The organism is Pseudoalteromonas sp. RWi3 (assembly GCF_054960735.1).
Window position 1 is genome coordinate 57,672 of sequence record NZ_JBHNYL010000011.1, and the last position, 57,671, is coordinate 115,342.

Consider the following 57,671-nt stretch of genomic DNA (forward strand, 5'->3'; position numbering starts at 1 on the left):
AGCTTAACCATTCACTTTGAAAATGGTTACAGCCAAAACGTTGACGAAGTTATTTGGGCTATTGGCCGCACCCCAACAACCGATAAAATTAACCTAGCAGCTGCGGGTGTTGAGGTAAACGAAAGTGGCTATGTAAAGGTTGATGAATACCAAAACACCACAGCAGAGAATGTATATGCGGTAGGTGATATTATCGAAAACGGTATAGAACTCACACCAGTTGCCATCAAAGCAGGCCGCACTTTATCAGAGCGCTTATTTAATAAAGATATGCCTGATGATTTGAAAATGGATTATAACCTAGTTCCTACCGTGGTATTTAGCCACCCGCCAATTGGCACTATTGGTGTAACTGAGCAAGAAGCTATTTCGCAATACGGCGCAGAGAACGTTAAGGTGTATAAATCAAGCTTTGCTGCTATGTACACCGCCGTTACCCAGCATCGCCAAGCTTGTAATATGATGCTAGTTTGCGCAGGCCCTGAAGAAAAAGTAGTTGGCCTACATGGTATTGGTTTTACAGTTGATGAAATGATTCAAGGTTTTGCCGTTGCTATGAAGATGGGCGCAACCAAAGCTGACTTTGATTCAACGGTTGCCCTGCACCCAACAGGCTCAGAAGAGTTTGTGACGATGAGATAGCTTCGGGCTTCGGGCTTCGGGCTTCGGGCAAATATAAAAAACCTTGCTGTTAAGCAAGGTTTTTTATTATCTGAAATCACAGCTGGTATAAACCTTGTATCTCTATACCAATATATCGTATTGCTGAGAATATACACTTTTTTCTGTAATGATTACCTGTGTGTTTAGCATTTTTACAAGGAGGCACTGTGTCTAAGTCTGCAATTCTATATCGTATGGTAACCGATGAGCATATTTGTCCGTTCGGTTTAAAATCAAAAGATTTGTTAGCGCGTAATGGCTACGATGTTGATGATCGCCACCTTACCAGCCGCGAGCAAACCGATGAGTTCAAACAGCAGCATAATGTAAAAACCACCCCACAAACTTTTATTAGTGATCAACGTATAGGTGGATACGATGATTTGCGCGACTTTTTCAATCTGCCCAAGGCGGGTCAACAAGGCACAAGTTACACGCCGGTATTAGCTATATTTGCAGTCACACTATTACTCAGCTGCGGGTTTAGTTATGCCAGTGGCGATGCTTTATTGTCGATGCAAAATTTAATGCTGTTTATCGCACTATCGATGGCAGTTTTAGCCATTCAAAAGCTGCAAGACTTATACAGTTTTTCAAACTCATTTATTACCTATGATTTACTCGCTATGCGGATTGTGCCTTATGCCTATATTTATCCGTTTATAGAAGCTTACGTGGCGATTGGCATGGTAGCTGAGTTGCCCGCTTATGTAGTTGCACCCTTTGCGTTATTTATTGGTCTAATAGGTGCTTTATCTGTATTTAAAGCCGTGTATATAGACAAGCGAGAACTCAAGTGCGCGTGTGTTGGTGGTGACAGTAATGTGCCTCTGGGGTTTATTTCACTTACCGAAAACATATTCATGATAGCTGCTGGTTTCTGGATGCTACTTAGTTGATAGTACATAGAAACCACACACTCATAGGTTAATATTTTCTTCGTGGTGGAAACATCAAAACTTAGCTAGTATAGCCAAGTGATATACTTATTAACGTCCCATCAATTAGGAATTTATGAATACAGATTTGCTGCTCCACCCTGTTTTCGCTTCACTGGTAATAATTACCATCGCGTATAGCCTCAAAATTATTGTTGCAAAGCTAGCGCGCCACAGAGCCGAAAAGAAAGAGAAAGATATTCGCTATATCTCGCATAATATTAAACACTTTATAAACTTAATAATGGTGTTGCTATTATTGTTCGTGTGGTCAACAGAAATTCAAAATTTTGCGCTATCAATTGCCGCATTTGCCGTTGCCATTGTGCTGGCAACAAGAGAGTTTATTCAGTGCGTAATTGGCTTTTTTTACTTAGTGACGACTCGCCCTTTTCGGGTTGGCGATTGGGTGCAGGTTGGTGAGTATTATGGTGAAGTTGCTGAAACCGATTGGATTAAAACCACCATGCATGAAATTGATATGCATACTTATCAGTTCTCGCGTAAGACCATTTACATTCCCAACAATAAACTAATCACTAGCCCGATTAAAAATTTAAATTTTGTAAAACGCTTTACTACACATCACTTTAATATTGTGCGTAAGGAAAGCTTTAACCCGTATCCTATCTATGCCACTTTAACTGAGAAGGCAAAAGAGTATTGTGAGGAATTTGAAGATGTGGCAGGGCGCTACAACTCAATAATTGAAAGGAAACTAGATGCTAAAATTTCAGGACCGGAGCCAGAAATAAACTTCAGCACTACAGAATTAGGGGAGTTTAAGGCGAGTTTTACACTTTTTTGCCCAACTGAAAAAGCACTAGAAATAGAACATAAGCTTACAGCCTTTTTTATGGAGCTTTGGTACAGTGAGGCAAATAAAGTATCTTCTAAAGATACGCCATAAAAATTTTTAATAGCGCTTTAACTATCTATTTAAAGCGCTAGTTTCATACTTGGTTGCAGCCTTTTTTGCCGCTATAGTTCATATTCAATATGCAGTGAAGGCAGTTTATTTAACAAAGGTAACAACGCTCTTTCTCGCCTTAAATCTTTACTTTCATCTTCTAATTGTTCGCGCTCACGACGTAATTCCTTTCGTTGATTGCTAGATGCCGCAGAAGCACTCAACTCACTTCTAATTTCGTCAAGCCGCCAATTTATACTATCAAGGCGTGTATCAATCTCAGCTTTTCTTGCTTGTACTTGATAATGTTCATTCCCCTCTTGCCATGCTTTTCTAAATTGGGTGTTGTTGCACACACTATTGTAAGCTTCGCCACGTAAACCCAATGCAAAGCCATTTTCAGGTTCGCAATACTTTGCAAGTCCTTGTTGGTAGCTTTCTTGATATTCAGTGAGTTGAGGATTGATGCCAAACTCGCGACAAGCAAGTACAATTTCTTGGCCTTGCTCTAAACTATAGCCCTGCACACCATGGCTATAACCAAGCTGTTGCCAATTTGCTTGCAAACACTCATCTTGCGACATGGAAGTACACCCAGCTACTAATACGATTAACAACAATAATAAAGAACGATAAACCATTTTTGTTACCTAAACTCTAAATGAGTAATAAAGTGTATTTGTCAAAGGTTATGCCAATATAACAAATAATGATAGCCTGCAAAGTAATACCAATTCGCTTAATTAAGTGATCTATTTTGAGGGTAGAAAAACGTGTTGATAACAAGACAAAAAATTCGCTATTTAGGTTGTTCTAAATGAGAATTTTTTCGCGCTGGTAGCGACAAGTTTAGCCCCGCAAAATGATTAAGTATTATTGCGGATTGGTATAACAGTAGCTCATTACTTTTACCGCTTATAAGGCATAAAAAAAACCTTGAAAGCATAAGCTCTCAAGGTTTTTATCAAACAGAATACTGTTAAGCCGTGCCACCTACTGTTAGGTTATCAATTTTCAGGCTTGGCTGGCCAACACCAACTGGTACACTTTGACCGTCTTTACCGCAAACACCAACACCTTTATCAAGCGCTAGGTCGTTACCGACCATAGAGATTTGCTGCATTACCTCAGGGCCATTACCAATTAATGTTGCACCTTTAATAGGCTGAGTAATTTTACCGTTCTCGATTAAGTAGGCCTCTGAGGCACTAAATACAAACTTACCTGAAGTGATATCCACTTGGCCGCCACCAAAGTTTGGCGCAAAAATACCTTTTTTAACCGTGCTAATAATATCGGCTTGGCTGTGCTCTCCGCCTAACATGTAAGTGTTGGTCATACGTGGCATTGGTAAATGCGCGTACGATTCACGACGTGCGTTACCTGTTGGGTTTACCCCCATCAAACGCGCGTTCATTTTGTCTTGCATATAGCCTTTTAAAATACCATTTTCGATAAGCACGTTATAAGCGGCAGGTGTACCTTCATCATCTACATTCAATGATCCACGGCGATCGGCAATAGTGCCATCATCAACCACAGTACACAGCTCTGATGCGACTTTTTCGCCAACTTTCCCACTAAATGCTGATGCACCTTTGCGATTAAAATCGCCTTCTAGTCCATGACCTACCGCTTCATGAAGTAGAACACCGGGCCAACCTGCGCCAAGTACCACTTCCATTGTGCCAGCTGGCGCATCAATGGCTTCTAAGTTTACTTTAGCTTGACGCACTGCCTCTTCTGCAAAGCCCATCCAGCGCGGTTTGCCATCTTCTAGCTCTTTAAAGTAACCATAATCTAAACGCGCACCGCCACCAGCACCACCACGTTCACGGCGGCCATTTTTCTCTAGCAATACAGAACAGTTTAAACGGATCAGCGGGCGAATATCGGTGGCAAAGGTGCCATCACTGGCAGCAATCAACACTTCTTCATATACCGCCGACATAGAGCTAATCACCTGCTCGGCATCGGGGGCTAATTCGCGGATGTAATTTTCAAGTTCGCGCAATAAGCTGACTTTATCGTTATCGCTCATGCTTTGAATAGGCTGATGTGGCGCGAACTGCTCTTTTGCAGCAACATCACTAAATACTTGAATGGCTTTATTTTCGCCTGCATCGGCAATACTACGTGCAGCTGTGGCTGCTTTATTAAGCGCTTCAAGATTAATAGCATCTGAGTATGAAAAGCCTGTTTTCTCGCCGCTTACTGCTCGTACACCTACACCACGCTCAACATTGTAAGAGCCTTCTTTAACTAAGCCATCTTCTAATACCCATGACTCATGGTGGCTTGACTGAAAATATAAATCGGCGTAATCAACGTTGTGTTGATGAATAAAGCTAAGCGTTTTCTCGAGTTCTTCTCGATTTAGCTGGCTGTCGTGTAATAAATGCTGTTCAACCGTGTTCATAATAAATGCTCTCTAAATCGTTGGTGAGATTGCACAGGCATATCTCGTCTAATGGCATGTAGTTGGGATAAGTTAGGTTGGCAACCAATATACCCAGTGCCATTTTTAAGCTCGCTGAGGACGTCACCCCAAGGAGAAATAATTAAACTATGACCGTAAGTAGCGCGACCATTTTCATGCTGCCCAGCTTGTGCTGCAGCAATAACATAACTTTGCGTTTCTATCGCTCGCGCTGTTAAAAGTGGCTGCCAATGAGCTGCCCCCGTTACTGTTGTAAAAGCACTGGGCACTAATATGATTTCTGCTCCTTGGCGCTGTAACGCACTAAACAGTCCACTAAAGCGTAGATCATAGCATACTGTTAAGCCTATTTTGCCAAATGGCGTATCAACCACCACTACATCATTGCCCGCTTGCGTAAAGTTTGATTCGCGATAAGCGCCGGTACCATCTGCCACATCGACATCAAATAAGTGAATTTTATTGTAGCGTGCAATCACTTCACCTTGGCTATTAAATAACAGTGACGCAGCATAATATTTATTATTGTCAGTGGCGATCGGCAGTGTACCTGCCGCTAGCCAAATATCATATTTACAACAAAGCTGACTCAATTGTGCCTGATATGCATCACTTTGTTGAGCTACAGCAAGAGTATCATCACCAGATTTGGCAAAAACTAAAAAGCTTTCAGGTAAACACACTAATAACGGGCGAGTGCTGGGTAAACTACACAGCTGCAGCTCTAACTGAGCAAGGTTTTCTTGAGCATTGATGTCAGAACACATCTGTAGCGCAATGATATGACCCGGTGAAGGCGATGTATAACTCATTGTGTTGCCGTTACCGCTGCATCTTTGCGCTTTAATTCACGTACCTGAGGGCCATTTTGAGGTTGATTTTGTGCAGCTTGTGGAAGTTCAACTTCACGACTTTTTCTATCTACCTCTTGTACAACAGGGTCGCTCATACTGCCCGTTACTTTAAAGTTGATCTCAGATATTACACGCGCAGAGTGAATCACCTTATCAATAGCTAACGCCGCTAATCCAGTCACTGGGTTTACCATCCATGCAACAATAACCGGAATACTTGACGTCACTTGTGGTGCAACGGCTAAATCATAATTGATTTCCATGGTATTTAAATTGGTATGCCCTTTAATGGTTAAATCAGCAGGAACACCATCCATTTTGGTGTCTTGGGTATAGGCAAGCCCTTTATCTAACTGCATTGTTCCTTTAAAGCTGTTATAGAAAAAGCCTTTAGAAAATACGTCTCTAAAGTCGAGCTTAAGTTTTCGAACCAACGAATCTAAACTCAATAATGAAAAAACCCGCGCTCCGCCATCACTTATTTCAGCAAGGTGACCATCTTCTAAGTTCCATGCTAAATCACCCGATAATGTGGATATATCAAATTGATATGGTGCGCCTTGCCATACTAAATCAAAGTTAATGTCAGCATCAGAGTCCTTCACCGTGGTGGTAATATCAAACTCATCAAAAAGCTCACCTATGTCATCACTTTGCATATTACCATTAAGGCGTGTTTGACCATTTTTCCACTGCCCTTTAGCACGCAGAATATGCTCCCCCTTATCAACAACAAGCTCTGGGATCAGTAACTGCGTACCATCGCCAAATAAGGAAGCACTTACATTATCCAGTTGATAGCTATCTACTTTACAATCTAAACAATTAAACTCAATCGCAGGGATGTTATTTAACCAGGCTAAATCCTCAACCGAAGTTGTGTTAACTTGCTCCGTGGGCTCTTCATCTGGTTTAGAAAGAAAGTTTAATCGTAAGTAATCACTGTTCACTTGAATCGGGCGACTAGTTTGATTAATTGGAATACTGATTTGTGAGCGAAGCTCTTTTGCATTAAGCCTTAAATTAAGCTCATTTAACTTAGGTTTTAACCGCATTTCAAAATCATTAAAAACAATGTCAGCAATTGTTAAACGGTTTATTTGCCCCACCACCTCTTTTAAAGGAGGGAGCACGCCTTCACTTTGTGTTTCAACTTGGCTTACAGCAATGATTTGATCAATTAGCGTAACCCAAGACAGTAATGGGGTTTCCTCTAAATTTATAGAAACAGTAAAATCTTCTCTATTCAACCCTAAGTCCTGCTCCCCCAAAATTAGGTGCGCATTCGTCATCTTAGCGCTGGTATTTGCTAAAATAGCATTAAAGTAAATTTGATCATTCACATTTGCAGTGATCAAATTAGATATATCATCACCTTGGACCTGTGCCTTAAGTTCCCATGGTTGCTCAGCATTCTTAGTAAAAGGTGCGGGTAATTCACTTGTCAGGCCAACCAGCTGGGAGTTTACTTCAGCGAGGTAATTGAAACCCGTTGGCAAGAAGTTTAATGTGACATCAATCGCAAGTTCGCTTTCACCTTTTAAGTAACCCTGAAACAAACCCTGCGCTTCTGCGATTAAAGTGTCTGCATCAATTTGTGCAACAATATTAATTTCACCACGGTAGGCTTCACCGATGTTTTTGCCATCGAAGTCAAATTTAATTGGCATGCCGAGCCAGTTTGCCGATGCGCTTTTTAAGGCAACATGATCATCGTTAAAGTATAGCCTACCGTTCACAGCTGATAATTGTAACCCCGGCTGAGCCAGATAAATTGGCATATCTTTAAGTGTTACAACGCCTTTGGCATTAACATCCAACTCATTTAAATCAACGGTCAATTCTATATCAGCATTTGCACTGCCTTGCCCTTGAATCACTGAAAATACATTGGCCAATGGTTGCTCAAGTGGCGTCGCTTTGAAAAAAGGTAACAAAGATTGTGCATCAGCACGCTTTTTAATTTTAACTGATAAAGTATCAGCATTCATTAAGTCAGCAATACTTACATGAACGCTATTATCAACCGCTAAATTAATCAACTGACCTTGCTGAGTATAGATATCCATTCGTTCGTTTTCAAAATGAAGCTTTGCACTTGCTTGCGTCACGCTAGGCCAATCAGGGGTAAATTGATAAGTTGCACTATCAATTTGTGCCAACACTTCAAATTGTCCAGATTTGTCCGTAAATGGAAAACCCGACAACGGTCCTGAAAAAAGTACTTGCGCTTGAGTTAGTTCACCTTGCTTTATTGCACCATTTAAATAACTGACTAAGTTTTCACTCATTACTGGTAATGGAAAGTAATGCCCTGCAATACTTGCATCAGGGGCATAAACCTCTGCGTACAAATCTAGCCTAGGCTGCTCACCTACGCTGACCTTCATCTCTGCTGCTAGGGTAAGTTCTTCGTTGTCCAGCCATATGTTATCACTGCTTATCTGCCACCCTTGAGCAGTATTAAATGCATCAATATCTACATTGAGCTGAGTGTATTTTATAGGCTGTGAAAATGTATCGCCTGTTAGAAGTACATTGTTTTCGCCAAATAAACTGACCCGACCACGTGATTGATTTAGGTTTCCTTCGATACGCAGTGCATTCGCTCCGGGTATTCCCTGATTAGCAAGCCAACCAATATTCTCTGCCGCAAACCAAAGCTGCCAATCTGCAGAAGAGTTAAATAATGCATAGGCTTTATCTATTACGCCACTGGGCTCACGTGTGATTAATGGGTCTAACACTGAAAAGTTACTTAGCTGAGCTAACTTAGTGGCTAAATCAAGGTCAAACTCTTGTAACCAAAATTGTTTTTGCTTGCCAAGCTGCGCTTCAAACTTCACGTTCGGCCAGCTATGCTGCAAACTGTTCACAGCTAACCCTGTACTTTTTAACCGCCAGCCTTGTTGCCATGGAAATAAATGAAAACCGCCTTCGCTAATGCTCAACTGATGAGGCTTTGCTTCATTGCCCTGCTGCCAATTTATAAAACTAGGTAGCCATTTAACTTTAACATCCGTGATTAAGCCTTTTTCAATGCTAATCCAAGATTCTAGATTAAGGTTTGACTTCAACTCATGTTTGTCTTTATTGCTGTATTGTGCCACCCATTTAGAAATATCAACCTGACTTGCTTGGACGTAAATATCACCTGCCATTGCTTCTAACGTTTTTCCTGTTAGCGCAATTCGAGCGTCAAAAGTACCGACGGAGATACCAGGTAGTGCTAATGTGCCGCTACCACTATGTTGTTTCGGTTTGTTTTGCCAAACTATATTTTCAAGAATTAAACGACGTTCTTTACCATCACCCATTAAAAAGTTGATGCTACTATTTTCAACTGCAAAATGACCCGTATCACCTAAAAACAAGCCCTCAATGAGCTCCTTTTGCTCAAACGCAACATCTCCTTCACCTGAGTCAAGCAGCGAAGGGAGGTTTACATTGGCATGAAAGCCATTGATGACAAAGTAATTAGACTTAAATTGCTGAGTTTTAATGCTTTCCCACAAGTTAAGCTCTAGGCTGGCTTTCGCTATTGTCAGCGCTATGGGTGAAGTGGTGTTATCTTCAAAAGATATCTCTTCCATTACAATGGCAGGGCCTTTACCTTGCCAACTTGCTGAAATAGCACCAATAGATAAGTTAACTGCAAACTTTTCATAAAGGTAACCTTCTAAGTCACCTTTATAATCATTCGCATAAGGAAGCGTGTATTTTAAAACGGATACAATAACGGCCAACAGTACTAGAGTTACAGCAAATACTTGCCATAACTTTCTAATACAATAAAAACAAACCGTTTTTGCTTTCATTACATCATAACCACATCGAACTGCTCTTGACTGTAGAGGCTCTCAGTTTGAATGTTCACTTGCTTACCAATAAATAACTCAAGTTCAGCAAGGTTATGATATTCGTCGTTTATTAATGCTTCACTTACCGCTGGAGCGGCATAAACCATAAATTTGTCGGCTGCATAGGCACGGTTAACACGCACGATTTCTCGCAAGATCTCGTAACAAACTGTTTCAACCGTTTTTTGCGAGCCACGCCCTGAACAAGCAGGACATACATCACATAGTATATGCTCTAGGCTCTCACGGGTGCGCTTACGGGTCATTTCAACTAAACCCAGTGCTGATAAACCATTTATATTTGATTTAGCGCGATCTTTGCCAAGCGCAGATTCAAGTGAATGTAAAACTCTGCGCTTGTGCTCTTCACTGATCATATCAATAAAATCGATAATGATTATGCCGCCTAAGTTTCTCAGCCTAAGCTGGCGCGCAATGGCTGACGTTGCTTCAACATTGGTATTAAAGATAGTTTCTTCAAGGTTACGGTGACCAACAAATGCACCCGTGTTAACGTCAACAGTCGTCATTGCCTCTGTTTGGTCTATAATTAAATAACCACCAGACTTGAGCTCAACCTTTCTATGCAGTGCTTTTTGAATTTCATTTTCAACATCAAACAAGTCAAAAATAGGTCGTTCACCTGGGTAGTATTCAAGCGCGCCTGCCAGAATAGGCACAAATTCTTCTGTGAATGCTTTGAGCTCATGGTATGTCAATTTAGAATCAACCCGAATGCGCTCCATGTCTTCACCAACGTAATCTCTTAGCGTACGAAACGCTAACGTTAGATCTTCGTGCAGGATACTCTCTTTACTGGTTTTTTTACGCTTAGTGACTATTTTTTCCCACAGCTTTTTTAAAAATGCAGCATCATGGCGTAACTCGGCCTCATTAGCACCTTCAGCAGCTGTGCGAACAATAAAGCTTCCATCATCGTCAGAATAGTCTGCAACAATATTTTTTAACCGGCTGCGTTCTTCTTCTGTTTCAATGCGCTGGCTTACCCCAACATGTGTAGCGTCTGGCATAAACACCAAGTAGCGTGATGGAATTGTGATATCGGTAGTTAAGCGTGCGCCTTTTGTTCCTAACGGATCTTTAACCACTTGCACCATGATATATTGCCCTTGGCGCACTAGCTCGCGAATATCTTGGACTTTTTTAACTGGCTGCTCATCCACACCTTCAATGATTGAAGCGCTATTAACAATGTCTGAAGCATGTAAAAATGCCGCTTTTTCAAGGCCTATATCGACAAATGCAGCTTGCATACCCGGCAGTACGCGACTTATTTTACCAAGGTAAATATTACCAACAATGCCCAAATTACCTATACGCTCGAGTTGAATTTCTTGCAGTACGCCGTTCTCAATGAGGGCAACACGACTTTCACTTGGGGTGACGTTAATTAGTAATTCTATACTCATGTTACCTACTTAAAAATTCACTTAATAATTTTTCGCACTCATATAAAGGTAAGCCCACTACGGCAAAATAGCTACCTGAAATATGCGTTACAAAACGTCCTCCGAGCCCCTGAATCCCGTACCCGCCAGCTTTATCCTTTGGCTCGCCACTTTGCCAGTAACTTTCTAGCTCATCGTTACTTAATGATTTAAAAGTGACTTCGGTGGTGACAACCTGGCTTATAACATCGTTTGGAGTGGCAAAAGCAATGGCTGTTAACACCTGGTGTGTTCGATTAGATAGGCGCTGCATCGTAGTTATAAAATCAGCTTTATCAGTCGGCTTGCCAAGCGCTTGCCCATCAATAACAACTACTGTATCGCTGCCAAGAACAGGACGATCAGTATAACCCATCGCAACACCCGTTTGCGCTTTAAGACGCGCTAAACGTTCAACATAATCGACTGCAGGTTCGTTAACTAATTGGCTTTCATCTGCATCTACACTAAATTGTGAAAACTCATAACCAAGCTGCGTTAGTAGCTCTTTGCGCCGCGGGGAAGCCGACGCTAAATAAATTGCACTTTGCATTATCTAATCCTGAAATGGCGACGATACTTGCGTAATAATAAGAAAATCCAGGGCCAACTTAGCATCCCTGTAACGACAGGCCATAAATACTGCGGGTTAAAATAAACGTCCATTAAAAAATGATTTAGCCAAAACTGCATGAGATGGTAAAACATTAAAAATAAGCCCACTAAAATAGCTTGCTGCCAAATTGAAAAATTGCGAATTTTTTGAAAGTTACTGGCTGTAACAAAAATACAAATAGAAAAGGTGAGCGAATTGACACCTAATGGCGAACCCGACGCTAAATCAATCAATAAACCAACAACCCATGCGGTGCCAATGTTTAATCGATGAGGAACAGCCAATGACCAATACATTAAAACCAACAACACCCAATCAGGACGGAACGGCTCAAATGTAAAAGGCAGAGGCATTAGCGACATGATCAAAGCAAAGAAAATACTCACTCCGATCAAAAAGCTATGACGGCTATTCACTGCTAATAATCTCCTGCTGTTGACGCCATAAAACAACCAATAATCGGATTCGATCCAGTTGAGCTACAGGCTCAGCGTATACTTGAGCGAAAGGACTGCCCTCATCACGGTTTATTTCTGTAACAATAGCAACAGGGTAGCCTTCTGGAAATGTGCCACCCAATCCAGATGTCACCAACACATCACCTATGCGAACATCTAAACTATGGGGTACATGTGACAGTTTAACTTGGTTTATTTTGCCCATACCTTCAACCACAGTACGAACTTCATTACGTAAAATACGCACCGGTGTTGCATGAGTCGTGTCGGTCATCAACAGCACACGAGACGTTGTTGACCCAACCTTAGTTAATTGGCCAACAACACCCATTTCATCAATAACCGCTTGGCCTTCACTTAAACCATCGATCGCGCCTCGGTTAATAACCACTTGGTGGCTATACGGGTTTGAATGCACCGATAGTATTTGGGCGATAATTTTTCGGTTGGCTTGTTTCGCTGAAGAGCCTAGTAGTGCTCTTAGTTTCTGGTTTTCTTTCGTTAAAAATTGGTATTGTTGTAACTGCTCACTTTGTAACAACTGTTTTTGTTTAAGCGCTTCATTTTCGCTTAATAGTTGCTCACGGGTTTGTAAGCTTTTAGCACCAAAACTAAATACTTCATAAGGTAAGTTGGCAAGATAAATTAATGGGCTGACAAGCGTATTTAAACTGGTGCGTACCGTTGTACTACCTTCGGTATACTTATCTCCAACTATCAACACGATACTCAAAAGCACTGCGACAAAAAGTCGCAGTTGCAATGAAATCGTACGTCCAAACATTAACTTCATTAGTCGTAACTAAATACGTCACCACCGTGCATATCAATCATTTCTAGCGCTTTACCACCACCACGTGCAACACACGTAAGTGGATCATCAGCAACAACTACAGGAATACCGGTTTCTTCCATTAGCAGGCGATCTAAATCTTTTAGTAATGCACCACCACCTGTTAATACCATGCCCTTAGCTGAGATATCTGAAGCAAGCTCTGGTGGTGATTGTTCAAGCGCCACCATGACAGCACTAACAATACCCATTAACGGCTCTTGTAGTGCTTCTAAGATTTCATGTGAATTGAGCGTAAACGAACGCGGTACACCTTCAGCAAGGTTACGACCACGCACTTCAATCTCAACAGGTTCATCTGTTTTAAAAGCTGAACCAATTTGATGCTTAATATTTTCAGCGGTAGCCTCACCAATTAAGCTGCCAAAGTTACGGCGCACATAGTTAATGATTGCTTCATCAAATTTGTCACCACCAATTCGTACTGATGATGAATAAACCACACCATTCAATGATATAATAGCAACTTCAGTAGTACCACCACCGATATCAACCACCATTGAACCTGTAGCTTCTGATACTGGTAAGCCTGCACCTATGGCTGCGGCCATTGGTTCTTCAATTAAATAAACTTCACGGGCACCGGCACCCATTGCTGATTCACGAATTGCACGTTTTTCAACTTGCGTTGCACCACATGGTACACAAATTAAAACACGCGGGCTTGGACGCATAAAGTTGTTGTTATGTACTTGCTTGATAAAGTGCTGAAGCATTTTTTCAGTCACATAAAAGTCGGCGATTACACCATCTTTCATAGGACGAATAGCTTTAATATTGCCAGGCGTTCGGCCTAACATTTGCTTTGCTTCAGTTCCCACAGAGGCAACACTTTTTGGTCCACCAGCACGCTCTTGACGAATAGCGACAACAGATGGTTCATTAAGGACTATGCCTTCATCTTTGACATAAATGAGGGTATTGGCTGTACCCAAGTCGATCGATAGATCGTTTGAAAAAATACCACGGAGTTTCTTAAACATGAGGCTGGATGACCTTTGAAAAACGTTCTTATATTAGCTATTAGTCACTTTAACACGCTGAGTTTGTTCAGCAATCAAAAGCATCATTAGCTAGGTAAATTAGCAAAAAGGAAGCATTGCTTCCTTTCAAAAATATTTATCGCTCTCGTACTAAACGAAAGCCAATGTAATTTGCACGAAAATCAGGTGCTAAAATCAAACGTGTTGCTGCTCTGGCAAGGCTTGGAGCAAAATTCCATGCACCACCACGCACTGTTACGTCTGATTGACCCGATGATTGATGAGTCCATTCCCATACATTTCCTACCGTATCGTACAAACCAAACGCATTGGGTGAAAACGAACCAACAGGCGCTGCGCTGCGGTTTGACCATTCACTACCACACCAACCACAGTTAGCTAGGTTTTTGCCTATTTCATTACCCCAAGGGTATTCTGTTGTTGTACCTGAGCGAGCAGCATACTCCCACTCCACTTCACTAGGTAAACGATATTGCTGCGCTGTTTCACCCGATAACCAATTAGCATAGGCTTTAGCATCGTTGTAAGTTAAACACACCGCTGGAAAATTACTTTCTTGCTCAAAACCAGGATTACGCCAGTTTAAGCTCACTTCCCATACAGGTTCACCATTTAGGTAATAAGCACAACCACGATTAAGTTCAGCCTCGGTTTTATAACCGGTGCTCGATACAAACTTTTGGTACTCACCCACTGTCACTTCTTTGCTTTGCATAGCAAAAGAGTTTTCAATCGTTTTTTCGACCACAGGGCGTTCGTTTGCTAACCCATTACCGTTAATATCGCCCATTTTGAACGTACCAGCTGGGATAACAACAACAGCAGCGCTCGACGTGCTATTTATCGATTTATTGCTTTGCTCTCTGGTGAAGGTCGGTGCAGCAATCGACTCAGGCTTTTTTACTAACTTGGCGTTTATCGTGTGAGCCTTTCGTAAATCAATTCTAACGCGATAAGGCTTATACCCTTGCTTACGTACTTCAATATCATGAAGCCCGCGTGGTAAGGACGTTGCTAACCGAGTCGAGCCAAAACTCACCCCATTAATAAACACTTCATCATCGTACACATTTGAACGTAATGTCAGCTCGACCATTTTGTTCTTCGTATTATCAACAATAAGCGAGTTTGCATTATTCGCTGGTTTAACAGCGTAATCTCTAACAGGCTGTTGGTTCATACGCGATACAGAAACGTTATTATCCTGAGAGTCACTGAATGTTAACTGACTATCGTAAAACCCTGTTCCGTAGCTTGCTTGATAAGGCGTGCTCAATGGTGTGCCGTATTCTGAGCAATATCGGTTATCAACACTCAATAAGTTGCATAAACGACTGCTGTTTACATCGCCACGCATAGTTACACTCAAGTTAACGTTATAGTTACCTTGGCCGCTAAATGCGCTATTCACAACGTGACTACTGATAATTTGTACCTGAGCACCAGCCATATTGCGTTTAGGTTCAACTAAACGCTCTTCCGTCAGATTGGCAAAGATTTGATCAATAAAGCGTTTTGTGGCTTTTTGTAAGCCCATCTGTTGGCCACGCTGTTCACAGGCTGCCAGTGTTTCGGTGCGCTTACAGTTAATTGTATGATCAACCTCAAGGGTACCTTCACGAGTGAACTCATTTCTTAATCGTTCAACGCGTGCGGTTGTTAATTGCTCTTTCAAGCTCTCAAGGGTATTTAACTGGGTATGTTTAGCTACACGAATTTGCTCAATATCTTTACGATGAGATGCAATTGCCGCTAACTGCATCGCGATGTCATCTTTATTTTGTTTATGATCGACAACGGCTTGCTGGTAACGCGCCTGAGCAGTGCTAATATCAATAGTAGGATCGTCAATCAGACGACGATACATTTCATTCATTGCATCAAGCGCTTGATTTTTCTCTTTGTCTAACTCAGCTGAGCGAGCACGTAATAAATCAAGTTGGCTTTGTAACTGGTTTTCTTCTTTTAAATGTTTTTCTAGTATTTGTGTAGAGTTATCGTATTCAGCTTGTTTAATACTGATCTCAGATTCAATTCCAGAAACGGTTGCTGTATCTTGTGCAAATGCACACGATGCAAACAAACTTGCTGAAATTAACAGAGATAAAGGAGCAATTCGCATATATTCCATTCCCAAAAAGCGGCAATTATTTGGTCATTATTTATTTTTTATAATTAAACTCTTATGCTATGTACTTGCAAGGCAAAACACAAGCTTTGTTCAAAAATTATCTGAGTTTACAACTATTACCATCCATCACGCTAGTAAATAACCGTCTCATTCAATGAAAATCATCATTTTAATGCTTATGTCATGAATCATTTTCTTATAGATAATTATTTTGCTAGCCTTGTGTATCATTTTATTCGAAGATAAAACCGTGTTTTCAATTTCCGAGTCCCCACTACAACAAATAATAAGCCCAATACTGACCAACCAAGACCTTACCTTGCACATAAAGCGTGATGATCTGCTGCACCCGCTGATCAGTGGCAACAAGTGGCGTAAATTAAAATACAATTTAATTAGTATGCGCATTCAAGGGAAAAGCGAATTAGTGACTTTTGGAGGGGCCTTCTCAAATCATATCCATGCCTGTGCTGCAGCCGGAAAAGAATTTAATTTTAAAACACACGGTATCATTCGTGGTCCTGAACTGGATTTAAACAACCCAACCCTACAATTTGCTCAACAAGCAGGTATGCAATTACACCCAGTTACACGTTTAGAATACCGCGAACGTCACAAACACGATTATTTATCCGCATTACAAGCACGATTTCCACATGCCTATTTACTTCCTGAGGGTGGCACAAACAAGGCCGCCTTATTAGGATGTAAAGAGCTGGCAGAATCATTACCACACAGCAATTATATTATTTGCCCAACGGGAAGTGGTGGCACACTCGCTGGATTGATAGAAGGAGCGCCCCTGCATACGCATGTAATAGGTATCGCTGTTTTAAAGCAAGCTGAGTATTTAATTAAGGAGATAAAAGCACTGAGCAAAAAAGCGAATAGCCAAACGAATTGGCAGCTACTGTGTGATTACCATGACGGCGGATACGGAAGGTTTAGTCCGCAATTATGGCAGTTCTGTGAGTCAATGCGCACCACTCATCAGCTACCACTTGAGCCTATTTACTCAGGAAAAATGATGTACGCGTTATGGCAGCTAATTGAACAAGGGTTTTTCCCATCTGGGAGTAAAATTGTCGCAATCCACACCGGCGGCCTCCAAGGATTGGATGGATTGCGATATCGACAACTCATATAAACATAGTTTTAGTAAAGTGTTACTTGAGTGAACTCTTGCAATGGTTCCGTAAAATAAAAACCTTGCGCAGCTCTTACGCCTAGGTTTTTTAACGTATTTAGTTCTTGTTGCGTTTCCACACCCACGCCATAAACACCAAGGTTAAGCTGCTCACCTTTAGCAACAATGTCTTGAACAATACGCTGTTGCTTTAAATGCTTATCAATATTATGCATAAGCTCGTAGCCAAGCTTTAACCCCTTGAGTAGCTTAAACGACGTTAAAGATGCAAATTCATCACTGGTAAGAATATTATCAATGACAATTGATGCGTTTATCGCGGTAATCTGCTCAAAAGCAGGTGTGAGCTCAGCTTTAAACAGATTAAAGTCCTCTGCTGAAATCTCAAACTGTAGCTTCTCCGCATCTTTAAATGTACTAATAGTCTGTGAAAACTGCTCCCAAAACCGTCGGTTTACCCAATTTTGTGAATGTAAGTTAATACTTACAACCAACTGTGAGGGCTCCTTATTTAGAATAGATATCACGTGTTCAATAACCGTAATATCCAACTGCATGATTGAAGTATCGGTTTTTAAATGAGGAATGAACTGTCTAGCAGATAATAAGCCTAACGATTTATGCCTAATTCTTATCAGAGCTTCATGTTGTAGCATTTCCCCTGTATTCAAATCAAAAAGAGGCTGAAAAAATAGTGTGAATTTTTTCTTTGCTATGTATTCTGGTAAATCTTTGCTACTACTTTTTAATACTTCAAAATGAGTATGGCTAAAAGGTATCCGCATTGTATGCCGCCATGGGCTTTGCTTAGCTTGCTCTAAAGCGGATTTAGTAAGTTGATAAACAACAGATTGATCTGCACCTAATCTATAATTGCATACACCTAATTTAATATTTTTTCGCGACAAATCTTGACGGTAGAATAATGAAGCCTGATAAATCACTTGATGCAGCTTATGTGTATAACTGTCTAACTTTGCTTGAGGTATGCCTTGTAAAGTAATCGCCAACCCACCTGATTTAAGCAGTTTAACTGAAACTTTAGGAAGTTCACTAAACCCTTTAGCAATAACCAATTTAAAATGGCTTTCTAAGTCTATATTCTCTGGAAAAGGGTAGCCCCAATAAAACAGTGCGAATAAATGGTAATTACCTTGCTGTATGTAATACAATTTTTCGATTTCATCGTCTTTGATTGTCTTAGATACACTATTCGCCCCCTCATCGTGACTTTTATTACTAACTACACGACTATTGTTTGGTAAACGTTGAGAGGAAGCCCAAGTTGCTTGTGCAAAGTTACTTTTATAACGTTTATAAAGCATCTTCCACCAGCGATACCCCCACATCATTGCACCAATGATAACCAAATTAAATAATATAAATATGTAGCTTTCAACCACCCAATAAGGCCTATGGTAGAGCCTTAAACTAATATTTTTATAATTAAATATGTCGCTTTTCTCACCCATCAAAGCAGAAAAGTAGAATGGCGTTGAATTACCCTCGGGCTCAAGCATAAAACCATGCGCATTTACTAATGCACCAATGACTTCTTTGTTTACAATCACGTCTAGCTTTAAATCATAAACCTGCTGGGCAAGTTTTACTCCTGCTATGTGCACCTTCTGATGCAAAACGTCACCCAATAAGAGGTTAAATACACAAATAAATACCAAGCAAACAGCAATATAAATACTGAGCATATTTACTCGTAGATTTTTCAATTTAATTGCCATGGTTCGCACAGAATGAAGAAGGAATAGATCAAGTGTTGTTCAAGATCCCCATAAACACAAGGCTTGGAGGCTATTTTAAATGTAACCAAGGTGCTCAAATTATAAAACTTACGTATTTATAATTACCTAACTGATAATGACTACAGTATTAGTTACATACCCATTTAATGCTGTGAGCAACAAAGTGGAAAAGTAATTTAGATGATTAACTAGGCGCTTATCATAAAGCAAACGAAAATAGATATTGTAACTGTGCTACTCCCCGTACTGATAAATACGCTTCAACTCTTACTAGAGCAAACCATCTTTATAGCTATAAAGACAAAAAAGCCCTGTAATAACAGGGCTTTCCTATATTTTTAAACTTGTCTTTGGCTAAAACGGAATGTCGTCATCAAAGTCAATTGGTGGTTCCATTGGGTTTGATGCGCCGCCTTGAGGTGCATTTTGCGGCTTAGGTGCAAAACCACCTTGTTGTGGTGCATTAGCATTGCTGCTTTGCTGCTGGTTATAACCACCACCTGATTGGTATTGGTTATTTTGCTGCGGTGCAGCTGCTGGTTGTTGGCGTGCAGCTGGTGCTTGCTGTGGTGCACTCTGTTGTTGGCCATAACCACCACTTTGTTGCGGTGTACTTTGCTGTTGACCGTATCCGCCACCTTGTTGTGGTGCGTTTTGCTGCTGGCCGTAACCGCCTTGTGATTGACCACCTTGAGACTGACCGCCTTGGTAGCCACCACCTTGCTGATCACCACCACGTGCACCTAACATTTGCATTTGACCAGTAAAGCCATCTACAACGATTTCTGTGGTGTATTTTTCTTGACCTTGTTGATCGGTCCATTTACGAGTTTGAAGTTTACCTTCAACGTAAATTTGTGAACCTTTACGGCAATATTCACCCACGATTTCAGCTAACTTGCCAAAAAACACCACACGATGCCATTCAGTTTTATCGACCATTTGGCCGGTGTTTTTATCTTTGTAGCTATCTGAAGTAGCTAAAGTAATGTTTGCTACGCCATTACCATTAGGCATATAACGTACTTCTGGATCTTGGCCTAAATTACCAACCAAGATTACTTTATTAACACCGCGTGCCATGGACCTTTCTCCTATTTACGTTAGCTCAAACCAGCCACTTTACGGGCTTGGTCTAGGTCAAATTCTTTATCATTAATCTTTAAGTAGCTGCGATTTTCATCGCATACAACTGTTGCTTCAATTACCCCTGGTAAAGCAACCAATTTAGAGGCAAGCGCTTGTGCTTGCTGCTCTGAACTTAATTCTGTCATTAAGCTAATCATTTTACTTCTAGGCGGGACTTGCATTTGCCAAGCAAGGATAAGCCATATTAACCCAACAAGTGCGGCCGCGGCAAACACTGCTTGCGGGCTTGCTGATTGCGCTACGTAACCCCCTAAAATACCACCTAAAAATGCACCAAAAAATTGCCCTGAGGAAAACACGCCCATGGCAGAACCTTTTTGATTGGCTGGGGCTAATCGCGACACAAGTGCTGGCATTGTTGCTTCTAAAAAATTAAAAGCGATGAAGTAAGCAAGCATGCATAGTGCCATACCAATAACTGAATCGACACCCGCAGCTAAAGCTACCATGCTCAATACCAATACAATAATAGATCCTAAAAATGCCTGTTTTTCTTTTTCTTTACGAATAGCAATAATCATCACAGGCGCCATTAGCAAAAATGCTAAAATCAACACTGGAATATAGACTTGCCAATGTGCTTCAGCCGCTAAACCTTTGACAATTAATTGCCCAGGTAGCGCAACAAAAATAGCTGTTAATGTTAAGTGCAGGAGCATCACGCCAAAGTCTAAACGAGCAAGCTGTGAATGCTTAACCAATTTTTTTATGTCAGAAAAACTGGCTAACGTATCTCCTTTGGGTGCTTTACTTACCGCTTTAGGAACAAGAAAAAGCACAATAAGTATGCCTAATACCGCTAATATTGCCGTTAGCCAAAATACGCCTGCAATTCCCCAAGAAGCCGCCACCATTGGGCCTAACAACATAGCAAACGCAAAGCTCATACCTATGCTCATGCCAATTACGGCCATTACTTTTGGTCGTTGCTCATCACGGCTTAAATCAGATGCAAATGCTAATAACGAACTGGCAATAGCGCCCATACCTTGTAACGCACGTCCCACTGTTACCATTTGCATTGAATCAGCCGTTGCTGCGATAACAGAGCCCAAGGCAAACACAGTCAAACCACCTACAATCACTTTTTTGCGGCCTATTTTGTCTGATAACCAACCCATAGGTATTTGCAACACCGCTTGCGTTAGTCCGTACGCACCAATAGCTATACCTATCCATAGTGGTGAAAAATCTGAAAGCTGCTGACCATAAATAGCCAGTACTGGCATAAGCATAAAGAGGCCAAGCATACGAAAAGCAAACACGCTCGCTAAGGAAACTGCGGCACGTTTTTCTCGTGAATTGAGTGAAGAAGCTGTCATGATTCGCGTGTTCTTGCTGTCTATTAGAATTCGAGGGGGGATTCTATCACAAGCTTAAGAATAAATAATCGCCTCAAAGCGATGATTTTTCATTGATCAAGGATTAATCTTCCCGCGTATTATGAGATACTCAACAAATAAATTTGGTAATGAAACGAGATAGCATGGAAAACATTGAAGTCCGAGGCGCCCGCACGCACAATTTAAAAGACATCAGCCTAACCATTCCCCGTGATAAGTTAATTGTTATCACTGGTCTATCTGGTTCTGGTAAATCGTCTTTAGCATTTGATACGTTATATGCAGAAGGGCAACGTCGGTATGTAGAATCGTTATCTGCTTACGCGAGGCAGTTTTTATCATTGATGGAAAAGCCTGACGTTGATCACATAGAAGGCCTTTCACCTGCAATCTCGATTGAGCAAAAATCAACATCACATAACCCACGCTCAACAGTAGGTACTATTACCGAAATCTACGATTACCTTCGTTTAATGTTTGCCCGTGTAGGTGAGCCACGCTGCCCAACTCATGATTTACCGCTTGCTGCACAAACAGTGAGTCAAATGGTAGATACTGTTTTAGCTTTTGAAGAAGGCAGTAAACTCATGCTGCTAGCGCCTGTAGTTAAAGAGCGCAAAGGCGAACATGTTAAATTATTAGAACAATTAGCTAGTCAGGGTTACATTCGCGCACGTATTGATGGTGAAGTGTGTGATTTATCCGATCCTCCTACCCTAGAACTACACAAAAAACACACCATTGAAGTCGTTGTTGACCGTTTTAAAGTGAAAGATGGCCTGCAACAACGCTTAGCAGAATCATTCGAAACTGCATTAGAGCTTTCCTCAGGTGTTGCGATCATCGCTTCGATGGATGACGCAAATAGCGAAGAGTTGTTGCTCTCTGCAAATTTTGCATGCCCAACGTGTGGTTATGCCATGACCGAACTTGAACCTCGATTATTCTCGTTTAATAACCCAGCAGGGGCATGTCAGAGTTGTGATGGTTTAGGGGTAAGACAGTATTTTGACCCAAATCGAGTAATTCAAAACCCTGAACTAAGTTTATCGGGCGGTGCTATTAAAGGCTGGGACAAACGCAGTTTCTATTATTTCCAAATGCTACAAGCGGTTGCTGAGCATTATAAGTTTGATTTAGAAGTGCCTTTTCAAAATATCAGTAAAGAACATCAAAAAGTTATTTTAGAAGGCTCTGGCAGCACCAAAATTGCGTTTAATTACCGCAATGACCGAGGGGATTTAATAACACGTAATCATGAATTTGAAGGCGTGTTAAATAATATGAACCGCCGCTACCGCGAAACAGAATCAAATTCGGTGCGCGAAGAACTAGCAAAATATCAAACTAGCCAAGCGTGTCCAAGCTGTAAAGGTTCAAGGCTGCGTCAAGAAGCGCGCAGCGTTTTTATAGGGCAAACCAATTTACCTGATATCACCACGATGAGTATCGGTGAAGCCATGGATTTTTTCCAAAACCTTTCTTTAACAGGTCAGCGTGGTCAAATAGCAGAGAAGATCTTAAAAGAGATCCGTGATCGTTTATCTTTTTTAATTAATGTTGGATTAAACTACCTATCGCTCGAGCGCAGCGCAGATACACTCTCCGGTGGTGAAGCACAGCGTATTCGCCTTGCGAGTCAAATTGGCGCTGGTTTAGTAGGCGTTATGTATGTACTCGATGAGCCATCTATTGGCTTACACCAACGGGATAATGATCGCCTTTTACAAACACTTATTCATTTACGCGATTTAGGTAATACAGTGATTGTAGTAGAACACGATGAAGATGCGATCCGTGCAGCCGATCATATCATCGATATTGGCCCTGGTGCCGGTGTCCACGGCGGTTACGTTATTGCTGAAGGAACCCGCGATGATATTTTAGCCAGTGAGAAATCGGTTACTGGTCAATTCTTATCGGGTAAACGCAAAATCGAAGTTCCTGCTCAACGTCATCCAACCAACGATAAATGGCTTGAGCTATTTGGTGCCACGGGTAACAACCTTAAAAATGTTGATTTACACATTCCGTTTGGCTTAATGACGTGTATCACTGGTGTTTCTGGTTCTGGTAAATCAACCCTCATCAACGACACATTATTTAAGCTCGCACATACCGAGTTAAATGGTGCAACAACGGCAGAAGCCGCGCCTTATAAAGAAATAAAAGGACTTGAGCACTTCGATAAAGTAATCGATATTGATCAGAGCCCAATCGGTCGTACACCCCGCTCTAACCCTGCAACCTATACAGGTATATTTACGGGTATTCGTGAATTGTTTGCGGGCACACAAGAATCGCGTTCGCGTGGTTACAAAGTGGGTCGTTTCAGCTTTAACGTGAAAGGTGGTCGCTGTGAGGCTTGCCAAGGCGATGGCGTTATCAAAGTAGAAATGCACTTTTTACCAGATGTGTATGTACCGTGTGATGTATGTAAAGGCCAACGCTACAACCGTGAAACCTTAGAAGTACAATATAAAGGTAAAAACATTCACCAAGTACTTGAGATGACAGTTGAAGATGCGCACGACTACTTTGACAAAATACCGGCCATTGCGCGTAAACTAAAAACATTAATGGATGTTGGGCTGTCTTATATTCGTTTAGGTCAAGCCGCTACAACGCTCTCTGGTGGTGAAGCACAGCGCGTTAAACTTGCCCGTGAGCTTTCTAAACGTGATACCGGTAAAACCTTATACATTCTTGATGAGCCAACGACCGGCTTGCACTTTGCTGATATAGAACAGTTATTAGTTGTACTGCATCGCTTGCGTGATCATGGCAATACCATAGTAGTGATTGAGCATAATCTTGATGTGATTAAGACCGCTGACTGGATTGTCGATTTAGGCCCTGAAGGCGGCGCGGGTGGTGGTGAGATTCTCATTGCCGGCACACCTGAAGAAGTCGCTGAGTGTGAGCGCTCACATACTGGGCATTATTTGAAACAGCTACTAAACTAAATGGGGCGGTGCCCCCCACCACTATGATAAGGAAAGTCGGTGTTAAGGTATTACAAAATTGCTAAATGGCGTACTAATAAAAGGTTAAATAAGCTTTTAGCGCAAGTGCAGACACACAATGTGTCTATAAATAAACACATAAAATCAGTATGGTTTAAGCTTAATACCGCACAAAAACTTTATTTAACTGCACTTATAGCCTTAGTTTTATTTCAATCTGGGTCTCTATGTGCGCTGTTAACAATGACCGCCTTAGTCATTGAGTTTTGGCCAAAGTTTAATAAGCTTTGGCACTCTTTGGCTGGTAAAGCTTTAATTCTTATTTTTTATGCGACGATCGCTAACTTCGTACTGGCTAGCGCGAGTGGTATCGTAAATGAAGTGACATTAGTTTCCGCTACAGATTTTAATTACACTCACAACTTTGCCACTTTACTTTATTTACCTCCTTCGGCGCTATTAATTACGATAATAACCTTACTACTATTACAATTACTTTTACCTTTTTATATCATTGCATTGCTATTAATCAAACCATTTGGTTCTAAGCAAGTTAAGTTCATCAGTCAAAGCTATTCCCCGTTGTTAACCGCAGTAGTTCGATTTTGTTTAACAATCCTCGTATTTATCAATTTAGCTGCATTAGCTGAAGGTACCAGTACTGATGCACTCATAGAGAAGATACATAACCTTGGTTCTGACAGTTCAGCTGAAACGGCTTCGACATTAACTAAAAACCAAAAACTGCCCCCCACAACAAACTCAGGAATCAATGCTAAATTCATCGCTCAATTAGACAGACAAGAGAGTGACTCAAAACCAATAAAAGAAGCAAATACATCAATTGAAGCTAAGGGTTATTTTGAATTGAGCAAATGGCTAATCGCTGAGTTTGCCTTCAACTTTGAAGGTAATACTCATTCTAGGTGTAACAAAGCCGAAGGTAGTAAAGTGGTAGAGCTCAATGACTATGAGATTGTTGAAATCACACCCGATAATACGATGCCTTACAGCTACAAATTTATAGTTAAAGCCTGTGAGTCACCCGCATTTAAACCTATGTTGAATAAGAGCAGCACTAATTGAGTTAATCAATAGCCCCACTAACTGCAGCTCCCTTTGCAACGTATTTTGCACCTCTCGTTGCAAAATAGCGCGCTAAATCAGTTGAGATAGCCTACTCATCCCAACTGATTTGCATAATTTGCATATCTTTGTATTTCGCACCCGTAAATAAAATTTCGTTATCTGAACTCACTTCAAAAGCAATAGGTCGAAAATCCACATGTGTATCTTGCACGGTTTCATCGTGTAAATTTAGTCTAGCGATTCGAGAAATAGAATCTGAATAATAAAAATAGTCTTTGCTAATTCCATATACATTTGCTTTTCGAGCATTTTTAGGTAATTCCCAGCTCTGTTTATCTGTAAGTCGAATAAACTGATTGTGACTGACTGCATAAGCGTTGCCTTCACTATCTGAAATGAGTTTATTGGCATTCATTCCCTCTATTACGTGGGTATCACGAGTTAGTAAATTAAGCTCAGCGACTTTATTTTTTGAATCAAGCTGCTCAATATAAATAATGCTTTCGTTATTTTTTGACCAAATATAACTGACTATTTTACGCCCGTTAAATTCGTCTAGAGGATAGAGTTTTTGAGCATTAACATCAAAAAAAGCATAGCGTTTATTTTTTACTAGCAGTATACGCTGCTTATTAGGAGATACTTTTAATCCTCCTAGCTTATAGTCAGTCGATGGGCCATCATATTTAAATAAACTCAGTTGTTTTGTAAGTCCATTTTGAGCAATCCATAATTGGCTGCTACCGGAGCGCTCAGATACAAAAACGTGTGCTGGCCCTGTTTTATTAATGACCTCAACAATGTTGTAGTCATCTTTATCACTTTTATAAAGTGGCTCATATTCAGGGTTATCGCTAAAAAGGTTAGTCGCTTTAATTAGCGAGTATGCTTGTGTTTTATTGGCTGAGTAAAACAGACTATTAGCAGATTGAACCGCAATGTAATAAGGTGAAATTGCAGGTGTAACCGTTAATGTCCGTTTAACAATGTTATTTTTATCAAACACTATGCTTGAGAGATCAGAATCTTCAAACACTATTACGCCTTTATCATTTGGCAGCCAGTCAAAAGCAAAACTAACGGCTCTTTTTTTCGCTTTAAATAATCGTTTAGTCTCACGCGTAGTGAAGTCGTAACTAAATACAGAAAAAGGCTGACCTTTTTGACTTAATATATAGGCTATTTTATTACCAGAATGAGACAAACGAGGCATCATTACACCATACATTACACCTGGCGGAGGAATGACGGTAAACTCCTTTTGTAGCGCTAAATCAAATTTATATAAACCAGAGCCGTCTTGTTCATTTTTATACTCGGTATAATAAATTGACTCTCCTTTTTCGTCTAATTGTGCATAGCCTGTATACCTAAGGTCACATTTTTTTATACGTTGAGTATCTCCAATAATAGGAAACTGGCTTAAATCAACTAACACCATTTCACATTGCTGCTTCTTTAAGTTTGTTGCTTGTAATAGCACTGCGTGTTGATTTAACTGCCACGATAAAACGGATACCTGAAAACCAGGGTATGTAATCTCTACTTCTCGCTGATCTGAAAGACGCTTAACAAATGCGCGATTAAAGTCCCCCTCTGGTGCAACATTGGTATATGCTAAAAACTGTTTATCCGAGGATATTTCAGGATGAACTTCACTGCCTATATTCCACGTGCTTGCTACCTTATTAACCGTGATCTTTTGAATCTTTTCTACAGAAGGAGTGTTAATAAAAAACAACCCAAACCACACTAACAAGCAAAGGCTTACAGTAGCTAAAATTGAATAAACCCAGAGTTTTTTAATAGTCTTATTTTTAAGCGGCTGCGAAACAATTGTATTGGCAGCATTTTCATTTACGGTATTTATAACCGTCTGATCAGGCAACGAATTTGCAGGTTTTTCAATCTCACTCGCTTGCGCTATGTTCTTTGGTATTACTGTTAAGCTATAACCTTTTCGATAATGTGTTTTTAAAAGAGGTGCTTTTTCAGTTGGGTGGGCTAGCTGCTTTCTTAACTCTGAAATTGCTCGGTTAATCGCATTATCATCAACAAAGCTTTGCTGCCACACATTCTCAATTAGCGTTTGACGAGAAACTATTTGCTGAGGCTTATCTATAAAATGCAGTAGTAACTTAACTAAAAGTGGATCTAATTCCCTTTCTAAGTCATTTGAAGTAATCACACAGCGATTACTAATAAATTGCCAAGGTCCGATTTGATAATTCATAGTCTTTACGTATTTTTATTTTTGTAAACCGTACCACATCTACAGATTATTTTGTAGAAAAAGCATTTTAAACCTTATTTTGGCAATATAAGGTTTAAAGATAACCCATTAAATTTAAAAGAATAACTAATCATAAAACCTTATCTATTAATTGCTCATAACTAGATAAGCGACTCTTAATAAATTCAGCGATATTCTTTAAACCGTCATCAACAAGCAGCTTAATAACAATCATGTGTGATTCTAAATTAGCTGCAATTAAAAATATAAAAGGTTTAATTATGAAAAGCACAATGAAAAAAGCACTACCAGTTCTACTACTAGCAACTGCTTTTACAACGACTTCAGTTATCGCAACTGATACCAAAAACCATACTACTGAAATGAACTTTGAGCAGTGCATGGTTGGTGAGTATATAGAAACGACAAAACCAATTATTAAAAAGCTGAATAAAACTAATAAAGCTGATACGGCTGATTTGTTACAAAGTAATGCTGATACGCAAACATTACTTTCCTCAATAGATAGAAAAATATCAGCTGAGCTTGACTCTTCTATGAACAAAATAAACTCGCAGATAGATAAAAAACTTTCAAAAGTAACATCGTCAATTACTGCTTATTTCAGCAATATTTTATCAAACTAAAAACAATAAATTTAAAAATTAGATTAAGGAATCATCATGAAAAATTTTACAAAAAAATTAGTGTCTGCCAGCGTTTTACTTGGTTGTAGCTTAGTAGCAAACACAGTACATGCTCAAAGTTCAGTATGGCAAGTAAGCAAAGGGAATGACTCGTTATTCATTGGCGGTACTGTACATATTTTACCAAAAGCAGAAATGCCACTACCTGCTGAGTTTAATCACGCTTATGAACAAGCAGATACGATCATTTTAGAAGCCCCATTACCAGACCCGGCAGACACTAATGCTCAAATGCAGATGCTAGGCGCGCTATCATATACTAATAACGAAACATTAAGTCAGAAACTAGAACCCCAAGTTAAAGTTTCACTTGAAAATAAGCTTAATGAATTTGGCGCTAACCTAGCCAAGTTAGATGGTTTTCGCCCTGCTATGATGAGTATCGTTTTGATGTCGATGGAACTACAAAAACAAAACTTAATGGGGGAAGGAGTTGATGCTTACTTTACAAAAAAAGCCACTGAGGATAACAAAACAAAAAATTACTTAGAAACTATGGAGTTTCAGTTAGAGCTATTTAAAACAATGGGTCAAGGTAACGAGAATGACTTTATTAAACGTAACTTATCCGAACTTCATAACTATGGTGATATGTTTGAAGAGCTTTTAACTGCATGGCGCCAAGGTGATACCGACACGCTAAACAAAGTGGCACTTGAAGAGATGCAGCAAAATGATCCAACTAGTTATAAACAACTTATTGCCGACAGAAATAATGACTGGCTACCAAAGGTAGAAGCGATGTTTAATAACAACAAAAGTGAGTTTGTACTTGTTGGAGTCGCGCATCTTGCAGGCCAAGATAGTTTACTTACGCTACTTGAGAATAAAGGCTACAGCGTTGCTTTAGTTAATGCTGATGATGCAATAGATGTTACTGTGAAAGGAGCTGAGTGATGGACAAAACCGACAAGCTTGCTGTATCGCTCCTGTTCATGTTTGGCTCAATTATGCTGATATGTGCTATATAAAAAATGCCGCTAGTAAGCGGCATTTTTTATTTAAACAAACTTACCCGCGTGGAATAAATCCAAGTGCATCGTATACCGATTTAAGTGTCTTCTCAGCACGAACACTGGCTTTCTCTGCGCCTGACTTCATAATATTATTAAGTAATGTTTGGTCTTCGCGGATCTCTTTAAAGCGAGACTGAATTGGCTCAATCATACTTACGACCGCATCTGCAGTGTCTTTTTTCAGATGACCATACATTTTGTCTTCATACTCTGGCACAAGCTCTTCAACTGAACGCTTAGTGGCAACAGACATTAGCGTTAATAAGTTAGATACACCTGGCTTTTCAGTACGATCAAAGTAGATACGCGCTTGTTCATCTGAATCTGTTACTGCTTTTTTCAGTTTTTTCTCAATCTTTTTTGGTTCATCGAGTAACATGATATAACCGTTAGGGTTGTCATCAGACTTAGACATTTTCTTGAGCGGATCTTGCAGGCTCATTACACGTGCACCCAGCTCTGGGATATACGGTTGAGGTACTTTAAATACATCGCCATATAAATTGTTAAAACGATTAGCAATGTCTCTGGTTAGCTCAAGATGTTGCTTTTGATCTTCACCCACAGGTACTTGATCTGCTTGATACAATAAAATATCAGCCGCTTGTAATACTGGGTATGAAAATAAACCCACATTTACATTGTTGGCGTGCTTAGAAGACTTGTCTTTAAATTGTGTCATGCGGTTTAGCTCACCCATTTGGGCGTAACAATTTAATACCCATGCTAACTGAGCATGCTCAGGTACTTGAGACTGAACAAATAAAGCCGCTTTTTCTGGATCAATACCGCAAGCAGCATACAAAGCAACACCGTCTAGTACTCGTGAACGTAATACTTCTGGCTCTTGGCGAATAGTGATGGCGTGCAAATCAACCAACATAAAGTAACTTTCGTGGTCTTCCTGTAGCTTAAGCCACTGGTTGATAGCGCCAACATAGTTGCCTATTGTCATACCACCGGTTGGCTGAATGCCACTTAACACTACTGGTTTACTCATGATGTTCCTTTATATTACTAAAATAAAAAATACTGTGATTAAAAACACGTAAATTAAAAACGAACTTACCTTTGGGTAAGAACGGGTATTATATCTAAGAATGTATCACAGAGGTACTGTGGATTGTAATCGCTCAAGTTTTCACCTTGGTTATAGCCATAACTAAGAGCAATTACATCAATGTTTGCAGCCTGTGCCGCTAAAATATCGCTTTTTGAATCACCAATCATTATTGCTTGGCTAACTGGCACGTTTAGTTGTTTACACGCAAACAAAAGCGGTTCAGCAGATGGCTTTTTAGCCATATCATCGCCACATACGATCACGTCAAAGTGTTCAGATAAGGCGAGTTTATCAAGTAACTTTTCCGTAAATCGACGCGCTTTATTGGTCACTAATGCCTTTGGCGTATTACGTAAGGCTGCAAGACCTGTTTCAACATGTTGATACAGTACACTGTACTCACCAACTTGTTGCGCGTAATGCCCATAAAAAATCTCGATGGCCTTGCTCGCAAGTTGTTCATCTAACAGGTCACTTACTTGCATATCACCGCTTAAACCGCGTTTAACCAGCATTTCAATGCCATTACCTACCCAGCTCTCCACTAAGCGCTGGCTAACAATGGGATAAGCAAGCTCTGATAACGTCAAATTCATCGCTATGTATAAATCATACACGCTGTCGACTAAAGTGCCGTCTAAATCAAATAAAGCCGCTTCGTACTTCATTATTTTACACCCTGTAATTGCTCTCGCATTTGATCAATCACGGTTTTATAATCAGGCTGATTAAAAATGGCAGACCCTGCAACAAACATATCTGCGCCTGCTTGTGCAGCCGCCGCTATATTATCTACTTTTATACCGCCATCTACTTCTAATCGAATTGGACGTCCAGAATCATCGATAATTTTACGAGCCTGACGCAGTTTCTCTAAAGTATGAGGAATGAAGCTCTGTCCACCAAAGCCTGGGTTTACTGACATCAGTAAAACTACGTCTATTTTATCAATAACATGCTCTAAGTAACTCAAGCTTGTCGCTGGGTTAAATACCAGCCCTGCTTGGCAGCCATGATCTTTAATCAATTGTAAGGTACGATCTATATGCTCACTGGCTTCTGGGTGGAAAGTAATAATTGATGCGCCAGCCTCTGCAAACTGAGGAATCAAACTATCAACGGGCTTGACCATCAAATGCACATCAATCGGTGCTGTCACGCCGTAATCTCGTAGCGCTTTACACACCATAGGCCCAATTGTTAAGTTTGGCACATAGTGATTATCCATCACATCAAAGTGGACTATATCTGCGCCCGCATTAATAACACTATCAACATCGTCACCTAAACGTGCAAAATCAGCAGATAAAATTGAAGGTGCAATAAGGTATTTTTGCATTGTTTCTAACATTGGTAATCCTTAATGTGTTTCAGAATGCGCATAAGTGGCGCTTAATGTAACAAATAACCCTAGTACGGCAAAATAATATCCCAACATTAATACTACCAATTTACCTAGGTCTAACGAGAATAAAGCATTTACTCTATCCCGATTTACGCAAAGGTCGCTTTGTAAGCAACTTTTTTTAAACAGGTTTTTTACTTTAACCTCATAATAATGCTAGTTTTTATATTTATTAAGGGTAAATTAAGTTTGTTATTTAAACAATTATTATGTATGCTTAGTTCAGTAACACCATAATGGATTAGTAAAATGCAAGCTTTTAAAATTGGGATCTTAACTGCGACTGTTTTAACAATCAGTACCTTAAGCTTTTTATCTAACAGTGATGAACCCGTTATTGCAGCGAAAGACTGTCAATGTAGCTCAGAGCACCTTGTAAAAAATGCAGTTCATTGTATGAATGCAGAACAAGAATCAAGTTGGGTATCTTGGATTACAGGTGATAGCCGCAGTGCACAGTTTCACTACTTGGATCTTCTAGAGCTGCTCACCCGCGCTGATGAACCACAAAAAGCTCGCTCACTTAGCCCGCGATTTTAGGCATTAAACACATGCTTCGGCTGTTGAGCGCTCTGCAGAGTGTAGTTGCTGCTTTTTTTGGTGTTCAGTCTGAAGGAAAACGCCAATCAGATTTCAAGCAACACTCAATCTCGTCTATTATTGTCATCGCTATCACACTTTTTTTTATTTTTATAGCAACTATCTACGCTGTTGTCGCTTGGGTTTTAAGTACATAGCCATTAACTCATCTACTTTATTACGCGAACCGCCTTTAGGGCTGATAGTCCGTTTAACCTGAATTTTGTCCAATGAAGCTTGACTGTATATTTTACGCGTCCACACTGTATCGTGGTTAGAAATAAGCACTGGCGTACTATTCTCAAAAGCAGCTTGTTCAGCAAGGTTTGCTAAATTAGCTTGGTCATCTAAGTTAAATCCTCCTTTTGCATAGGAGGTAAATGAAGCTGTTTTACTTAAGGGTACATACGGCGGATCGCAGTAAATTACCGCATTGTCTGGAACAAGTTTAAATACATCATCATAGCCTAAACAGGTAAACGTTGCTTGCTGTGCTTTATTAGCAAAAAAGTGCATTTCTTTTTCAGGAAAGTAAGGACGCTTATACTTACCAAACGGCACATTAAAAATACCCTTCAAATTATATCGACATAGACCATTATAACCATGCCGATTCATGTATAAAAACAATATCGCGCGCTCATAGATATCATTACTTTGATTAAACTGCACGCGGTAATCGTAATAAGCATCGGGGTGATTATTTATATCTACAAACAGTTTTTTGGCATCACTGATAAATTCATCAGGTGAATTTTTCAGTTCGTTGTAAAGGTTTATAAGGTCAGCATTGATATCATTTAGAATATAATGTTTAAAATGCGTATTTAAAAATACTGAGCCAGCGCCTACAAACGGTTCAACTAAGGTGTCAGCATGCTTACTCGCAACATCTAAACGTGCGCTGATATCTTCAACTAAGCTGTATTTTCCGCCGGCCCATTTAAGGAAAGCTCTGGTCTTTGTTTGCATTGGCTCTTTACTTCAAACTGATATGGCCGCGATTTTACACTAAACAGTGTGCTTTTACTGATCTAGTAACGCGATTTCTTGTTTTATTTTACTGATTTTTTTATAAAATGGCTGATTGTTAAGCACGGCCTTAGGTAAGGTTGGTGTTACATCTCGTGCTGCATTTAAGCTTTTGTAATTACCATAAGTAACAACCCACCATAACTTATTATTTCTGCGTGTTTGATATACCTTTGCAAAATCCCCCAACTGCTGCTCAATAACAAACTGCTCAGCGATTGCCTGCTTAGTCACTGCCAGCAATTGAATAACCACATTATTATCATTTTGCTCAGTGAACCATGCGTTATCAACAGGTAATGACTGTATTGCATCTGCTGTTGCACTCTCTGTTGTCGCCTGTAGCTTGGGTTCAACTAACTGTGTTTGTACTGTGGCCTTATCTTCGAGCACTTTAGGCTCAGTAGCAAGGCTACCAAGAATAGCGGCCACATTATTTTCATTCTCTAGCTTATTAGCTTGCTTCAATGTTGGCGGTACAGGTGGTTCATCGGTGTTTTCTTGCACTATTTGCTTCTGAGGTGGAGTCTCGATTGGCTCCATGGTAACTTTTTGCTGTTTGAAATCATCAATCGCTATGGCTGTTGGTACCTGCTCAACCGTTTCTTGTTGATATACATCTTGCCACCATTTAGTCATGTCTGATTTATATAAAAAACCTATGATAAGTAACATTATAATCAACATTAAAGTGATTAAGTGTAGTCGCCAAGATACTTTATCGGCGACTTTAATCTCAGCAGTCTGCTCTTTTGGCTGCCATGCTAATAAAAGGCTTGGATTACCATGAGACTCTTTTAAAAATGTCTGAAAAATAGGATCTTCATCTAAAGGTAAATCTTTAAAGTACCAACCCATTAATTGCTTACTTTCAGCAATCGACAATGCTTCTAGGTGGATTTCAACGGCATTCTTAAACTGTCCGACAGACTGGGATGCAATCAAAATATATAACGTGGTTGGGCTTTTTTTGGCTAATATAGCTAAGTCAGCTGCCATTTCATCAGATATATGACGGCCACCATCTAGTACCCATAAACAAGGTCCGCAGTTTTGACTTTTTGCTAACTGAAAGAAATTATCACTCAACGATAAAGTGTGATCTATTAACGGGGAACGAAAGCTTTGCTCTAATAATTCACTCATAAACTGAGCGTCAGTCATACGAGCACTGACTTGTACAAACGCTTTATTAAAGTCGCTGTATTTATCAGTAATAAATGTTTCTAATAGATAACTTTTGCCAAGCCCTGAAGGCCCCAGAAGAGTAATTAAGTTTTGCCCATACTCAAACTGCATGGCAATGCGATCAACCAAGGCCGATCGGCTTGGTAAGATTTGTGACTGCATTAGCGCCCTATTAAATCACGGACCTGTTGATCTGAGACATTATCAACGAGTGCACATTGGCCAAACTCGGTGGGCAGAATAAAACGAATAGTCCCTTTTTTATTCTTTTTATCTTTGCGCATGTGATGCAAAAAATGCTCGCTAGTCATATCAGCAGGTATTTCACTTGGTAAATTATACGCTGTAATTAAAGAGGTCACTCTTGCAACCTCTGTCGCAGTCAAATCACCACGAGTGTGCGCTAACTTAGCCGCTAATACCATGCCCGTTGCAACAGCTTCACCATGTAGCCATTTTCCATACCCCATTTGTGCTTCTATAGCATGGGCGAAGGTATGCCCTAAATTTAATAACGCGCGTAAGCCAGCTTCTTTTTCATCTTGTGCAACAATCAATGCCTTGATTTCACAGCAGCGTGAAATCACATGTTGAAGGGTTTCTTCGTCAAGAGCCTGTAGCTGAGGTATGTTATCTTCTAAAAAGCTAAATAGTTCTGTATCGTAGATAAGACCATATTTAATCACTTCTGCCATACCAGCAGCAAACTCTCGCTCAGGTAAAGTATGCAGCGACTGCGTATCAATGAATACAGCTTGAGGCTGATAAAATGCCCCAATCATATTTTTACCTAAAGGATGGTTAACGGCCGTTTTGCCACCAACTGACGAGTCAACTTGCGATAACAAAGTTGTTGGTACTTGAATAAAAGGAATCCCGCGTTGATAACAGGCAGCAACAAAGCCTGTTAGATCACCGACCACACCACCGCCAAGGGCAATTAAGCAGGTATCTCGACCACAGTTATTTTCCAGCAAAAATGCTGATATTTTTTCAAACCATTCTAATGACTTGAACTGCTCGCCGTCTGGGATGACAAAGTGAAGTGGATTTAAATCAGCTAATAACGCCATTGCATCATTTAAATACAAAGGTGCAATGGTGTCATTAGTGATGAAGATAGGGCGACAATCACCTAAGTGTTGACGTAACCTGTCTGTGTTATGAAGTGCAGATTTACCAATATATATAGGATAACTACGCTCGTCTAAATTAACAGTTAATTCAAGCATCGCCAGTATCCTTTATTATTGGTTTTTAAAAATCTAATTTCTCAATGATTTGATTAGCAACAACCTTAGCGCTTTGCTCATCAGTGCGTACAGTAAAATCAGCAACTTCTTTATATAGCGGCTCGCGTTCTTCAGCTAGACGCTCTAATACGTCACGAGGTGCTTCTTCTGTTTGCAGTAATGGGCGACGCTTGTCGCGCTGCGTACGTGCAACTTGCTTTTCGATTGGTGTCTCTAGGTACACAACGATACCACGAGCTGAAAGCTTGTTTCGAACTTCTTTGCTCATCACTGAACCACCACCGGTTGCAAGTACAATACCTTGCATTTCCGTTAGGTCGCCAATGACGCCTTCTTCACGAAGTCGAAAGCCTTCTTCACCTTCAAGATCAAACACCCATGCTATATCAGCACCAGTACGGCGTTCGATTTCTTGATCAGAATCGACAAATTCAAGATGTAATTGATCCGCAATGTGGCGACCAATTGTGCTTTTGCCAGCCCCCATAGGGCCAACTAGAAATATATTACGTTTTTCAGCCATATCTTTTAGTACAAACGAACTCTAAAATTTGAAATAAAACCCCGCCTAACGACCTGGCCCCAAAATTAAGGAGGGGATTATCTCAGTAATTGATTGGGTATTTCAAGTCAAATAGAACAAAAAGACAATTAACGAGCAATTAAAGTCAAAAATTGCTCGTTATGTTAAAGAAACTCGACTTGTTTTAGTCTATTTGAATTTTTGGGGTAACGAAAATTAACAATTCTTTCTTTTCATTAAACTCACTCGTACTTTTAAATAGCGTCCCTAAGTATGGAATATCACCAAGTAAAGGTACTTTTTTCACCGAGTTTATAATTTGCTGCTGGAATATACCACCAAGTACCACTGTTTGACCATTCTCAACCAACACTTGAGTTTGAATCTCTTGTGTATCAATTGAAACAGCTGAACCAGTTGGCGTTTGTACGGTATCACCGCGCGTATCTTGCGTAATAACTAGATCCAATATTACTTTATTGTCAGGCGTTATATGTGGCGTTACCTCAAGACTCAGTACTGCCTTCTTAAACGTAACAGTTGTTGCACCACTAGACGCCGATTCTACGTAAGGAATTTCTGTACCTTGCTCGATACGTGCTTTTTGCTGATTAGCTGTGGTAATACGTGGGCTTGCGATGATCTCACCACGGTTTTCCTCTTCTAATGCAGTCAATTCTAAATCAAGCAGTGTACCATTTGCCAACTTAGCTACATGCATACCGATACTACCAGCAGCACCAGTTATAGGTAAGTTAACGTTTAATCGATCAGAAATACTTGGAATAGTACCATTAGAAATCGTATTTGCACCTTGCAGCGTACCTGAAACACCATCAGTTCCTTGTTGGTCACTGAATCCCCAGCGTACACCCAAATCTTCTTTTACGTTATCACGCACTGTAACCATACGCGACTCTATAACGACTTGTCTAACTGGTATATCAAGTGTTTCGACCATTCGACGAACACTCTCAATACTTTTTACCGTGTCTTTGATAAGTAATGTGTTTGTACGTTGATCAACTGAAACACTGCCTCTAGGCGTAATAATACTATTGGTATCTGTTTTTAGTAAGTCAGCAAAATTTTCAGCCTTGGCATAATTCAAACGAATATACTCGCTATATAATGGCTCTAAGTCTTCAACTTGCTGCTTTGCTTTTAAATCTTTAGCTTCTCTTGCTGCCAACTCTTCTGACGGTGCAACCATTAAGATTGAGCCATCCATTCGCTTATCAAGCCCCTTAACACGCAACACAACATCAAGTGCTTGATCCCATGGCACACCATTTAGGCGTAAGGTAATATTGCCCGTCACTGAGTCACTCGTTACAAGATTAAAATCATTATAGCCTGCGATAATTTGTAACACAGCTCTAACCGAAATATCTTGGAAGTTAAGCGTCATTGGTCGGCCAAGGTACTCTTTACCGCCATCTAAAAATGAGCGCTGCGATGCATCTTTTTCAACGGTCAATGAAAATACATTCTCGATTTGCTCAAACGTATACTTAAACGCTGTATTTGGCTCGATTACAACACGGCTTTTGTTATCTTCTTTAAAAGTTTCGATTGAACTTACAACGGTGCCAAAATCAAGCACATCAAGCTCATAAAGCAACTCATCTAAAATATCTGTATGATGAAATTCAGCAATGATCTTACCGCCACTCTCATGCACATCAACTGCAGCCTGCGTATCTTGTAAAAAAACTAATACGCGCGCTTCACCTTTTTCACCTCGTCGAAAGTCTAGTGATTGAATAGTGTTAATATAATTACTTACACTCTGCGCTGAGCCACTTTCATCTTCACTGCTCACACTTTTAAGCATGTTATCTGATACATGCAAAGACACGAGATTATTCTTAACTTTCGTTTGGTAAATTTTCAAGCTATCCATATGCACAGTAACAGTTAGCGTGCCGTCTTTAGCTTGGCTTGAAACCTTTTCAATACCCGCTTGGTTAATGACCACTTCTTCTAGCTCTTTTTCTACACTAGTGTCAGTAAATCGCATTTCTATGCGCGCAGGACTGTTAAAAACTTGAATATTGGGTTGTTGTGTTATTTCCTCATCAAATACTAGTTGTAACTCCGTTTCTCCTTCGAGCAGCGGGTTATAACGAATATCATAAAGCAATGGTTCTGCAAAAGCAGAGTGTGTGACTAGCAGTGTAACAGCGACAAGCAACGCTTGATGAACCCTATTACGCCAAGATACTCCCTTACGCATTTTAATTTTACCTTTATTATTTTTAACTTGCGTCATCAGTCGTCGCCTCTAACATTTCAAGCTTGGTTAGGCGCTCTTTCCAACAACCAGATCCATCGGGTATTAACTCTAACAATTCAATATAATCGTTTTGAACATCTTTTACTTCACCATGATATAAGCCTAGATGATAGCCAACTGTGACACGGTGTAAAGTCTCGTCCGCAGCTTTAATGAGCGCCCACATGTCACCTTGAGAACCTAAAGTCCCTTTCATCGCTAGATTATCAAGCGGGTATTTCTCTAGAGGTTCACGTGCCCTGTCAGGATCAGGGTGAAGACAATTTTTAATTTGCACTAAATTATTTTCAATAATTTCAGGCTGCGGTGCAACAAACGGACTACGTAATTGACCAGCATTGTACTCAAAGTGCTCAAATTGTGTTAATTGCGGTATTTCTTCAACTTTTGGTGTTGTGCTAGCTTTTACCTGATCGATGAATTCTTGCTGCTCTGCAGTATCATCGTTGCACCCAGTTAAGGCAACCGTAAATAGTAGAGTTAGGGCTATTTTTTTCATTTTTTAGCCCCTTTCTTAGTATCACCTTCATATCTGTATGTCTTTGCAACCACACTAAATGTTAGTTTGCCTGCATTGGTACTTGTTATCGAAAAATCATGCAAACTCACAATTCGCGGCAACTGAGCCACCTTTCCTACAAAATCTCCAAACTCGTGATAACTGCCCACTACTTCGATCTTTATCGGTAACTCAGTATAAAATTCTTTTTCAATCTCTGGCAGCCAACCAATTTTTAAAAATGTTAAGCCACTCGTGGTTCCCACATACGTTAAATCGTCTAATAAGCCTGGTGTTTCATTAGAAGTTGGTAAGCGACGTAAAAGTTGAGAGAACTTATCTTCCATATCAGTCATTTGGTTGCGATAGATATCTAGGTTACTGGCTATCGCATATTTAGTACGATATGTATTACGTAATTCAACCTCTTTTGCGACTGCATTGTGATAGCTATCAATTTCAGCTGAAACTAAAAGGCTGTAGCTAAAAAACAATACGAGTGCCGCAACAAACGCACCACATATAACCTTAACAGCAACAGGCCAATCACCTATATTCTCAAGTTCTATCTCGTTCCAATCGATCTCTGTTAACGCTTTAATATCTAGGTTCATTATTTGTTTTCGCCTATTTTATCAAAGGGTTTAACATAGAACTCCATGTTAAAGTCGCTAAGTAAACGTGATGAACTTTCTCCTGCGACAATACCTTGCATGCTTGGTTTTTCTAATAAATATGAGTTTTGAACTTGTCTAAGCATACTCGATAATCGGTTATTTGACTCACTTCGCCCAATAACTTGAATCGCACTACCGCGGCGTTCTAACTTCGTTAAATAAACACCACCGGGCACAATTTTAGCAACTTCGTCCATTATCTGCGTGCCTAAGTTACGGCTACTTTGTAAGTCTTCAATAAGCCTCATGCGCTGTTGTAAGCTTTCTTTTTTTCTATCAAGCTCACGTATTTCTCGAATTTTCATATCCAGTTGGGCAATTTCAGCGTTTAAAAAATTATTTTTTATATTCTGACCGTCACGTAAACCGCCATAATAAGCGCTTAGCATGTACATGCTCAAAAAACTAACTAGCACCACTAAAAATAAAATAGTCGCAAACTTATTTTGTGATTGTTTACGTTGTTGTTCACGCCATGGCAGGAGATTTATATGTGGCATGATGAAAAGCTCCTTAATGCCAATCCGGTTGCGATCGCAAATTGAGTACGATGACGCTGCATCACATTTCGATCAACCCTTGGTGAAACATCCATATTTTCAAATGGCTGAGCAACTATAGTATGAATACCAAGCTCTTCAACTAGCAGTCTGTCTAAACCATCAATCATTGCCGTCCCGCCAGTAAGTACTATATAGTCGATGTGCTCTTTACCGCTTGTGGTTAAAAACATTTGTACCGCACGACGAACCTGCTGTAATAAAGACGTTTGGAAAGGCGCTAATACTTCAAAAGTATAATTGGGCGGTAAATCCCCTGTTGTTTTGCCAATCTCAGCTTCATCAAAGCCTTTATTATAGTATGACACAATGCTATTGGTGTATTGATCACCACCGAACACTTGGTCTCGGGTGTAAATGGTTTCCCCCCCAAGGACAACACTAACCAGCATGAGCACTGCACCAATATCTATCATGGCAACACATTTATTAAAGGCATCACTAGGAAGTTGTTGATAATACACATCCATAGCTCGGCTAAGGGCATAGCTTTCTACATCAACCACTTTAGCTGTTAAGCCCGCGCTTTCTAACGCCCCAACTCGAGCTTCAACGCTTTCAGTTCGCGCTGCTGAAAGCAGTACATTCATTTTTGTCGGATCAGCTTCATTCGTACCTAGCTTTTCAAAGTCTAGACTTACTTCATCAAGTGGGTAAGGAATTAGGCTATCGGCTTCAATTTCTATTTGTGACTCAAGCTCTGCATCTGAAAGCGTCACATCCATAAATATCACTTTAGTTATTACTGTTTGGCCAGAGACAGCAACCGCAGCAGATTTTGCTGATTTAGGTAATTTACGTTTCAATTTAGTGATAATATTGCCAATAGCTTCAATGTCTTGAATATTTCGCTCTGACATTGTCCCTTTAGGCATAGGCTCAATTGCTAAGGCCTCAAGGCGATAGCCAGTTTCCGTTTCATTCAGTAACACAGCTTTAATAGCATGCGAACCGATATCTATCCCTATCATCATCGATGATGATTTATTGAGTAATTGGCTTAACATGTGAGCAACTTGGCCTTTGTTTTAAGAATAAACAAGTTATAATTTTTATATGAAAAAATATTATTCATTTTTTAATCAATATATACTATCAGCCTACGATTCTAATTGGGAGTCCATTTAGGGAAAATATAAGTGATTTTATTCAAGCGAACTTTACAATTTATTATCATTTGCATCTTTTTGGGGCTAATTACTTTAGTAAGCCTTTATTACTATGTTAAATCTGATATCCCTAGCGTGCAAGTTTTAAAAGACGTGCAGTTACAAACTCCTATGCAGGTCTTTTCCCGCGACGGATTACTTATCAATCAATTTGGCGAAAAGCGCCGTATACCAGCAAGTATTGATGAAATTCCTCAGCCGCTTATAGATGCTCTTTTAGCGACTGAAGATTCCCGATTCTATGAGCATATAGGTATAGACCCTATTGGTATTGTTCGCTCTGCAATTGTTTTAATTTCTACTGGAGAAAAGAAACAAGGTGCAAGCACCATTACCATGCAGTTAGCGAGAAACTTTTTTTTAACGCGGGAAAAAGCGTATATTCGTAAAGTAAAAGAGATCTTTATTGCGTTGCACATTGAAAACTTACTCACTAAAGATGAAATTCTCGCGCTTTATTTAAATAAAATTGAACTGGGTAATCGCGCTTTTGGCATAGGTGCAGCCGCACAAGTTTATTATGGTAAACCGCTTAACGAATTAAACTTAGCCCAAATGGCAATGATTGCAGGTTTGCCTAAAGCCCCTTCTGCATTAAACCCTATTCGCAACCCTGAGCGTGCTAAAGCGCGTCGAAATGTTGTATTAGGCCGTATGCTTGATGAAGGCTTTATCACGCAAGAAACATTTAACGAAACAACTAGCCAACCAATTACTGCACGCTTTCATGGTGCTGAAATAGATTTATACGCCCCTTACATTTCTGAGATGGTACGTGCAGAAATGGTGGCTCGTTATGGCTACGAACGTGCTTACAATACCGGCTTTAGAGTATTTACCAGTGTAGAGTCTGACGTACAGGCCGCGGCACAAAAAGCGCTTGTTGATAACTTACATGCGTACGACATGCGTCACGGATATCGCGGTGCTGACATGCAGCTTTGGGACAATGAAACTCAATCCCCTCTAAGTCGTAATGAGATCCTTAAAAAATTAAAGCCACTCAATGAGATAGGGCCTCTGCTAGCTGCTGCCGTATTGGCAGTCAATGAGAAAACCGCAGAGGTATTACTCAAAAATGGCGAGCATGCCACACTTACATGGGATAATTTAAAGTGGGCACGTAAATTTATAACTCGTTATCGTCAAAGTTATGCACCTAAAACCGCTTCAGATATCTTAACTCCTGGCGATCAAATTTGGTTACGTAAAAACGATGATGCCAGCTATATTCTAAGTCAACTTCCTGAAGCTGCCAGTGCGCTTGTATCTCTTGACCCTAATGACGGTCGTATTAAAGCGATTGTAGGTGGTTATAGTTTTGAGCAAAGCCAGTATAACCGAGCAGTGCAAGCTAAGCGCCAAGTTGGTTCAAATATTAAGCCATTTATCTATTCTGCGGCTTTGGAAAATGGCTATACATTAGCCTCGATCCTCAATGATGCGCCAATCAACCAATGGGACAAAAGCTTAGGGGTAGCTTGGCGACCTAAAAATAGCCCCGCAGTTTATAATGGCCCTATTCGTATACGCCGCGCTCTTGCACAATCAAAGAACGTTATTTCTGTTCGTTTATTGCGTGGAGTAGGACTGCATCGCACGGCTGATCACCTACTGAAATTTGGCTTCCAAGATGATGATATCAATCGTAGTGAATCACTCGCCTTAGGAAGTGCAGCAATCACGCCGCTTGAATTAGCACGAGGGATGAGTACATTTGCCAACGGCGGCCACCTAGTCACACCGTATTTTATCAATGAGATTCAAGATTCAGCCGGTAACGTACTTTTCAAAGCGCAACCACAACTTGCATGTGATCCGATTGATTTGCCTAATCAGACAGATTCGTTAGCACTCAATAGTATGGTTGATGAAACATCATCAGATGTAAATACTGCAACCCCATGTGCTCCTCGTATCATTTCAAAGCAAAACGCATTCTTAATTTCAGACGCAATGCACAGCGCAATTTGGGGCGGTGGAAGCTGGACACATAAAACGGGGTGGAGTGGCACTGGTTGGCGGGCACAAGCTCTAAAGCGTCGTGATTTATCAGGAAAAACGGGAACCACTAACAACTCTGTTGATACTTGGTTTAGCGGTTTTAATAGTAATGTAATGACCACTGTGTGGGTCGGTTTTGATAACCCTGGCAATCCATTAGGTCGCTCTACGTACAATAGTAACCTCGATAAATCGCAGATTTCGGGGGCTGAGTCAGGTGCTAAAACAGCTCAACCGGCTTGGGTAGACTTTATGCGTGTAGCACTTAAAGACCAACCCGAAGCGCCAATTGAACCGCCCGAAGGACTGGTCTCGATTCGAATAGATTTAGCAACGGGCTTACTTAGCCAAAAAAATGATTACACTAGTCGCTTTGAGTATTTCGAAAAAGGCTCTGCACCAACAAAGTATGTTATGCAGCACGTTGAAGATGTATTTGAGGAAGATACTAAAACAGAAGAAGAGCTATTTTAAGCCGAGATATAAAATCTCTGGTTCAAAAAACGCGATATAAAATCGCTGCTACGTAAAAAAGCGCCATAATTGGCGCTTTTTTATTGCATATTTTTTATTTTAAATTCTGTATTAACCAATATAAATCAGAATGCACGCCTGCTGCGGTGACTTCTTTACCTGCACCAGGACCTTGTATTACCAACGCATTATCACTGTACCACTGGCTGTTTATGACAAAGATATTATCACCCGGTGTTAAATTAGCTAACGCATCACCTTGAGTGGCATATGCCAGTCCAACTTGCGCTGTGACTTTATTATCAGCAAGTGACAAAGCGCCCGTATAGCGCAGCACTTTACCCTGCTCACTCGCCTGCGTGGCTTTATCAGCAATAAAGCTGTCTAGCTGTTGTTTGTTATCTAAAAACGACTGCCAATCACCTTGCGCTAATTGCTCAGGCATCAGAGCTGTTAAGTCAATATCATCTAACTCTAACGTTAAACCTAACTCACGCGCTAGAATAAGCAACTTACGCTGCATATCACGGCCAGATAAGTCTTCACGCGGATCAGGCTCTGTAAAACCCATTTGTTGCGCCTGCAATACTAAATCTGAAAACGGCACGCTGCCATCATAGCTACTGCATAGCCACGATAGCGTACCAGAGAACACCCCTTCAATGCGCGTAATTTTGTCGCCGCTATTTTGTAAATCTGCTAAAGCAAAGTTAACCGGTAAACCTGCGCCAACAGAGGTGTTATAGCGCCATAATAAATTACGTTCAGCTAGATTTTGGCGCAATGCTTGATACCAATCATTATCAGCTGTGCCTGCGTATTTATTAGCACTGATCAAATTACAGTCTAAATTAACAAAATCAGGATAAAGTAAACTAAATGATTCACTGGCAGTAATATCAATCACCACTTTGTGTTCGTAATCAAGTTCACTTATATGCGTTAATAAATCAGCTTGCTGATAATCAGCAGCTTCGTTATCCCATTGTGTTTGCCATTGCTCTAAGCTAATGCCACTTGGGCTAAATAGCATTTGTTGAGAACGTAATAAACCCACCAACTTCACGCTAAAATGCTGCTCTAATCGATTTAGCTGTTGTGATAGCTGCTCGATAAACACTTCGCCAACATTCCCTAAGCCAGCAATTATCACTGCAAGCTCTTGGCCTTTATTGATTAACTTATCGTGTAATAACGTTAATACGTCACTATCAATTGCCTGATCGGTTAATAGCAAAGCATAATCAGTATCTTGGTGACTAAAGCGTGGCGCTAGACTTTGCTCACTAAGCAAGGTGGAAGCCTGTAAAGATAAATGAGCTATATCGTTACTTGGCGCAACAATAGCGCAACCATGTAAGTTTGACTCAATAATATTAGCACGCCCTTGTAATTGGCTTACAACTTGGTGCGTCGCATCACCTGGCACTAATAAATAAGTATCGCCCTGCTTAACAAAGTGATGCAGGCTGTGTTGAATCAACTGACTCAGTTGCCCAACTTCACCGGCATTGAGCTGGTCAACTCGCAGTAAATCAATATTCTCTAGCGTGGTAATAAAGCGCTTAGCTTTACTGTAACCTTCTTTCACTATTTCTGTGGCGCTGGCTTCAGTATCAAAACTACTGCGTACAACCAGCTTTATATCTGTATTTTTTAACGGTGATAATGTTTTGGCATGTAAAACTGGGTTGCCTAGGCGTGCTAATAAATTTGCTTGACCACGACACACTTTTGAATATTTAAGCGCTTTATTTACCTTACGGGGGTCTGTGCTAAATACGCCTTGGGTATCGGTCCAAATAGACACTTGCTGCGCATGGCAATAACTGCCTAATAGTGTAGCACTGTAATCACTGCCATTACGCCCTAGAGTAATGGTTTCACCTTGGCAGTCACTGGCAATAAAACCTGTAACCACATTAATATGCTGCTTGGTTATTAAATCGATACAGGCTTGTTGATTCTTTTGATGCAGTAACTGCCCATCGTTTAAGGTAAAGAGTTGACGCGCATCAATATCTTTTGCAGCTAAGCCTAATTGCTGTAAGTAACTTGCAAGTAATCTCGCAGACCATACTTCACCATGAGCAAGCAATGCTGATTCAGCCAAGGACTGCTGCTTTGCTTGTTCAGCCAATATTGCCAACTCTTGCTGTAATAAGCTAAGAGCCTGCTGTTTTACTTGCGCAGTTAGTAGCTGCTCAATCAAGGTTCGCTGGTGATTATCTAACAATAATAAAATATCGCTAACAGCTTGTAGATCGCCCTGCTGGTAACTTTGCCACAACTTAACCAAAGTATTCGTTGTTTTGCCTGCAGCAGAAACAACAACGCAATCACCCACTTCGCTATTAGCTAAAATTATATTTGCGACTGCTTGATAACGCTCTGGCGAACTTAAGCTCGAACCACCAAATTTATGTACTATATTAACCATTATTCTTACCACAATGCCGTATGTGCAGGCGTTAGTTTAAATGAGCTTGATTGTTCATCTTGCTGAACTGATTGTCCTACTTTTTGAGTCGCTGTGTTCACATTGCCCTGACCCGGCTTTACTTTATTAAATACGCGCTCTAGATCAGCAACTAAATCTTTAACATCTTCAATACCGACTGAAATACGAATTAGTGTATCGCCGACACCCGCCTCTAAACGTGCTGTAGCATCCATACCTGCATGAGTCATGGTAGCAGGGTGGCAAATTAAACTTTCAACGCCACCTAACGACTCCGCTAAGCTAAATTCTTCTAGGCTTGTTAAAAAGGCTGCGGCGTCATTTAAATCGCCTTTAATATCAAAACTTACCATGCCACCAAAACCGCGTTGTTGCTGTTTTGCTAATTCGTGTTGCGGGTGCGATTCAAGGCCAGGATAATAAACTTGGCTTACATAAGGTGAATCTTCTAAATACTGCGCTATAACAAATGCATTTTCTTGATGCTGACGCAAACGTACATTTAACGTACGCAAGCCTCGCAACGTTAAGTAACTATCAAACGGCGCGCCGGTAATACCAATATTATTAGCCCACCATGCCAGTTCATCGCCTAGCTCTTGATTAGCTGCAATTACAGCACCGCCCACAACATCTGAGTGACCATTGATATATTTAGTGGTCGAATGCACAACAATATCTACACCAAATTCAATCGGATTTTGTAAAGCCGGCGATAAAAAGGTGTTATCAGCGCCAACAAGCGCACCGCACTGTTTAGCAATCGCAGTAATCGCTTTAATATCCGTTAGCCGTAAAATTGGATTACTCGGTGTTTCAATCCAAATTAATTTAGGTTTAATTTCAAGGATCTTCTGGTGGTTCTCAGCTTTGGTTAAATCTAACACCACCAATTTTAATAAACCACGCTTCTCAAGCGAAGTAAATAAACGGTAGCTGCCGCCATAACAGTCATGAGGAATGACTAAAGTATCATCACTATTAAGTAACTGAGTCGCTAAATGCACTGCCGACATACCTGTGGCTGTAATAATCCCCTTAGCGCCACCTTCAAGCTCAGCCAGAGTTTCCGCTAAAATATCACGGTTTGGGTTGCCGCTGCGGCCATAATCGTATTGACGTTTTGTATCAAAATCAGCAAATGAATAGGTCGTTGATAGATGTAGAGGAGGCACAACTGCACCATGATGTTTATCAGCGTCGATGCCTTTTCGTACCGCGATAGTTGCTTTGTTTTTTTGACTCATAACGTCACCTACAATTAAATGGATGTTTAGACGTCTAAAAGGTTAGATGATCAACTCACATAAGTCAAAGAATTTATGGTACAGACCTTACATTTATAGAAGTAAAGAAACTTAGCGAGCTAGATGGCTAAATAACAAGTGTTTGACTATCTTTTTTAAAACGATAGAATTTCCCGCATCTTTGCAAAGCAACTCGGCGATGCAAACAATTAATAACCTGAGGCAACGATACTTCTTATGGCTAAATGGAATGGTGAATATATTCACCCATATGCAGAACACGGTAAAAAATCAGAACAAGTGAAAAAGATCACCGTATCTATTCCACTCAACGTGCTTAAAGTTTTAACGGATGAGCGCACGCGTCGTCAAATTAATAATTTAAGACACGCAACCAACAGTGAATTGCTTTGTGAAGCATTTTTACATGCGTTTACTGGCCAGCCGTTACCTAATGACGACGACTTACGTAAAGACAATCCAGAGAAAGTACCTGAAGAAGTGAAGAAAATCATGCTTGAGATGGGGCTTGAAGTACCTATTCTTAACGAAGATTAAGCTACATTCCTGCCTTCAGGAATTGGATACAAAAAAACCTCAGTAGCGTAAGTTACTGAGGTTTTTTATTGTCAGATCGTTTCAACCTAAGCCATATAGTTTTCAGGCATATCGATTTGCGCAACACCTGAATCAATCGCCGCTTGCGCTACTGCTTTAGCAATACGCGGTAATAAACGCGGATCCATTGGTTTTGGAATAATATACTCAGGGCCAAATTCTAATTTATCAACACCTGCAGCAGTTAGTACTTCAGCAGGAACAGGCTCTTTTGCAATACTGCGAATAGCATCTACCGCTGCAATTTTCATTTCATCATTGATTTGGCTTGCACGAACATCAAGCGCACCGCGGAAAATAAATGGGAAACATAAAACATTATTAACTTGGTTCGGGTAATCAGAACGACCTGTCGCCATAATAAGATCGCTACGAGCACCGTGAGCTAGTGCCGGATTAATTTCAGGATCTGGGTTAGAGCAAGCAAAAATCACTGGCTTATCAGCCATTAGCTTTAAATCTTCAGGCGCTAATAAGTTTGGCCCTGACACACCTACAAATACATCAGCATCAGCAATAACGTCTTGTAAAGTACGCTTATCAGTGTTGTTCGCGAACAATTGTTTATATTCATTAAGATCATCACGACGCGTGTGAATTACGCCTTTACGGTCAAGCATATAAATGTGCTCACGAAGCGCGCCACATTTAATTAATAGCTCCATACATGCTACTGCAGCTGCGCCTGCGCCTAAACAAACAATGATCGCATCTTCAATGTTTTTTCCTTGAACTTCTAAAGCATTGATCATACCTGCGGCCGTAACAATCGCAGTACCGTGCTGGTCGTCATGAAATACTGGGATGCTACAGCGCTCAATCAGTGCTTTTTCAATCTCAAAACACTCAGGTGCTTTAATATCTTCAAGATTAATGCCACCAAACGTATCAGCAATATTAGCCACGGTATTAATAAAATCTTCAGTCGTGCGATGCTTTACTTCAATATCAATTGAATCCAAGCCAGCAAAGCGTTTAAATAACAACGCTTTTCCTTCCATAACCGGTTTTGAAGCCAAAGGGCCTAAATTGCCTAGGCCTAATATTGCTGTGCCATTTGTGATAACAGCAACCATGTTGCCTTTACCTGTATACTTATAAGCATTAGCGGGATCCGCTGCAATTTCACGAACAGGTTCAGCAACACCAGGGCTGTATGCTAAAGCGAGATCTTTAGCGGTTTCAGCTGGCTTAGTAAGTTCAATGCTGATTTTTCCTGGAACGGGGTGGGCATGGTAATGTAGTGCTTGTTCACGAAAGTCTGACATAACGCGATTTTATCCTGCAAGTAAGTTAAATTAAGTGTGAGAGAGCAGTTCTATATCTTTAATTGAGAACAATACCGATATTATAATTAAATTCAAGCAATATCAGGTCTATCCTGTTATATGCTATATCAGTTAATTTTATGCGTTTTGTCAGCATTTTTAGCAAATAATTCTAAAAACCCATCTTTAAAACATCAGTAAAGCATCAAAAAACCCAGCTTAAATTGAATAAATATCCAATATTCGTCAACTAGGTTGTAATAATGCGCTTATTACGAACATTTCCCGACGATAACAACAAATCACCATGATTTAGCTTCTTTTAGTTACAAAAGGTATTATTAAACGTTGTATTATTTAATCAATATAGTGAATAAAAAACAGTTTGTCTGTTGGTCTAAAACTATATTCATTATAAAAACTAGAAATACTTAAAGAACTAAAATAAATACGAAGTGCAGCTGAGGGTGGCAACAAAGCCGTACAGAATGGAATATTTGCTGAATTTAAGCTGCGGTTTTAAATAAAGGCAACCGAAAGCAGCGCTCCTTTATTACAGGCACAAAAAAAGCACCCTAAGGTGCTTTTCTCGACACAAAAGCAGAAATTACTTGCTGCTAAGTGAACCGAAACGCTTGTTAAAGCGATCAACACGGCCACCTGTGTCTAGAATCTTTTGCTTACCAGTGTAAAACGGGTGACACGCAGAACATACGTCTAAGTGGATGTCTTTACACAAAGTAGAACTTGTTTCGAATTTATTTCCGCATGAACACGTTGCTGAAATTACTTCGTACTTAGGGTGAATACCTTCTTTCATAGAAACCTCTAGTTAAGGCCGCATCGCTCTCCAAACCCGAAGTCTGGCACCATACGTCGTTTAAATCAAAATAATTGGACGCGTATTTTAAGCAACAACCCCGCCCGCTACAAGCTTTAAATGCATTTTTTGCTAATAAAATGAGCAAAAGCTTTAATCGGCTTATTTGCTGATAGGTTTTTTATCGTAACTTTAGTACATTAGCTGTCTTGTTGGTTATTGTTGAGTTGCTATGAGTTTTGTTGAAGTTGCTATAAAAGTCCCGCTACAGCGTACTTTTGATTACAGCCTACCGGAACAACTTAATGGTTTATCGGGCACACCGAAAGTCGGTTCGCGGGTTATTGTGCCATTTGGTAATCAAAAAAAAGTCGCTGTAGTACTAGCACTAAAAAACAATACAAACGTCCCCGCCGATAAGATTAAAGCACTCTTAGAGGTGATTGATGATAAGCCTATTTTGTCTGCTCAACATCTTGATTTATTGCGCTTTACTGCTCGTTATTATTGTTACCCATTGGGCGAAACAATACATATAGCGTTACCTGGCGCATTACGCCAAGGTGAATGCCCTGATAAGAGCAGTATTAACATGGTCGCCTTAACTGAAAAAGGCGCCAAGCTCCCGTCTTTAAAAGCCAAAAGCCAACAAGGACTATTAAAGCAATTAGCCGAATCAGGAAAGTCCTCACTCACTGAATTAAAAGCCCTGGGCTTTAGTAAGAAAACGATAGATAGCCTGATAAATAAAGAACTGATCAGTCAAACAATCGAGCATGATAATCAATGGCAACAACAAGCACCACAAATTGGTGCTAAACCTGTATTAAACAAAGAGCAAGCCGTTGCCTGCACTTCAATCAACCAAAGCTCAGGTTTTAATAGCTTCTTACTTGAAGGCGTAACCGGCAGTGGCAAAACCGAAGTTTACTTACAATGCCTAGAAGAAGTACTAAAACGGGGCGAGCAAGCACTGGTACTGGTACCTGAGATTGGCTTAACACCACAAACCGTTAACCGCTTTCGCCGCCGCTTTGTTGATACCCCAATCATGCTTTGGCATTCAGCCCTAACCGATAACGAGCGCTTACAAACGTGGCGCTTTTGCGAAAAAGCTGGTTGCGCTATTGTTATAGGTACTCGATCAAGTATATTTTTGCCTTTTTTAAAACTCGGTATGATTATTGTTGATGAAGAACACGATAGCTCATTCAAACAGCAAGATACCTTACGCTACCATGCTAGAGACTTAGCAGCGTATCGTGCTTATCAGCATAAAATCCCATTAGTATTAGGTTCTGCAACGCCCGCACTAGAGACTCTACACAAAGCAATCAATGGTAAGTACCAACTGTTAAGCCTAACGCAGCGCGCACAAACCAGTACAGACAATAAATTTCAGCTGTTAGATATGAAAGGTCAGCCGGATCAAGCAGGCATTGCCCATGCAAGCCTTGCTACCATGCGCCAGCATTTAAACCGCGGCAAGCAAGTAATGGTGTTTTTAAATCGCCGTGGCTTTTCACCTACGCTGATTTGCCATGAATGTGGTTGGCTCAGTGAATGCTCGCGTTGCAGTACCAGCGCTACGTTTCATAAAGCTATAGGACAAATGATTTGCCATCACTGCGGCGAACAAGAACGTGTACCACACCAATGCCCCGACTGTGGCAGCACACAAATATTTCCAAATGGTAAAGGCACCGAACAAATAGAAGAGTTTTTAACAAGTGAATTTGCCGATATCCCCATTAGTCGTATTGACCGCGACTCAACTCGCCGTAAAGGCAGCTTAGAAAAAGCCCTTGATGATATAAACCAAGGCGGCGCACGAATTTTAGTGGGTACGCAAATGCTCGCTAAAGGCCACCATTTCCCAGATGTAAGCTTAGTGCTTATTTTAGATGTAGACAGCGGCCTTTATTCCTGTGATTTTCGTGCTACTGAACATTTGGCTCAATTGGTTACACAAGTTGCAGGACGCGCAGGTCGAAGCGGAGAGCCCGGCCACGTTTTATTACAAACGCACTTTCCTGAGCATCCACTATTGCAAGACTTGGTCAACAACGGTTACCAAGACTTTGCCCGCTTTGCTTTGCAAGAGCGTGAAGATGCAGAGCTTCCCCCAATCACTAATATGGCAATTGTTCGCGCCCAAGGACATAACGTAAAACAGGTGGTGGATTTTTTAACTGATTTAGTTCCAGTGCAAGGTGTAAGTGGTATACAATTGCTGGGTCCAATTCCTGCACCACTTGAAAAGATAGCAGGAAAATACCGTTTTCAATTACATATTCAAGCGCTTGATCGTCAACAATTACATCAATATCTCGCGCAAATGATAGATTATTTAAGCACCAGTAAATTAGCACAAAAAGTGCGCTGGAGTTTAGATGTCGACCCAATCGATATGATTTAAGGTTAGAGCTTTAAACACACATGGCACAACACGATTTTATTAATAAAAAGCCGGGTAACCGCAACAGTAAAAAACAACCACCACCAAAGAAGCCTTTTCCTATTTTATTAGTCCTTGTGACTCTGGTGTTAGTGGGCGGATTTTGTTTTGGCCTTTGGTATGTCAAAACCAATGCCGACCCTAAACTGGTTGAGCAACAAGCGAATCCAACTAAAAAGATTGAAAAGGTTGAACCTGCAAAACCGCGGCCGCCTGAATTTATCAAAGAAATAAAAGAGCATGAAGTACAAGTTGAAGTAAAAGAGCTTGAACAAAAGGGTCCCTATGTTATGCAGTGTGGATCATTTAGAACCCATGCTCAAGCCGAAACCCTCAAAGCAAAAATTGCGTTTGCGGGCCTAATTGCAGAGATCCGCGAAACCACAGGTACCAATGGCATTTGGTATAAAGTGCGCTTAGGCCCTTATAAAACAAAGCGTTTAGCTGAAAGCGACAAAAACAAACTCAAGCGCAGCAAAATAATGGGTTGTGGAATTTGGCTTTGGACTTGATTTTAATCCATTAACCCATATTAACTCCTCATCAATCGTTTTTTACGAGTCGCCCCTGCGGCTCGATGATGAGGAATAACATGACCACTATTGTAAGTGTACGTCGCGACGATAAAGTCGTCATTGGTGGCGATGGCCAAGTTTCACTTGGTAACACCGTAATGAAGGGCAATGCCCGTAAAGTTCGACGCCTTTATAACGGCAAAGTAATCGCTGGTTTTGCTGGCGGTACTGCTGATGCCTTTACCCTATTCGAACGTTTTGAAAGCAAACTTGAAATGCACCAAGGTAACCTCACCAAGGCAGCCGTTGAAATGGCCAAAGACTGGCGTAGTGACCGTGCTCTTCGAAAGCTCGAAGCCTTGCTGGCGGTTGCCGATGAAACCGCATCATTGATTATTACAGGTAACGGCGATGTCGTGCAGCCTGAAAATGACCTAATCGCTATTGGTAGCGGTGGTAACTTTGCGCAATCAGCCGCAACTGCGTTACTTGAGAACACCGACCTAAGTGCCCGTGATATCGTAGAAAAAAGCCTTACTATAGCAGGCGATATTTGCGTATTCACAAATAACTTCCAAACTATCGAAGAATTGTAATAGGAACCGCTATGTCTGCTATGACTCCAAGAGAAATCGTTCATGAACTTGACCAACATATCATTGGCCAAGCAAAAGCAAAAAAAGCCGTCTCTATTGCGCTTCGTAATCGCTGGCGCCGTATGCAATTAAACGACGACTTACGTGCTGAAGTTACCCCTAAAAACATCTTAATGATTGGCCCTACTGGTGTTGGTAAAACTGAAATTGCACGTCGCTTAGCAAAACTTGCTAACGCGCCATTTATTAAAGTTGAAGCCACTAAATTCACCGAAGTGGGTTATGTCGGTAAAGAAGTTGAAACCATCATTCGTGATTTAGTCGATGTGTCGATTAAAATGACGCGCGAACAGCAAACTAAAAAGTTTAAGCACCGCGCTGAAGAAGCAGCAGAAGAACGCATTTTAGATGCACTCTTGCCACCAGCAAAAGACTCTTATGGCGAAAGTCAGCGTGATGAAAATTCATCAACGCGCCAAACATTTCGTAAAAAGCTTCGCGAAGGCCAATTAGACGACAAAGAAATTGATATTGATGTTGCTCAAGGGCAACCTAATGTTGAGATCATGTCGCCTCCTGGTATGGAAGAAATGACCAACCAGCTGCAGAGCATGTTCCAAAACATGTCTTCTGATAAAAAGACCAAGCGCAAGCTAAAAATTAAAGAAGCTTTTAAACTATTAGCCGAAGAAGAAGCGGCTAAATTAGTAAACCCTGAAGAACTTAAAGAGCAAGCTATCTTTGCGGTTGAGCAAAACGGTATTGTGTTTATCGATGAGATAGACAAAATCTGTAAGCGTGGCGAGTCATCAGGCCCAGACGTAAGCCGAGAAGGCGTACAACGCGACTTACTGCCGCTAATTGAAGGTTCAACAGTAAACACTAAACACGGCATGGTTAAAACCGACCATATGCTATTTATAGCCTCTGGTGCATTCCAAATGTCAAAACCATCTGACATGATCCCAGAGCTGCAAGGTCGCTTACCTATTCGTGTTGAATTAGAAGCACTAACAGCGGATGACTTTAAGCGTATTCTTACTGAACCTCATGCGTCACTTACAGAGCAGCAACGCGAACTTCTTAAAACTGAGAAAGTGAATATAGAGTTTGCCGATGATGCTATTGAGCGTATTGCAAAAGCCGCTTGGCAGGTAAACGAAAAGACTGAAAATATCGGTGCTCGTCGCTTACATACTGTAATGGAAAAGCTAATGGAAGAAATTTCGTTTGATGCATCAGAGCAAGCAGGTTCAAACCTAGTGATTGACGCCGCTTATGTTGAAAAACATTTAGGTGCACTGGTTGAAGATGAAGACTTAAGCCGCTTTATTCTTTAACAGCGGTTTAATGTATACTTAAGGCCTCCAATTGGAGGCCTTTTTATTGTCCTATGAGTTTAGCCATGAAACAAGTTATAAAAGTTCATTACCACAGCGTTAGCAAAACCCTCGACGTCTATTTTGATGACGACTCAACATGCACCTTTAGCAGTGAGTTTTTACGTGTTCACTCCCCCTCTGCCGAAGTACAAGGCCATGGCAATGAGCCTATGAAACTCGTTTTGGGTAAATCACAGGTTGGCATCAGCAAAATAGAACCTGTTGGTCATTATGCAATTAGGCTCATCTTCGACGACAACCACAACAGCGGCTTATTCAGCTGGAGCTACTTCTCACACCTTCAAGCTAAGCATGATGAGTTATGGCAAACATATCAGCAACGCGTCGCAGAGCATCAAGCCAGTAAAGACAGCGTACCGATAAAGTTTGTGCCTTGAATTAGCTGCGAGCGGTAAGCTTTAAGTTGCTCGGCGTTAAAGTTAAATACGTAAATTGCAATTATGAAGCTGCGAAATTTAATGAGAAGGTTCTAGGTTTGCCGAGCCATAAAGTAGTCTTATCAAACTTTGTCAAATTAGTGAACTTCAATCAAATCAAACAACCGCGTTTGTACCAATATAGTCTTTGAACATTAGTAACGCCCGCACAAGAGGCTGATAATGTTTGGCTAAAGTTGTGTAACGAAGCGAAACCGAGCCAAACCTTAGCAGTCCCGTCACTTAATGCGCTTGTTATACACTTCTAGCGTTTACCGAACCAATTACGGCAATATAACTAAAGGTGCTTGAGCAAGAAACATTATCGCTGAGCCCCAGAAGAATGCCCACACCCCACCATGAACACCACGGTATTTTATAAGGATTTGACTGACAGCTAGTAATGCTAAAGGCAGCGATATGCATGAAAAAATAGACACTAATTTTATGTTTAGGTTACTAAGGTCATAACCTGAATACTTGGTTGCCAAAGGTGATTCTAGCGAAACTGAAAATAGATAAATACTAATTAATACCATCAGTAAAGATGCAAAAACCAAAAGTATGGCTCTATTAAGAGTGATAGTTGGTTGGTTAACACGAATTAAAACTTGTTCCATGAGTTTTCCTTTTTGCTAAGCCCTCTGACAGAGAAGTGCATAACATTTTAGTATTTATGCGACACGCTATTTGTATTGCAGTGCCGCTTTTTGAACTGAGGCGCTACCTGCTCGGTGTGTCAGAGTGGGTGTTGTTTATGCTATGGACTTAAGTATATAGAAAGGCTTTTTATGAACTAAGCTAATCAAGCCAATTTCATTGGCGTGCCTATCGTCTCTAAGCTATCCCTGCATTGCTCAGTGTTTATTTCGTCCCCATTATCAAACCAAATATTTAACATTTAAGCAATCGCTATTTTCTCAAGTGCATATGCTACTTACCTGAGCAATTAAACTCATTAGTGTTTGATTTTTTAGTAAGTAGTTTGTTAACTAAATCTTCTTTATTAGTCGCCACATCTTGACTCACCACTTGAGTAGCATCGACTATATCATCACTTTAGATTAGCTATTACTTGCTTTCTGGCAGCCTAACTTTTTTATACGTTTTATTACATCTTGGGCAAAAGAGGTCTAAATCAAATTTATAATTTACACATAGGAAAAAGAAACCATATATTTTGCTACCAAGCTTTATAAAGGTAAGCAAAAATGCCGTCACAATCATTAAGCTAAACTCATACATTCCAGCCTGTTCAAGAGCCCAATCAATGACAAGCTCAACCATTAAAAGTATAACTACTTTTTCGTGTTTTTTAATTGCTGCAAAAATGAGAACTGCAAAAGCAATAAAACGAGCAAAACTTTGCGATTCCTCGGCTAAGAAAGCCATAATTCCAATGGGTATAGCTAAACAAATGCTAAGAAAGATAAATCCAATCATATCTATTTTTGACATCCAAAAATGTACTTTGAAGTCTTTTTTAACCGCACACTGATTACACTTTAGCAATGAGGCTCCAATTAACTGGTTTATCGACGAGGAATAGAACTGAGAGT

General features: G+C 40.5%; 49 protein-coding genes (1 of these 49 only partly in view). 17 read left to right on the forward strand and 32 right to left on the reverse strand.

From position 1 onward, the window contains the following. The 3 genes from gorA to ACFI4Z_RS14075 form a co-directional block, all read left to right on the forward strand. Positions 1 to 642, forward strand: partial view of a glutathione-disulfide reductase gene (gorA, locus tag ACFI4Z_RS14065; protein WP_462671130.1) — the end only. It extends 720 nt beyond the left edge of the window; 642 of the gene's 1,362 nt are visible here — the last part of the coding sequence; the start codon falls outside the window, past its left edge; it ends in the stop codon at positions 640 to 642. 188 nt (positions 643 to 830) lie between these two features. After that, complete coding sequence (locus tag ACFI4Z_RS14070; RefSeq protein ID WP_462671131.1) at positions 831 to 1,562, forward strand: MauE/DoxX family redox-associated membrane protein; 732 nt, start codon at positions 831 to 833, stop codon at positions 1,560 to 1,562. A gap of 115 nt (positions 1,563 to 1,677) precedes the next feature. Then, positions 1,678 to 2,511: a mechanosensitive ion channel family protein gene (locus ACFI4Z_RS14075; RefSeq protein WP_462671132.1), complete on the forward strand. Its 834-nt coding sequence runs from the start codon at positions 1,678 to 1,680 to the stop codon at positions 2,509 to 2,511. A gap of 71 nt (positions 2,512 to 2,582) precedes the next feature. Here the strand turns inward: ACFI4Z_RS14075 and ACFI4Z_RS14080 are convergent, their stop codons facing one another. The 10 genes from ACFI4Z_RS14080 to ACFI4Z_RS14125 all read right to left on the reverse strand — a co-directional run bounded on the left by ACFI4Z_RS14080 (position 2,583) and on the right by ACFI4Z_RS14125 (position 16,166). Next, positions 2,583 to 3,152, reverse strand: coding sequence for a DUF2799 domain-containing protein (locus ACFI4Z_RS14080; protein WP_462671133.1), 570 nt, complete (start codon positions 3,150 to 3,152; stop codon positions 2,583 to 2,585). 338 nt (positions 3,153 to 3,490) lie between these two features. Next, positions 3,491 to 4,930: a metalloprotease TldD gene (tldD, locus tag ACFI4Z_RS14085; protein ID WP_462671134.1), complete on the reverse strand. Its 1,440-nt coding sequence runs from the start codon at positions 4,928 to 4,930 to the stop codon at positions 3,491 to 3,493. Continuing rightward, a complete protein-coding gene (locus ACFI4Z_RS14090) occupies positions 4,927 to 5,763 on the reverse strand; it encodes a carbon-nitrogen hydrolase family protein (protein ID WP_462671135.1) in 837 nt (278 codons plus the stop codon). The genes tldD and ACFI4Z_RS14090 overlap by 4 nt, the downstream gene beginning before the upstream one ends. Further along, positions 5,760 to 9,623 (reverse strand): YhdP family protein, encoded by a 3,864-nt coding sequence (locus ACFI4Z_RS14095; protein WP_462671136.1) that lies wholly within the window; start codon positions 9,621 to 9,623, stop codon positions 5,760 to 5,762. Before ACFI4Z_RS14095 ends, ACFI4Z_RS14090 begins: the two co-directional genes overlap by 4 nt. Further along, positions 9,623 to 11,095 carry a ribonuclease G gene (rng, locus tag ACFI4Z_RS14100; protein ID WP_462671137.1) on the reverse strand — a complete coding sequence of 491 codons (1,473 nt, stop codon included), beginning with the start codon at positions 11,093 to 11,095 and terminating at the stop codon, positions 9,623 to 9,625. The genes ACFI4Z_RS14095 and rng overlap by 1 nt, the downstream gene beginning before the upstream one ends. A gap of 1 nt (position 11,096) precedes the next feature. After that, a complete protein-coding gene (locus ACFI4Z_RS14105; RefSeq protein ID WP_462671138.1) occupies positions 11,097 to 11,666 on the reverse strand; it encodes a Maf family protein in 570 nt (189 codons plus the stop codon). Then, positions 11,666 to 12,145 (reverse strand): rod shape-determining protein MreD, encoded by a 480-nt coding sequence (mreD, locus tag ACFI4Z_RS14110; RefSeq protein ID WP_394192838.1) that lies wholly within the window; start codon positions 12,143 to 12,145, stop codon positions 11,666 to 11,668. The genes ACFI4Z_RS14105 and mreD overlap by 1 nt, the downstream gene beginning before the upstream one ends. Beyond that, on the reverse strand, positions 12,138 to 12,980 hold the full coding sequence (gene mreC, locus ACFI4Z_RS14115) for a rod shape-determining protein MreC (RefSeq protein ID WP_180270406.1): 843 nt from the start codon (positions 12,978 to 12,980) through the stop codon (positions 12,138 to 12,140). Before mreC ends, mreD begins: the two co-directional genes overlap by 8 nt. Next, complete coding sequence (locus tag ACFI4Z_RS14120; RefSeq protein ID WP_058560919.1) at positions 12,980 to 14,023, reverse strand: rod shape-determining protein; 1,044 nt, start codon at positions 14,021 to 14,023, stop codon at positions 12,980 to 12,982. The genes mreC and ACFI4Z_RS14120 overlap by 1 nt, the downstream gene beginning before the upstream one ends. 136 nt (positions 14,024 to 14,159) lie before the next feature. After that, positions 14,160 to 16,166 (reverse strand): SUMF1/EgtB/PvdO family nonheme iron enzyme, encoded by a 2,007-nt coding sequence (locus ACFI4Z_RS14125; protein ID WP_462671139.1) that lies wholly within the window; start codon positions 16,164 to 16,166, stop codon positions 14,160 to 14,162. Between the two features lie 259 nt (positions 16,167 to 16,425). Between ACFI4Z_RS14125 and ACFI4Z_RS14130 the strand changes: the two genes are divergently transcribed. Next, a complete protein-coding gene (locus ACFI4Z_RS14130) occupies positions 16,426 to 17,322 on the forward strand; it encodes a 1-aminocyclopropane-1-carboxylate deaminase/D-cysteine desulfhydrase (RefSeq protein ID WP_462671140.1) in 897 nt (298 codons plus the stop codon). Positions 17,323 to 17,330: 8 nt separating this feature from the next. Here ACFI4Z_RS14130 and ACFI4Z_RS14135 read toward each other — a convergent pair whose 3' ends face one another. From ACFI4Z_RS14135 to ACFI4Z_RS14145, 3 genes are all read right to left on the reverse strand, one after another. Continuing rightward, the gene (locus tag ACFI4Z_RS14135) at positions 17,331 to 19,028 is read right to left on the reverse strand and encodes an EAL domain-containing protein (protein ID WP_462671141.1); all 1,698 of its coding nucleotides are present in this window, start codon (positions 19,026 to 19,028) and stop codon (positions 17,331 to 17,333) included. Between the two features lie 408 nt (positions 19,029 to 19,436). Further along, positions 19,437 to 20,165, reverse strand: coding sequence for a single-stranded DNA-binding protein (gene ssb, locus ACFI4Z_RS14140; protein ID WP_462671142.1), 729 nt, complete (start codon positions 20,163 to 20,165; stop codon positions 19,437 to 19,439). Positions 20,166 to 20,185: 20 nt separating this feature from the next. Further along, entirely contained in the window at positions 20,186 to 21,553 is a 1,368-nt protein-coding gene (locus ACFI4Z_RS14145) for an MFS transporter (RefSeq protein ID WP_462671143.1), read from the reverse strand. Positions 21,554 to 21,717: 164 nt separating this feature from the next. Here ACFI4Z_RS14145 and uvrA point away from each other — a divergent pair, with 164 nt between their 5' ends. Next, positions 21,718 to 24,540 (forward strand): excinuclease ABC subunit UvrA, encoded by a 2,823-nt coding sequence (uvrA, locus tag ACFI4Z_RS14150; RefSeq protein ID WP_462671144.1) that lies wholly within the window; start codon positions 21,718 to 21,720, stop codon positions 24,538 to 24,540. 39 nt (positions 24,541 to 24,579) lie between these two features. Beyond that, a complete protein-coding gene (locus tag ACFI4Z_RS14155; RefSeq protein WP_462671145.1) occupies positions 24,580 to 25,626 on the forward strand; it encodes a hypothetical protein in 1,047 nt (348 codons plus the stop codon). Positions 25,627 to 25,717: 91 nt separating this feature from the next. Here ACFI4Z_RS14155 and ACFI4Z_RS14160 read toward each other — a convergent pair whose 3' ends face one another. Next, positions 25,718 to 27,862, reverse strand: coding sequence for a winged helix-turn-helix domain-containing protein (locus ACFI4Z_RS14160; RefSeq protein WP_462671146.1), 2,145 nt, complete (start codon positions 27,860 to 27,862; stop codon positions 25,718 to 25,720). Positions 27,863 to 28,143: 281 nt separating this feature from the next. Between ACFI4Z_RS14160 and ACFI4Z_RS14165 the strand changes: the two genes are divergently transcribed. Beyond that, positions 28,144 to 28,509, forward strand: coding sequence for a hypothetical protein (locus tag ACFI4Z_RS14165; RefSeq protein WP_462671147.1), 366 nt, complete (start codon positions 28,144 to 28,146; stop codon positions 28,507 to 28,509). A 36-nt stretch (positions 28,510 to 28,545) separates the two neighbouring features. Then, positions 28,546 to 29,466 carry a TraB/GumN family protein gene (locus ACFI4Z_RS14170; protein WP_462671148.1) on the forward strand — a complete coding sequence of 307 codons (921 nt, stop codon included), beginning with the start codon at positions 28,546 to 28,548 and terminating at the stop codon, positions 29,464 to 29,466. A 114-nt stretch (positions 29,467 to 29,580) separates the two neighbouring features. On the opposite strand, the gene trpS is transcribed toward ACFI4Z_RS14170, so the two are convergent. From trpS to rpe, 3 genes are all read right to left on the reverse strand, one after another. Next, complete coding sequence (gene trpS / locus ACFI4Z_RS14175) at positions 29,581 to 30,585, reverse strand: tryptophan--tRNA ligase (protein WP_462671149.1); 1,005 nt, start codon at positions 30,583 to 30,585, stop codon at positions 29,581 to 29,583. Between the two features lie 65 nt (positions 30,586 to 30,650). After that, complete coding sequence (locus tag ACFI4Z_RS14180) at positions 30,651 to 31,316, reverse strand: phosphoglycolate phosphatase (RefSeq protein WP_462671150.1); 666 nt, start codon at positions 31,314 to 31,316, stop codon at positions 30,651 to 30,653. Further along, positions 31,316 to 31,999, reverse strand: a complete 684-nt coding sequence (gene rpe, locus ACFI4Z_RS14185) for a ribulose-phosphate 3-epimerase (protein WP_462671151.1) — start codon at positions 31,997 to 31,999, stop codon at positions 31,316 to 31,318. Before rpe ends, ACFI4Z_RS14180 begins: the two co-directional genes overlap by 1 nt. A gap of 303 nt (positions 32,000 to 32,302) precedes the next feature. On the opposite strand from rpe, the gene ACFI4Z_RS14190 reads away from it, so the two are divergent. Beyond that, on the forward strand, positions 32,303 to 32,593 hold the full coding sequence (locus ACFI4Z_RS14190) for a hypothetical protein (protein ID WP_462671152.1): 291 nt from the start codon (positions 32,303 to 32,305) through the stop codon (positions 32,591 to 32,593). A gap of 11 nt (positions 32,594 to 32,604) precedes the next feature. Beyond that, entirely contained in the window at positions 32,605 to 32,790 is a 186-nt protein-coding gene (locus ACFI4Z_RS14195; protein ID WP_462671153.1) for a DUF2970 domain-containing protein, read from the forward strand. Here ACFI4Z_RS14195 and ACFI4Z_RS14200 read toward each other — a convergent pair. From ACFI4Z_RS14200 to ACFI4Z_RS14240, 9 genes are all read right to left on the reverse strand, one after another. Continuing rightward, a complete protein-coding gene (locus tag ACFI4Z_RS14200; RefSeq protein WP_099295358.1) occupies positions 32,753 to 33,604 on the reverse strand; it encodes a Dam family site-specific DNA-(adenine-N6)-methyltransferase in 852 nt (283 codons plus the stop codon). The genes ACFI4Z_RS14195 and ACFI4Z_RS14200 overlap by 38 nt on opposite strands. A 54-nt stretch (positions 33,605 to 33,658) precedes the next feature. After that, positions 33,659 to 35,014 (reverse strand): AAA family ATPase, encoded by a 1,356-nt coding sequence (locus ACFI4Z_RS14205; RefSeq protein WP_462671154.1) that lies wholly within the window; start codon positions 35,012 to 35,014, stop codon positions 33,659 to 33,661. Beyond that, the gene (gene aroB / locus ACFI4Z_RS14210; RefSeq protein WP_462671155.1) at positions 35,014 to 36,084 is read right to left on the reverse strand and encodes a 3-dehydroquinate synthase; all 1,071 of its coding nucleotides are present in this window, start codon (positions 36,082 to 36,084) and stop codon (positions 35,014 to 35,016) included. Before aroB ends, ACFI4Z_RS14205 begins: the two co-directional genes overlap by 1 nt. A 25-nt stretch (positions 36,085 to 36,109) precedes the next feature. After that, on the reverse strand, positions 36,110 to 36,628 hold the full coding sequence (aroK, locus tag ACFI4Z_RS14215; RefSeq protein WP_054204874.1) for a shikimate kinase AroK: 519 nt from the start codon (positions 36,626 to 36,628) through the stop codon (positions 36,110 to 36,112). Between the two features lie 184 nt (positions 36,629 to 36,812). Then, positions 36,813 to 38,903 (reverse strand): type IV pilus secretin PilQ, encoded by a 2,091-nt coding sequence (locus tag ACFI4Z_RS14220; protein ID WP_462671156.1) that lies wholly within the window; start codon positions 38,901 to 38,903, stop codon positions 36,813 to 36,815. After that, a complete protein-coding gene (locus tag ACFI4Z_RS14225) occupies positions 38,890 to 39,426 on the reverse strand; it encodes a pilus assembly protein PilP (protein ID WP_462671157.1) in 537 nt (178 codons plus the stop codon). Before ACFI4Z_RS14225 ends, ACFI4Z_RS14220 begins: the two co-directional genes overlap by 14 nt. After that, positions 39,423 to 40,040 carry a type IV pilus inner membrane component PilO gene (locus ACFI4Z_RS14230; RefSeq protein ID WP_462671158.1) on the reverse strand — a complete coding sequence of 206 codons (618 nt, stop codon included), beginning with the start codon at positions 40,038 to 40,040 and terminating at the stop codon, positions 39,423 to 39,425. The genes ACFI4Z_RS14225 and ACFI4Z_RS14230 overlap by 4 nt, the downstream gene beginning before the upstream one ends. Beyond that, positions 40,040 to 40,603, reverse strand: coding sequence for a PilN domain-containing protein (locus tag ACFI4Z_RS14235; protein ID WP_394192858.1), 564 nt, complete (start codon positions 40,601 to 40,603; stop codon positions 40,040 to 40,042). Before ACFI4Z_RS14235 ends, ACFI4Z_RS14230 begins: the two co-directional genes overlap by 1 nt. Continuing rightward, on the reverse strand, positions 40,591 to 41,670 hold the full coding sequence (locus ACFI4Z_RS14240) for a pilus assembly protein PilM (protein ID WP_099295365.1): 1,080 nt from the start codon (positions 41,668 to 41,670) through the stop codon (positions 40,591 to 40,593). The genes ACFI4Z_RS14235 and ACFI4Z_RS14240 overlap by 13 nt, the downstream gene beginning before the upstream one ends. A gap of 132 nt (positions 41,671 to 41,802) precedes the next feature. Here ACFI4Z_RS14240 and ACFI4Z_RS14245 point away from each other — a divergent pair, with 132 nt between their 5' ends. After that, the gene (locus tag ACFI4Z_RS14245; protein ID WP_462671159.1) at positions 41,803 to 44,310 is read left to right on the forward strand and encodes a penicillin-binding protein 1A; all 2,508 of its coding nucleotides are present in this window, start codon (positions 41,803 to 41,805) and stop codon (positions 44,308 to 44,310) included. Positions 44,311 to 44,404: 94 nt separating this feature from the next. Here ACFI4Z_RS14245 and metL read toward each other — a convergent pair whose 3' ends face one another. Next, positions 44,405 to 46,750 (reverse strand): bifunctional aspartate kinase/homoserine dehydrogenase II, encoded by a 2,346-nt coding sequence (gene metL, locus ACFI4Z_RS14250; RefSeq protein ID WP_462671160.1) that lies wholly within the window; start codon positions 46,748 to 46,750, stop codon positions 44,405 to 44,407. 5 nt (positions 46,751 to 46,755) lie between these two features. Further along, positions 46,756 to 48,018: a cystathionine gamma-synthase gene (metB, locus tag ACFI4Z_RS14255; RefSeq protein WP_462671161.1), complete on the reverse strand. Its 1,263-nt coding sequence runs from the start codon at positions 48,016 to 48,018 to the stop codon at positions 46,756 to 46,758. 237 nt (positions 48,019 to 48,255) lie between these two features. On the opposite strand from metB, the gene metJ reads away from it, so the two are divergent. After that, positions 48,256 to 48,576 carry a met regulon transcriptional regulator MetJ gene (gene metJ / locus ACFI4Z_RS14260; protein WP_058560893.1) on the forward strand — a complete coding sequence of 107 codons (321 nt, stop codon included), beginning with the start codon at positions 48,256 to 48,258 and terminating at the stop codon, positions 48,574 to 48,576. Positions 48,577 to 48,662: 86 nt separating this feature from the next. Here metJ and ACFI4Z_RS14265 read toward each other — a convergent pair whose 3' ends face one another. Both ACFI4Z_RS14265 and rpmE read right to left on the reverse strand, forming a co-directional pair. Next, positions 48,663 to 49,904 carry a malic enzyme-like NAD(P)-binding protein gene (locus tag ACFI4Z_RS14265; protein WP_099295370.1) on the reverse strand — a complete coding sequence of 414 codons (1,242 nt, stop codon included), beginning with the start codon at positions 49,902 to 49,904 and terminating at the stop codon, positions 48,663 to 48,665. 607 nt (positions 49,905 to 50,511) lie between these two features. Next, on the reverse strand, positions 50,512 to 50,724 hold the full coding sequence (gene rpmE, locus ACFI4Z_RS14270; RefSeq protein WP_087532649.1) for a 50S ribosomal protein L31: 213 nt from the start codon (positions 50,722 to 50,724) through the stop codon (positions 50,512 to 50,514). A 232-nt stretch (positions 50,725 to 50,956) separates the two neighbouring features. Between rpmE and priA the strand changes: the two genes are divergently transcribed. The 5 genes from priA (at position 50,957) to ACFI4Z_RS14295 (ending at position 56,073) form a co-directional block, all read left to right on the forward strand. Then, entirely contained in the window at positions 50,957 to 53,143 is a 2,187-nt protein-coding gene (priA, locus tag ACFI4Z_RS14275) for a primosomal protein N' (RefSeq protein WP_462671162.1), read from the forward strand. Between the two features lie 20 nt (positions 53,144 to 53,163). Further along, a complete protein-coding gene (locus tag ACFI4Z_RS14280) occupies positions 53,164 to 53,694 on the forward strand; it encodes an SPOR domain-containing protein (RefSeq protein ID WP_058560889.1) in 531 nt (176 codons plus the stop codon). Positions 53,695 to 53,774: 80 nt separating this feature from the next. Next, on the forward strand, positions 53,775 to 54,293 hold the full coding sequence (hslV, locus tag ACFI4Z_RS14285; protein WP_099295373.1) for an ATP-dependent protease subunit HslV: 519 nt from the start codon (positions 53,775 to 53,777) through the stop codon (positions 54,291 to 54,293). An 11-nt stretch (positions 54,294 to 54,304) separates the two neighbouring features. Next, a complete protein-coding gene (hslU, locus tag ACFI4Z_RS14290; RefSeq protein ID WP_462671163.1) occupies positions 54,305 to 55,633 on the forward strand; it encodes an HslU--HslV peptidase ATPase subunit in 1,329 nt (442 codons plus the stop codon). Between the two features lie 65 nt (positions 55,634 to 55,698). After that, positions 55,699 to 56,073, forward strand: coding sequence for a gamma-butyrobetaine hydroxylase family protein (locus tag ACFI4Z_RS14295; protein ID WP_462671164.1), 375 nt, complete (start codon positions 55,699 to 55,701; stop codon positions 56,071 to 56,073). Between the two features lie 323 nt (positions 56,074 to 56,396). On the opposite strand, the gene ACFI4Z_RS14300 is transcribed toward ACFI4Z_RS14295, so the two are convergent. Together ACFI4Z_RS14300 and ACFI4Z_RS14305 are read right to left on the reverse strand one after the other, a co-directional pair. Next, on the reverse strand, positions 56,397 to 56,732 hold the full coding sequence (locus ACFI4Z_RS14300; RefSeq protein WP_462671165.1) for a hypothetical protein: 336 nt from the start codon (positions 56,730 to 56,732) through the stop codon (positions 56,397 to 56,399). A 451-nt stretch (positions 56,733 to 57,183) separates the two neighbouring features. After that, positions 57,184 to 57,570 carry a hypothetical protein gene (locus tag ACFI4Z_RS14305; RefSeq protein ID WP_462671166.1) on the reverse strand — a complete coding sequence of 129 codons (387 nt, stop codon included), beginning with the start codon at positions 57,568 to 57,570 and terminating at the stop codon, positions 57,184 to 57,186. Positions 57,571 to 57,671: the final 101 nt, after the last annotated feature.

Coding starts and splice junctions, on each gene's coding strand:
- ACFI4Z_RS14200 (WP_099295358.1), bottom strand. CDS start 33,604: ATGCAAACAAAGACCAGAGCTTTCCTTAAATGGGCCGGCGGAAAATAC.
- ACFI4Z_RS14160 (WP_462671146.1), bottom strand. CDS start 27,862: ATGAATTATCAAATCGGACCTTGGCAATTTATTAGTAATCGCTGTGTG.
- ACFI4Z_RS14305 (WP_462671166.1), bottom strand. CDS start 57,570: ATGTCAAAAATAGATATGATTGGATTTATCTTTCTTAGCATTTGTTTA.
- ACFI4Z_RS14195 (WP_462671153.1), top strand. CDS start 32,605: ATGCTTCGGCTGTTGAGCGCTCTGCAGAGTGTAGTTGCTGCTTTTTTT.
- ACFI4Z_RS14180 (WP_462671150.1), bottom strand. CDS start 31,316: ATGAAGTACGAAGCGGCTTTATTTGATTTAGACGGCACTTTAGTCGAC.
- hslU (WP_462671163.1), top strand. CDS start 54,305: ATGTCTGCTATGACTCCAAGAGAAATCGTTCATGAACTTGACCAACAT.
- aroB (WP_462671155.1), bottom strand. CDS start 36,084: ATGCTTGAATTAACTGTTAATTTAGACGAGCGTAGTTATCCTATATAT.
- metJ (WP_058560893.1), top strand. CDS start 48,256: ATGGCTAAATGGAATGGTGAATATATTCACCCATATGCAGAACACGGT.
- tldD (WP_462671134.1), bottom strand. CDS start 4,930: ATGAACACGGTTGAACAGCATTTATTACACGACAGCCAGCTAAATCGA.
- ACFI4Z_RS14220 (WP_462671156.1), bottom strand. CDS start 38,903: ATGACGCAAGTTAAAAATAATAAAGGTAAAATTAAAATGCGTAAGGGA.
- ACFI4Z_RS14075 (WP_462671132.1), top strand. CDS start 1,678: ATGAATACAGATTTGCTGCTCCACCCTGTTTTCGCTTCACTGGTAATA.
- ACFI4Z_RS14280 (WP_058560889.1), top strand. CDS start 53,164: ATGGCACAACACGATTTTATTAATAAAAAGCCGGGTAACCGCAACAGT.
- ACFI4Z_RS14105 (WP_462671138.1), bottom strand. CDS start 11,666: ATGCAAAGTGCAATTTATTTAGCGTCGGCTTCCCCGCGGCGCAAAGAG.
- ACFI4Z_RS14120 (WP_058560919.1), bottom strand. CDS start 14,023: ATGTTTAAGAAACTCCGTGGTATTTTTTCAAACGATCTATCGATCGAC.
- ACFI4Z_RS14080 (WP_462671133.1), bottom strand. CDS start 3,152: ATGGTTTATCGTTCTTTATTATTGTTGTTAATCGTATTAGTAGCTGGG.
- rpmE (WP_087532649.1), bottom strand. CDS start 50,724: ATGAAAGAAGGTATTCACCCTAAGTACGAAGTAATTTCAGCAACGTGT.
- ACFI4Z_RS14190 (WP_462671152.1), top strand. CDS start 32,303: ATGCAAGCTTTTAAAATTGGGATCTTAACTGCGACTGTTTTAACAATC.
- trpS (WP_462671149.1), bottom strand. CDS start 30,585: ATGAGTAAACCAGTAGTGTTAAGTGGCATTCAGCCAACCGGTGGTATG.
- rng (WP_462671137.1), bottom strand. CDS start 11,095: ATGAGTATAGAATTACTAATTAACGTCACCCCAAGTGAAAGTCGTGTT.
- ACFI4Z_RS14240 (WP_099295365.1), bottom strand. CDS start 41,670: ATGTTAAGCCAATTACTCAATAAATCATCATCGATGATGATAGGGATA.
- ACFI4Z_RS14235 (WP_394192858.1), bottom strand. CDS start 40,603: ATGCCACATATAAATCTCCTGCCATGGCGTGAACAACAACGTAAACAA.
- metL (WP_462671160.1), bottom strand. CDS start 46,750: ATGGTTAATATAGTACATAAATTTGGTGGTTCGAGCTTAAGTTCGCCA.
- aroK (WP_054204874.1), bottom strand. CDS start 36,628: ATGGCTGAAAAACGTAATATATTTCTAGTTGGCCCTATGGGGGCTGGC.
- uvrA (WP_462671144.1), top strand. CDS start 21,718: ATGGAAAACATTGAAGTCCGAGGCGCCCGCACGCACAATTTAAAAGAC.
- ACFI4Z_RS14095 (WP_462671136.1), bottom strand. CDS start 9,623: ATGAAAGCAAAAACGGTTTGTTTTTATTGTATTAGAAAGTTATGGCAA.
- rpe (WP_462671151.1), bottom strand. CDS start 31,999: ATGTTAGAAACAATGCAAAAATACCTTATTGCACCTTCAATTTTATCT.
- ACFI4Z_RS14090 (WP_462671135.1), bottom strand. CDS start 5,763: ATGAGTTATACATCGCCTTCACCGGGTCATATCATTGCGCTACAGATG.
- ACFI4Z_RS14165 (WP_462671147.1), top strand. CDS start 28,144: ATGAAAAGCACAATGAAAAAAGCACTACCAGTTCTACTACTAGCAACT.
- hslV (WP_099295373.1), top strand. CDS start 53,775: ATGACCACTATTGTAAGTGTACGTCGCGACGATAAAGTCGTCATTGGT.
- ACFI4Z_RS14300 (WP_462671165.1), bottom strand. CDS start 56,732: ATGGAACAAGTTTTAATTCGTGTTAACCAACCAACTATCACTCTTAAT.
- mreC (WP_180270406.1), bottom strand. CDS start 12,980: ATGAAGTTAATGTTTGGACGTACGATTTCATTGCAACTGCGACTTTTT.
- ACFI4Z_RS14225 (WP_462671157.1), bottom strand. CDS start 39,426: ATGAAAAAAATAGCCCTAACTCTACTATTTACGGTTGCCTTAACTGGG.
- ACFI4Z_RS14265 (WP_099295370.1), bottom strand. CDS start 49,904: ATGTCAGACTTTCGTGAACAAGCACTACATTACCATGCCCACCCCGTT.
- ACFI4Z_RS14230 (WP_462671158.1), bottom strand. CDS start 40,040: ATGAACCTAGATATTAAAGCGTTAACAGAGATCGATTGGAACGAGATA.
- priA (WP_462671162.1), top strand. CDS start 50,957: ATGAGTTTTGTTGAAGTTGCTATAAAAGTCCCGCTACAGCGTACTTTT.
- ACFI4Z_RS14135 (WP_462671141.1), bottom strand. CDS start 19,028: ATGCTCAGTATTTATATTGCTGTTTGCTTGGTATTTATTTGTGTATTT.
- ACFI4Z_RS14170 (WP_462671148.1), top strand. CDS start 28,546: ATGAAAAATTTTACAAAAAAATTAGTGTCTGCCAGCGTTTTACTTGGT.
- ssb (WP_462671142.1), bottom strand. CDS start 20,165: ATGGCACGCGGTGTTAATAAAGTAATCTTGGTTGGTAATTTAGGCCAA.
- metB (WP_462671161.1), bottom strand. CDS start 48,018: ATGAGTCAAAAAAACAAAGCAACTATCGCGGTACGAAAAGGCATCGAC.
- ACFI4Z_RS14205 (WP_462671154.1), bottom strand. CDS start 35,014: ATGCAGTCACAAATCTTACCAAGCCGATCGGCCTTGGTTGATCGCATT.
- ACFI4Z_RS14125 (WP_462671139.1), bottom strand. CDS start 16,166: ATGCGAATTGCTCCTTTATCTCTGTTAATTTCAGCAAGTTTGTTTGCA.
- ACFI4Z_RS14145 (WP_462671143.1), bottom strand. CDS start 21,553: ATGACAGCTTCTTCACTCAATTCACGAGAAAAACGTGCCGCAGTTTCC.
- ACFI4Z_RS14295 (WP_462671164.1), top strand. CDS start 55,699: ATGAAACAAGTTATAAAAGTTCATTACCACAGCGTTAGCAAAACCCTC.